At 68.8% G+C, this 57302-nt stretch carries 47 protein-coding genes, 1 tRNA gene, 1 other RNA gene and 5 pseudogenes (2 of these 54 only partly in view); 22 read left to right on the plus strand and 32 right to left on the minus strand.

What is annotated here, in order from left to right:
• From pgi to QE452_RS01410, 3 genes and pseudogenes are all read left to right on the plus strand, one after another.
• Positions 1-436, plus strand: partial view of a glucose-6-phosphate isomerase gene (gene pgi / locus QE452_RS01400; RefSeq protein WP_309658366.1) — the final stretch only. Its footprint begins 1058 nt before the window's first position; the window shows 436 of its 1494 coding nt (coding positions 1059-1494); its start codon lies beyond the left edge, outside the window; it ends in the stop codon at positions 434-436.
• Between the two features lie 114 nt (positions 437-550).
• Entirely contained in the window at positions 551-1900 is a 1350-nt protein-coding gene (gorA, locus tag QE452_RS01405; protein WP_309658367.1) for a glutathione-disulfide reductase, read from the plus strand.
• Positions 1901-1987: 87 nt separating this feature from the next.
• A pseudogene (locus tag QE452_RS01410) lies at positions 1988-2501 on the plus strand (thioredoxin family protein).
• Between the two features lie 49 nt (positions 2502-2550).
• Here the strand turns inward: QE452_RS01410 and QE452_RS01415 are convergent.
• Together QE452_RS01415 and QE452_RS01420 are read right to left on the minus strand one after the other, a co-directional pair.
• Entirely contained in the window at positions 2551-3405 is an 855-nt protein-coding gene (locus tag QE452_RS01415; protein WP_309658369.1) for a manganese catalase family protein, read from the minus strand.
• Between the two features lie 51 nt (positions 3406-3456).
• Positions 3457-3582, minus strand: coding sequence for a hypothetical protein (locus QE452_RS01420; RefSeq protein WP_309658370.1), 126 nt, complete (start codon positions 3580-3582; stop codon positions 3457-3459).
• A gap of 28 nt (positions 3583-3610) precedes the next feature.
• On the opposite strand from QE452_RS01420, the gene QE452_RS01425 reads away from it, so the two are divergent.
• Positions 3611-4078, plus strand: coding sequence for a TM2 domain-containing protein (locus QE452_RS01425; protein ID WP_309729493.1), 468 nt, complete (start codon positions 3611-3613; stop codon positions 4076-4078).
• A gap of 409 nt (positions 4079-4487) precedes the next feature.
• On the opposite strand, the gene purB is transcribed toward QE452_RS01425, so the two are convergent.
• Complete coding sequence (purB, locus tag QE452_RS01430) at positions 4488-5804, minus strand: adenylosuccinate lyase (RefSeq protein ID WP_309658372.1); 1317 nt, start codon at positions 5802-5804, stop codon at positions 4488-4490.
• A gap of 212 nt (positions 5805-6016) precedes the next feature.
• Between purB and QE452_RS01435 the strand changes: the two genes are divergently transcribed.
• Positions 6017-6505 carry an EF-hand domain-containing protein gene (locus QE452_RS01435; protein WP_309729496.1) on the plus strand — a complete coding sequence of 163 codons (489 nt, stop codon included), beginning with the start codon at positions 6017-6019 and terminating at the stop codon, positions 6503-6505.
• A gap of 62 nt (positions 6506-6567) precedes the next feature.
• On the opposite strand, the gene radC is transcribed toward QE452_RS01435, so the two are convergent.
• Complete coding sequence (gene radC / locus QE452_RS01440) at positions 6568-7248, minus strand: DNA repair protein RadC (protein ID WP_125995938.1); 681 nt, start codon at positions 7246-7248, stop codon at positions 6568-6570.
• 111 nt (positions 7249-7359) lie between these two features.
• Here radC and QE452_RS01445 point away from each other — a divergent pair, with 111 nt between their 5' ends.
• The 3 genes from QE452_RS01445 to QE452_RS01455 are packed head-to-tail and all read left to right on the plus strand — an operon-like array spanning position 7360 to position 11125.
• The gene (locus QE452_RS01445) at positions 7360-10542 is read left to right on the plus strand and encodes a YdbH domain-containing protein (protein WP_309658374.1); all 3183 of its coding nucleotides are present in this window, start codon (positions 7360-7362) and stop codon (positions 10540-10542) included.
• Between the two features lie 44 nt (positions 10543-10586).
• Positions 10587-10745, plus strand: a complete 159-nt coding sequence (locus QE452_RS01450) for a YnbE family lipoprotein (protein WP_309658375.1) — start codon at positions 10587-10589, stop codon at positions 10743-10745.
• 8 nt (positions 10746-10753) lie between these two features.
• Complete coding sequence (locus QE452_RS01455) at positions 10754-11125, plus strand: YdbL family protein (RefSeq protein ID WP_309658616.1); 372 nt, start codon at positions 10754-10756, stop codon at positions 11123-11125.
• Between the two features lie 73 nt (positions 11126-11198).
• Here the strand turns inward: QE452_RS01455 and QE452_RS01460 are convergent, their stop codons facing one another.
• The 5 genes from QE452_RS01460 to yajC form a co-directional block, all read right to left on the minus strand.
• Positions 11199-12623 carry a S41 family peptidase gene (locus QE452_RS01460; protein WP_309658617.1) on the minus strand — a complete coding sequence of 475 codons (1425 nt, stop codon included), beginning with the start codon at positions 12621-12623 and terminating at the stop codon, positions 11199-11201.
• Positions 12624-12761: 138 nt separating this feature from the next.
• Positions 12762-13136 carry an Mth938-like domain-containing protein gene (locus QE452_RS01465; protein WP_309658376.1) on the minus strand — a complete coding sequence of 125 codons (375 nt, stop codon included), beginning with the start codon at positions 13134-13136 and terminating at the stop codon, positions 12762-12764.
• A 13-nt stretch (positions 13137-13149) separates the two neighbouring features.
• The gene (secF, locus tag QE452_RS01470; protein ID WP_125995933.1) at positions 13150-14130 is read right to left on the minus strand and encodes a protein translocase subunit SecF; all 981 of its coding nucleotides are present in this window, start codon (positions 14128-14130) and stop codon (positions 13150-13152) included.
• Positions 14131-14143: 13 nt separating this feature from the next.
• Entirely contained in the window at positions 14144-15751 is a 1608-nt protein-coding gene (secD, locus tag QE452_RS01475) for a protein translocase subunit SecD (RefSeq protein WP_125995932.1), read from the minus strand.
• Complete coding sequence (gene yajC, locus QE452_RS01480) at positions 15751-16089, minus strand: preprotein translocase subunit YajC (RefSeq protein ID WP_125995931.1); 339 nt, start codon at positions 16087-16089, stop codon at positions 15751-15753. The genes secD and yajC overlap by 1 nt, the downstream gene beginning before the upstream one ends.
• A gap of 148 nt (positions 16090-16237) precedes the next feature.
• On the opposite strand from yajC, the gene QE452_RS01485 reads away from it, so the two are divergent.
• A tRNA-Pro gene (locus tag QE452_RS01485) sits at positions 16238-16314 on the plus strand.
• Between the two features lie 194 nt (positions 16315-16508).
• Entirely contained in the window at positions 16509-17102 is a 594-nt protein-coding gene (locus QE452_RS01490; protein ID WP_309658377.1) for a hypothetical protein, read from the plus strand.
• Positions 17103-17148: 46 nt separating this feature from the next.
• Here QE452_RS01490 and QE452_RS01495 read toward each other — a convergent pair whose 3' ends face one another.
• Together QE452_RS01495 and QE452_RS01500 are read right to left on the minus strand one after the other, a co-directional pair.
• Complete coding sequence (locus QE452_RS01495; protein WP_309658378.1) at positions 17149-18153, minus strand: alpha/beta hydrolase; 1005 nt, start codon at positions 18151-18153, stop codon at positions 17149-17151.
• A 116-nt stretch (positions 18154-18269) separates the two neighbouring features.
• Positions 18270-18899, minus strand: a complete 630-nt coding sequence (locus QE452_RS01500) for a PEPxxWA-CTERM sorting domain-containing protein (RefSeq protein WP_309658379.1) — start codon at positions 18897-18899, stop codon at positions 18270-18272.
• 330 nt (positions 18900-19229) lie between these two features.
• On the opposite strand from QE452_RS01500, the gene QE452_RS01505 reads away from it, so the two are divergent.
• The 3 genes from QE452_RS01505 to QE452_RS01515 all read left to right on the plus strand — a co-directional run bounded on the left by QE452_RS01505 (position 19230) and on the right by QE452_RS01515 (position 25347).
• Entirely contained in the window at positions 19230-22022 is a 2793-nt protein-coding gene (locus QE452_RS01505) for an endonuclease/exonuclease/phosphatase (RefSeq protein ID WP_309658380.1), read from the plus strand.
• A gap of 239 nt (positions 22023-22261) precedes the next feature.
• Positions 22262-23983, plus strand: coding sequence for a type I secretion system permease/ATPase (locus tag QE452_RS01510; RefSeq protein WP_309658381.1), 1722 nt, complete (start codon positions 22262-22264; stop codon positions 23981-23983).
• Positions 23980-25347, plus strand: coding sequence for an HlyD family type I secretion periplasmic adaptor subunit (locus tag QE452_RS01515; RefSeq protein ID WP_309658382.1), 1368 nt, complete (start codon positions 23980-23982; stop codon positions 25345-25347). Before QE452_RS01510 ends, QE452_RS01515 begins: the two co-directional genes overlap by 4 nt.
• A gap of 253 nt (positions 25348-25600) precedes the next feature.
• Here the strand turns inward: QE452_RS01515 and ssrA are convergent.
• Positions 25601-25967: a transfer-messenger RNA gene (gene ssrA / locus QE452_RS01520) on the minus strand.
• 39 nt (positions 25968-26006) lie between these two features.
• Here ssrA and QE452_RS01525 point away from each other — a divergent pair.
• The 6 genes and pseudogenes from QE452_RS01525 to QE452_RS01550 all read left to right on the plus strand — a co-directional run bounded on the left by QE452_RS01525 (position 26007) and on the right by QE452_RS01550 (position 32242).
• Positions 26007-26438 carry an Rrf2 family transcriptional regulator gene (locus QE452_RS01525; protein ID WP_125995925.1) on the plus strand — a complete coding sequence of 144 codons (432 nt, stop codon included), beginning with the start codon at positions 26007-26009 and terminating at the stop codon, positions 26436-26438.
• A gap of 49 nt (positions 26439-26487) precedes the next feature.
• Complete coding sequence (locus tag QE452_RS01530; RefSeq protein WP_309658383.1) at positions 26488-27075, plus strand: thymidine kinase; 588 nt, start codon at positions 26488-26490, stop codon at positions 27073-27075.
• Positions 27076-27079: 4 nt separating this feature from the next.
• Positions 27080-27975, plus strand: a pseudogene (truB, locus tag QE452_RS01535) (tRNA pseudouridine(55) synthase TruB).
• Positions 27976-27989: 14 nt separating this feature from the next.
• Positions 27990-28259: a 30S ribosomal protein S15 gene (gene rpsO, locus QE452_RS01540; RefSeq protein ID WP_125995922.1), complete on the plus strand. Its 270-nt coding sequence runs from the start codon at positions 27990-27992 to the stop codon at positions 28257-28259.
• A gap of 159 nt (positions 28260-28418) precedes the next feature.
• Positions 28419-30776, plus strand: coding sequence for a polyribonucleotide nucleotidyltransferase (gene pnp / locus QE452_RS01545; protein ID WP_309658385.1), 2358 nt, complete (start codon positions 28419-28421; stop codon positions 30774-30776).
• Between the two features lie 293 nt (positions 30777-31069).
• Positions 31070-32242 (plus strand): GGDEF domain-containing protein, encoded by a 1173-nt coding sequence (locus QE452_RS01550; protein WP_309658386.1) that lies wholly within the window; start codon positions 31070-31072, stop codon positions 32240-32242.
• Positions 32243-32464: 222 nt separating this feature from the next.
• On the opposite strand, the gene QE452_RS01555 is transcribed toward QE452_RS01550, so the two are convergent.
• The 11 genes and pseudogenes from QE452_RS01555 to QE452_RS19010 form a co-directional block, all read right to left on the minus strand.
• A complete protein-coding gene (locus QE452_RS01555) occupies positions 32465-34255 on the minus strand; it encodes a hypothetical protein (protein WP_309658387.1) in 1791 nt (596 codons plus the stop codon).
• On the minus strand, positions 34252-35334 hold the full coding sequence (locus QE452_RS01560) for a chemotaxis response regulator protein-glutamate methylesterase (protein WP_309658388.1): 1083 nt from the start codon (positions 35332-35334) through the stop codon (positions 34252-34254). Before QE452_RS01560 ends, QE452_RS01555 begins: the two co-directional genes overlap by 4 nt.
• A 3-nt stretch (positions 35335-35337) precedes the next feature.
• Entirely contained in the window at positions 35338-36186 is an 849-nt protein-coding gene (locus QE452_RS01565) for a protein-glutamate O-methyltransferase CheR (protein WP_309658389.1), read from the minus strand.
• A gap of 75 nt (positions 36187-36261) precedes the next feature.
• On the minus strand, positions 36262-36750 hold the full coding sequence (locus QE452_RS01570) for a chemotaxis protein CheW (protein ID WP_309658390.1): 489 nt from the start codon (positions 36748-36750) through the stop codon (positions 36262-36264).
• The gene (locus QE452_RS01575; RefSeq protein WP_309658391.1) at positions 36747-38648 is read right to left on the minus strand and encodes a methyl-accepting chemotaxis protein; all 1902 of its coding nucleotides are present in this window, start codon (positions 38646-38648) and stop codon (positions 36747-36749) included. Before QE452_RS01575 ends, QE452_RS01570 begins: the two co-directional genes overlap by 4 nt.
• A 39-nt stretch (positions 38649-38687) precedes the next feature.
• Positions 38688-39182, minus strand: a complete 495-nt coding sequence (locus QE452_RS01580; protein WP_309658392.1) for a chemotaxis protein CheW — start codon at positions 39180-39182, stop codon at positions 38688-38690.
• Positions 39179-40246, minus strand: a pseudogene (locus QE452_RS19000) (methyl-accepting chemotaxis protein); the annotation flags it as partial. The gene QE452_RS01580 and the pseudogene QE452_RS19000, both read right to left, overlap by 4 nt.
• A 111-nt stretch (positions 40247-40357) precedes the next feature.
• Positions 40358-40885: pseudogene (locus QE452_RS19005) on the minus strand (MCP four helix bundle domain-containing protein); the annotation flags it as partial.
• Between the two features lie 45 nt (positions 40886-40930).
• Entirely contained in the window at positions 40931-41065 is a 135-nt protein-coding gene (locus QE452_RS01590; RefSeq protein WP_309729500.1) for a hypothetical protein, read from the minus strand.
• Positions 41066-41287: 222 nt separating this feature from the next.
• Complete coding sequence (locus QE452_RS01595; RefSeq protein WP_309658395.1) at positions 41288-43234, minus strand: HAMP domain-containing methyl-accepting chemotaxis protein; 1947 nt, start codon at positions 43232-43234, stop codon at positions 41288-41290.
• Positions 43235-43271: 37 nt separating this feature from the next.
• Positions 43272-44252, minus strand: coding sequence for a methyl-accepting chemotaxis protein (locus tag QE452_RS19010; RefSeq protein WP_405052715.1), 981 nt, complete (start codon positions 44250-44252; stop codon positions 43272-43274).
• A gap of 43 nt (positions 44253-44295) precedes the next feature.
• Here QE452_RS19010 and QE452_RS19015 point away from each other — a divergent pair, with 43 nt between their 5' ends.
• On the plus strand, positions 44296-44442 hold the full coding sequence (locus QE452_RS19015; RefSeq protein ID WP_405052716.1) for a hypothetical protein: 147 nt from the start codon (positions 44296-44298) through the stop codon (positions 44440-44442).
• On the opposite strand, the pseudogene QE452_RS19020 reads toward QE452_RS19015, so the two are convergent.
• The 6 genes and pseudogenes from QE452_RS19020 to QE452_RS01625 all read right to left on the minus strand — a co-directional run.
• A pseudogene (locus QE452_RS19020) lies at positions 44440-45150 on the minus strand (MCP four helix bundle domain-containing protein); the annotation flags it as partial. The gene QE452_RS19015 and the pseudogene QE452_RS19020 overlap by 3 nt on opposite strands.
• Positions 45151-45182: 32 nt before the next feature.
• Positions 45183-45683: a chemotaxis protein CheW gene (locus tag QE452_RS01605; protein ID WP_309730487.1), complete on the minus strand. Its 501-nt coding sequence runs from the start codon at positions 45681-45683 to the stop codon at positions 45183-45185.
• Positions 45684-45688: 5 nt separating this feature from the next.
• The gene (locus tag QE452_RS01610; protein WP_309658398.1) at positions 45689-47683 is read right to left on the minus strand and encodes a chemotaxis protein CheA; all 1995 of its coding nucleotides are present in this window, start codon (positions 47681-47683) and stop codon (positions 45689-45691) included.
• Positions 47680-48048 (minus strand): response regulator, encoded by a 369-nt coding sequence (locus QE452_RS01615; RefSeq protein WP_125996719.1) that lies wholly within the window; start codon positions 48046-48048, stop codon positions 47680-47682. Before QE452_RS01615 ends, QE452_RS01610 begins: the two co-directional genes overlap by 4 nt.
• Complete coding sequence (locus tag QE452_RS01620) at positions 48045-48353, minus strand: STAS domain-containing protein (protein WP_309658399.1); 309 nt, start codon at positions 48351-48353, stop codon at positions 48045-48047. Before QE452_RS01620 ends, QE452_RS01615 begins: the two co-directional genes overlap by 4 nt.
• A 124-nt stretch (positions 48354-48477) precedes the next feature.
• Positions 48478-50964, minus strand: coding sequence for a sulfite reductase flavoprotein subunit alpha (locus QE452_RS01625; RefSeq protein ID WP_309658400.1), 2487 nt, complete (start codon positions 50962-50964; stop codon positions 48478-48480).
• Between the two features lie 142 nt (positions 50965-51106).
• On the opposite strand from QE452_RS01625, the gene QE452_RS01630 reads away from it, so the two are divergent.
• Positions 51107-53275, plus strand: a complete 2169-nt coding sequence (locus QE452_RS01630; protein ID WP_405052785.1) for a TonB-dependent receptor — start codon at positions 51107-51109, stop codon at positions 53273-53275.
• Between the two features lie 37 nt (positions 53276-53312).
• Here QE452_RS01630 and QE452_RS01635 read toward each other — a convergent pair whose 3' ends face one another.
• The 3 genes from QE452_RS01635 to rarD form a co-directional block, all read right to left on the minus strand.
• Positions 53313-53903: a DUF1826 domain-containing protein gene (locus QE452_RS01635; RefSeq protein ID WP_309658401.1), complete on the minus strand. Its 591-nt coding sequence runs from the start codon at positions 53901-53903 to the stop codon at positions 53313-53315.
• Positions 53900-55135 (minus strand): GTP-binding protein, encoded by a 1236-nt coding sequence (locus QE452_RS01640; protein ID WP_309658402.1) that lies wholly within the window; start codon positions 55133-55135, stop codon positions 53900-53902. The genes QE452_RS01635 and QE452_RS01640 overlap by 4 nt, the downstream gene beginning before the upstream one ends.
• A 172-nt stretch (positions 55136-55307) precedes the next feature.
• Positions 55308-56192 (minus strand): EamA family transporter RarD, encoded by an 885-nt coding sequence (rarD, locus tag QE452_RS01645; protein ID WP_309658403.1) that lies wholly within the window; start codon positions 56190-56192, stop codon positions 55308-55310.
• A 104-nt stretch (positions 56193-56296) separates the two neighbouring features.
• Between rarD and ligA the strand changes: the two genes are divergently transcribed.
• On the plus strand, positions 56297-57302 hold the 5' portion of the coding sequence (gene ligA, locus QE452_RS01650; RefSeq protein ID WP_309729503.1) for an NAD-dependent DNA ligase LigA. Its footprint extends 1139 nt past the window's final position; only the first 1006 of its 2145 coding nucleotides appear in the window; the start codon lies at positions 56297-56299; the stop codon falls past the right edge of the window.

Genomic DNA, 57302 nt, shown 5'->3' on the forward strand with positions numbered 1-57302 from the left:
CGGCACCGATGCGCAGCATGCGGTGTTCCAGCTGCTCCACCAGGGCACGCATCTGGTCCCGGTCGAGTTCCTGGCGGTGATCGAGGCGGGCGATTCGCTCGCTCCCGACCATCATCGCCAGCTCCTGCTCAACGCCTTCGCGCAGGGCGCGGCGCTGATGAAGGGCAAGCAGGTCGACGATCCGGCGCGCAGCTATTCGGGTGACCGGCCGTCCTCGACGCTGCTGCTCGACGATCTGGATGCGCGGACGCTGGGCGCGCTGATCGCCTTTTACGAGCATCGCGTGTTCGTGAACGGCGTGCTGCTCGGCATCAACAGCTTCGACCAGTTCGGCGTCGAGCTGGGCAAGGAAATGGCCAAGGCGGCGGACAAGGGCGGCCAGGACTTCGACCCCTCCACCACCGACCTGATCCGCCGCGCCGGGCTGGAAGGGTAAGACTGGTTCGTTCCTCCCGACTGTTCCCCGGCCTTCGCTGGGGAACAGTCGGGAGGAAAGCCTTGCCCCCGACCCGCCCCCGCGCCATCTCGACGGGCATAAGCGGAGATGACGATGGCGGATTTCGATTACGACCTGTTCGTGCTGGGCGCCGGGTCCGGCGGCACGCGGGCCAGCCGGGTCGCGGCGGCGCATGGCGCGCGCGTCGCGGTGGCGGAGGAATTCCGCGTCGGCGGCACCTGCGTGATCCGCGGCTGCGTGCCCAAGAAGCTGCTCGTCTATGGCGCGCATTTCGCCGAGGATCTGCGCGACGCGGCGCATTTCGGCTGGGACGTGCCGACCCCTTGCGCCTTTTCCTGGACGCGGCTGCGCGACAATGTGCTGCGCGAGGTCGACCGGATCGAGGGCGCCTATACCCAGACGCTGAACAGCAAGGGCGTGACCATCCTGCCGCAGCGCGCGGTGGTGATCGGGCCGAACCGCGTCCGGCTGGCCGATGGCAGCGAGGTGACGGCGGAGCGCATCCTGGTCGCGGTCGGCGCGCATCCGGCGATCCCCGAATGCCCCGGCCACGAACATGGCATCACCTCCAACGAGGTGTTCCACTTGGACGCATTGCCGCGCCGCATCCTGATCGCGGGCGGCGGCTATATCGCCAATGAATTCGCCGGCATCTTCAACCAGTTGGGGTCGCAGGTCATCCTGGCCAACCGGTCGAACGACATCCTGCGCGGCTACGACCAGCAGATCCGCGACCGGTTGCTCCAGATCGCGATGACCAAGGGCATCGATTTCCGGTTCAACGCGGCCTTCCACGGCATCGACAAGGGCGAGGATGGCTGCCTGACCGTGCATCTCGCCAACCACGATCCCGTGGTGGTCGATCAGGTGCTGTTCGCCACCGGCCGCCGCCCCAACACGCACGGACTGGGGCTGGAGAGCGCCGGCGTCGAACTGGACGAACTGGGCGCGGTGAAGGTGGATGAGGACAACCGCTCCACCTGTCCGTCGATCTTCGCGGTCGGCGACGTGACCAACCGCATCCAGTTGACCCCGGTGGCGATCCGCGAGGGCCAGGCCTTTGCCGACACCTTCTACGGCAACCAGCCGACGCGGGTGGATTATGGCTGCGTGCCCTCGGCGGTGTTCAGCCATCCACCGATGGCCGGCGTCGGCCTGACCGAGGCGGAGGCGCGCCAGCAACTGGGGTCGGTGAAGGTCTATTCCTCCGACTTCCGCCCGATGAAGAACGTGCTGGCCGATCGTAACGAGCGCGCGCTCTACAAGATGGTGTGCGACGGCGTCACCGACCGGGTGGTCGGCATCCATATGATCGGCCCCGACGTGCCCGAGATCCTGCAGGCGGCGGCGGTCGCGGTGAAGGCGGGCCTGACCAAGGCGGATTTCGACGCCACGGTCGCGCTGCATCCGTCGATGGCGGAGGAGCTGGTGCTGCTCAAGTAAAGCTGGGGTTGCGGCGGCCGGCGCAGAGCTGGGTTGCGTTTGGCGGGCGGGCGGCCTTCAATAGGCCTCCAGTTTCAGGAGACCGCCATGCGCCGTGCCGCCACCATCCTCGCTTCCCTTGCCGCGCTGGCCTTGCTGCCCGCCGCCGCCCCCGTGCAGGCGCCGCGCGTCGGCATCGCTAGCCTGGAGCGGCTGCCCCAGCCCCTGCCGCTGCCCTATCATGCCGGCAGCGCCAAGGCGGCGGTGGCGCAGGCGCGGGCACGCGCGCTCAGAGGGGCATAAGCGGCTGCTGATCGACCTGGGCGGCAATTGGTGCCTCGACTGCCGGCTGCTCGCGGGCGTGATGGAGCTGCCGCAGATGCGCCCCTTCGTCGCGAAGCATTTCGAGGTGGTGACGGTGGATGTCGGTCGGTTCGACCAGAATCTCGACATTCCGGCGCATTACGGCATCAAGGACCGGCTGAAGGGCGTGCCGGCGGTGCTGATCGTCGATCCGCGCAGCGACAAGCTGCTCAACGCCGGCCGCGAGACGGCGCTGGCGGATGCGCGCAGCCTGACCCCGCAGGCGCTCGCCGACTGGCTGGCGGGCTGGGCGGCCTGAGGGCGAACGTCCATGCTCCGGTGACGGCCGGAGCATGGACGTTCGGGCGTCAGCCGATCTGCTGCGACTGTGCGCCGCTGTCCGGCCGCGCCGGGCCCAGGATCGGCTTCTCGCCCAGGGGCTCGTTGCGGAACACGGTAAATTCGCCGCGGCCGTCGATCGACGGTCCGCTCGTCCAGCGCCCCTCCGGCACCGATCCGTCGACCGAGGTCGCGTAGAAATTATAGTTGTTCTGCTGATCCTCCATCTCCTGCGGGAAGCTGTTGGGGACCGGCAGATTGGCGGATGGCCCGCCCAGTTCCTCCAGCACCGCCAGCCATTGCTCCTGGTGCATCGTGTCGCGCGCGATCATGTAGTGGAGCATCTTTTTCATGCCCTCGTCCTGGGTCGCGTTGAACAGGCGCACCGCCAGCACGCGGCCGGTGCTCTCCGCCGCGACGTTGCAGTACATGTCGGCGGCGATGTTGCCGCTGGCATAGATGTGGCTCATGTTGAACGGCACGCCGTCCGAATCGATCGGCATCGCCGCCAGTCCCGAGGACAGCAGGTTCTTGTGGATCATGCCCTCGACCGCGTGACGGGCGTTGCTGCCGCCCATCACCGCACCGACGATGCCGTCGGCCGCGCCCTGTTCCTGCAATCCGGTCGGCGCCTTGTCGAGGTTGAGGGCGACGGCGGTCGCCAGCATCTCGATATGACCGATCTCCTCGGTGGCGGTGTGCAGCAGCATGTCGCGATATTTCGGGTTGGGCGAGCGATTGCCCCAGGCCTGGAAGAAATACTGCATGCAGACGCGGATCTCGCCCTCCACGCCGCCGATCGCCTGTTGCAGCAGCGTTGCAAAGGCGGGGTCGGGCTTGTCCACGCGGACGGGATACTGAAGTCGACTGTCGTGATAATACATGGTGCGCTCCCGGGGTGGTAGAACCCGGTCAACGCGCGGATGCCGATTGGATCAGACGAAACTGCGCCAACCCTGATGGAGATAAGTGAGGTTTTTCAATTGATTGATCTTGCTCAATCGGCGCATTGCACGGCGGGTGCGCCAGCTCTGCCTTGCATCCTGGAATGGCTTGGTCATGATGCGCGCCGCTTTGGGGAACGGCTTTATGCGTGGACAGATATTGGGGGTGGACCGGCGGACGGGCGAGGGGCTGGTATCGGGCGACGATGGCCGGCGCTATACCTTCCGCCCCGACGACTGGGCGCATCAGGGCGAGCCGTCGGTCGGCGCCTATGTCGACTTCGACGCCGACCAGAACCAGGCGCGCAGCATCTTCCCTGTGCCCGCAGGGCCGCAGGCCGTGGCGCATCCGGCGGGCGGGGCGATGGCGGTGCCGGGCGGGTCGCTGACCGACCGCAACAAATATGTCGCGGCGATCCTGGCGTTCTTCTTCGGGACGCTCGGCATCCACCGCTTCTATCTGGGGCGGACGGGATCGGGGATCGCGATGCTGGTGCTGACCTGCACGATCGTCGGGCTGTTCGTGACGGGGTTGTGGGCGCTGATCGACAGCATCCGCTATCTGGTCATGTCCGATGCGGAGTTCGCGGCGCGCTATCCGCGCACGGTCTGAGGCTGTACGTCACGCGAACGCGCGACGATCTCGCTAGCTTGTCGATGGAAGGGAGGGCGGCCGTGCGGCAGGCATTCCCACGTCCCTGCGGCAACATCTCTTTCGCGGCTTCGCGCCGATGACCATCGGGGAGGCCCTGGCCGCCCCCTCGCGAGAGAGGGCGGGGGCCGATGCGTCAAAGGGTGGAAAGAACCACCCCGACCACCAGCGCCTGTGCCGCGATCGCCAGCATCGAGCTGGTCACGGTTTCGAACATACGCATGGCTGGGTCTCCATGCCGGAGACATATCCGGCAAGGGACATGTGGCGATCATGTCGCCCTGACGCAATTTTGTAACAAGGCATTGCGGTTGCAGCCAATGCAATCCTGGCCGAGCGATGCATGAAACACCGCCCGGCCACTATCGGATCATGCCGCGCCGAACACTCGCGCGAAGATCGTGTCGACATGCTTCAGGTGGTAGTCGAGGTCGAACTTCGCCTCGATCTCGGCCGGCGACAGGGCGGCGGTCACTTCCGGATCCGCCTTGAGCAGTTCGAGCAGCGACAGCTCGCCGTCCGACTCCCACACCTTCATCGCGTTGCGCTGGACGAGGCGATAGGCATCCTCGCGGCTCACACCCGCCTGGGTCAGCGCCAGCAGCACGCGCTGCGAATGGACGAGGCCGCCCATCCGGTCGAGATTCTTCTGCATCCGCACCGGATAGACCAGCAGCTTGTCGACCACGCCGGTCAGCCGGGCGAGCGCGAAGTCGAGCGTGATCGTCGCGTCCGGGCCGATATAGCGCTCGACCGAGGAGTGGCTGATGTCACGCTCATGCCACAGCGCGACATTCTCCAGCGCCGGGGTGACATAGCCGCGCACCATGCGGGCCAGGCCGGTCAGGTTCTCGGTCAGCACCGGGTTGCGCTTGTGCGGCATCGCCGACGAGCCCTTCTGGCCGGGCGAGAAATATTCCTCCGCCTCCAGCACTTCGGTGCGTTGCAGGTGACGCACCTCGGTCGCCAGCCGCTCGATCGAGCTGGCGATGACGCCCAGCGTCGCGAAGAACATGGCGTGGCGGTCGCGCGGAATGACCTGGGTGGAGACGGGCTCGACAGTCAGGCCCATCTTGTCGGCGACATGCGCCTCCACCGCCGGATCGATATTGGCGAAGGTGCCGACCGCGCCGGAGATGGCGCAGGTGGCGACATCGGCGCGCGCCGCGATCAGGCGGGTGCGGTTGCGGTCGAACTCGGCATAGGCCTGGGCCAGCTTGAGGCCGAAGGTGACCGGCTCGGCATGGATGCCGTGGCTTCGACCGATCGTCGGGGTCAGCTTATGCTCATAGGCCCGGCGCTTGAGCACCGCGAGCAGCTGGTCGAGATCGGCGATCAGGATATCGGCGGCGCGGGCGAGCTGCACCGCCAGGCAGGTGTCGAGCACGTCCGAGCTGGTCATGCCCTGGTGCAGGAAGCGTGCTTCCGGCCCGGTCCGCTCGCTGACATGGGTCAGGAAGGCGATGACGTCATGCTTGGTCTCGGCCTCGATCGCGTCGATCCGCGCCACGTCGAACGGGCCGGCGGCGGCATCCGCCTCCCAGATGCGGGCGGCGGCGTCCTTGGGCACCACGCCCAGCTCGGCGAGCGCGTCGGTGGCGTGCGCCTCGATCTCGAACCAGATGCGGAAACGCGCCTCGGGCGTCCACAAGGCGGCCATGGCGGGGCGGGAATAGCGCGGAATCATGGAAATCCTCGTCGTGCAATCGGCACGGCTCGCCGCGCCCGGCACGAGAGAGTCGTGCCTTTCGCGCCGATTAGCAGCCGGGTCCCCCCTCTGTAAATCCGACTGATCGGAACCTATATCCTGGATCACCGGTTGAATGGCCGGCAAACAAGTTTCCGCTGCTTCATGCAGCCCGCGCCAAAATCGCACGGCGCTTTATAATGGAGGACAAGATGCTGAAATATGCGATGCTTGCTTCGGCGATGATCGTTGCTGCCCCGGTTGCCGCGCAGATTGTGCCGCAGACCGGCGTGACCGCACCAATTGCCCAGGCGCAGTCCGCTGTGCCGGGAGTAGCCGGATCGGTTACTGGTAGCGCCGGAGTCGGCGTGCAGGCCGACCCGGCCACCGGCGCCTCGGCCGGCGTGACAGCCGATGCCGGCGCGACCACCACGGCGGCACAGCCGTCGCAGATCGCGCAGGTCGTCGACCAGGAATTCGCCTCCTATGACAAGGATGGTGACGGCGCGCTGAACAAGACCGAGTTCGCCGCCTGGATGGACAAGCTGAAGGCCTCGACGCCGGACGCCAAGCCGATGCCGGCCGCCAAGCAGACCGCCTGGAACAATGCGGCCTTCAAGCAGGCGGATGCGGACAAGTCGGCCAAGGTCGACAAGGCCGAGCTGACCGGCTTCCTGAGCGGTTCCGCCAAGGCGGGCTGATCGCGCCGGACAATCGATGACATGGCGGCCGCCGGGACTATCCCGGCGGCCGCTTTCGTTCGTCAGATCAGCCCCTGCGCCCGGAGCGAGGCATGGCCGTTCGCACCGATGATGAGATGGTCGTGCACCGCGATGTTGAGCGGCTTGCCGGCCTCCACGATCCGGCGCGTGATCTCGATATCGGCGCGGCTGGGCGAGGGATCGCCGCTCGGATGATTATGGACCAGGATGATCGCCGCCGATTGCAGTTCCAGCGCACGGCGGATCACCTCGCGGACATGGACCGGCGCCTGGTCGACCGTGCCATGGTTCATGATCTCGTCGCGGATCAGGATGTTGCGGGTGTTGAGGTGAAGGACGCGGAACAGCTCGACGCCGCGATGCGCCATGTCGGCGCGCAGATAGTCGAGCAGCGCCTGCCAATTGGCCAGCATCGGCCGGTCCGCGACCTGCGCATGGAGCAGCCGCAGCGCCGATCCTTGTGCGATGCGGATCGCGGCGGCGGCACCCTCGCCCATGCCGTCGACGCGCATCATCGCCTCCGGCTCGGCGGTGAGCAGGCCGCCGATGCCGCCGAACTCCGTCAGCAGCGCCTTGGCCAGCGGCTTGGTGTCGCGGCGGGGGATGGCGAGCGCGAGCAGATATTCGACCAGCTCATGATCGAGCAGCCCGGCCGGATCGGCGAGCAGCCGCTGGCGCAGCCGCGCCCGGTGACCGGCGTGATCGGGAAGGGGATCGGCCATGCGCCCGTCCTATCCGCCGTTCCGCCCGGATCAAGGGCCGTATACGCTTGCGCCAGATAAGCGCTTCAACTCCCGCCCTCCGGCCTTTAAGAAGCGCCGCTCGGCAGGAGGATGACGCGCGCGGTGGAGGAGGAGCAGCATATCCAGCCGAATCGCCGCCCCTATAGCCGTCGTCGTCGCGCCGCCCTGGCCGGCACCGCGGTGCTGGCCGTCGCCGGCACCGGCTTGTGGTTCGAGCGCCGGCCGATCCTGCGTCATTTCGTCACCGACACGCTGGTCCGGCGCGGCGTCCCCGCCACCTATGACATCGCCGATCTGGGGCTGGGGCGGCAGCGGCTGACCCATGTCGTGATCGGCGATCCCGCCCGTCCCGACTTGGTCGCCGACTGGATCGAGACGCGCACCGATATCGGCCTGTCCGGCGTATCGGTGCAGCAGGTGCGCGCCGGCCATGTCCGGCTGCGCGCCGAGCTTCGCGATGGCAAGCTGCGGCTGGGGGCGCTCGACCGGCTGATGCCGCCATCGTCGGGCAACCAGCCCTTCGCCTTGCCCCGGCTTTCGGTGGACGTGGCGGACGCGCGCATCCGGCTGACGACGCCCGCCGGTCTGGTCGGCATCAAGCTGCGCGGCAAGGGGCGGCTGGACAACGGCTTTCGCGGCACGCTGGCGGCGGTCGCGCCCGACCTGAGGCTGGCGGGCTGCGCCGTGGCGGACCTGTCGGCGGCGGTCGACGTGCGGATCGATCGCGCCCGTCCGGAATTGGTCGGCCCGGTGCGCGTCGGGCGGCTGGCCTGTGCCGACACCCGCGTCGCTGATCTGCGCGCCGACCTGTCGGTCGATCTCTCCGCCGCGCTCGACCGGTGGCAGGGGGATGCACGGCTGACCAGCGCGGCGGTCGAGGCCAAGGGCGTCACGCTCGCCGCGATGCGCGGTCGGCTGGACTTCACCGGCGATGCCTCGGGCACCGGCGGGCGCGCCGACCTGCATGGCACCGGCCTGCGCGCGGAGCAGGGGCGGGCGGCGGCGGTACGCCTCTACACGCGCTATGCGATCGGCCCGGCCGGCGTCAGCGGCAAGGGGGTGGTCGATGCACAGGACGCGGCGCTCGCCCCGGCCATGCTGACCCGGCTGGACGGCATTCCCGCGCTTGCTGGCACGCCGCTCGCCCCCTTGCGCGACCGTCTGGTGATGGCCAGCCGGGCGGCGGCGGGTGACTTCGACCTGCATCTGCCGTTCGCGGCGGAACTGCGCGGCGAAACGGGGGCGGTGACGCTGGGGGCAGGGCGGATCGATGCGGCGACCGGCGCGCGGCTGGCGCTGACCGAGGGCGCGCTCGGCTATCGATGGCCGGCGGGTGGGCTGCATCTCGACGGGCGGGTGACTAGCAGCGGCGGCGGCCTGCCCGAACTCGCGGTCGTGGCCCGGCGGCGCGCGCGTGACGGGCGGCTGACCGGCACCGCGACATTGCGCTCCGCCTATGAAGCGGGGAATGCCAGCCTGGCCGCCACGCCGCTAACCTTCGCCCTGGGGGGACGCGGCGAGACGCGGCTGGCGATGGACCTCCGCCTGACTGGACCGCTTGGCGACAATGGCCGGATCGAGGATCTGCGCCTGCCGCTCGCGGTCCGTCGGACGCGTGGCGGCTGGCAGGTGGACCCCGGCTGCGTGCCCGTGGGATGGCAGCGGCTCAGCATCTCCAGCCTGACGCTCGACCCCGCGCGCCTGAACCTCTGTCCCACCGGCGGTACGCTGCTCGCCGTGGCGGACGGACGCGTCGCCGGTGACGCACGGCTGGCGGCGACCGCGCTGCGCGGGCGGATCGGGCGGACGCCGCTGGCGATCGATGCGGCCGGGGCGCGGTTCGACGTGGCGACGCAGGGCTTCACGCTGGACGACGTCAAGGCGCGGCTCGGCGAGCCAGACCGACCGACCCGGATCGATGCGACGACGCTGACCGGGCGGATCGCGAACGGCGCGATCGCCGGCACGTTCACCGGTGGCGCGGGCCAGATCGGCGCGGTGCCGCTGCTGCTGTCCGATGCGACGGGCGACTGGCGCTTCCAGGGCGGCGCGCTCGACCTGGACGGGGCGCTGACCGTCACCGATGCGCAGACCGACGCGCCGCGCTTCAAGCCGATGGCGGGGCGCGGTGTCACGCTGCGGCTGGCGGGGAACCGGATCGATGCCGCCGGCACGCTCTACGAGCCGACCACCAACATGGCGGTCGCCAATGTCGCGCTGCATCACCTGTTGGGCAGCGGCACGGGTGCGGCGGACCTGACGGTGCCGGGGCTGGTCTTCACCAAGACCTTCCGGCCCGATCTGCTGACCCCGCTGACCTTCGGCGTGATCGCCGATGTGAAGGGCAAGGTGACCGGGGCGGGCCATATCGCCTGGGGCGACCAGGTGACGAGCACCGGCGCCTTCACCAGCCAGGGGATCGACCTCGCCGCCGCCTTCGGCCCCGCCACCGGCATCGCCGGCACGATCCGCTTCGACGACCTGCTCGCGCTGCACACGCCGCCCGGACAGGTGGTGACGGTGAAGACGGTCAATCCGGGCGTCGCGGTCAATGACGGGGTGATCCGCTTCCAGCTGCTCGGCGGGGTGCGCGTGCAGGTCGAGGATGCGCGCTGGCCCTTTGCCGGTGGCGCGCTGACGCTCGACCCGACGCTGCTCGACTTCGCGGCGGAGCGGGCGCGCCACATGACCTTCCATGTCTCCGGTGCGCGCGCCGACCAGTTCCTCCAGCAGTTCGACTTTCCCAATCTGGACGCCACCGGCATCTTCGACGGGACGCTGCCGATGATCTTCGACGATCGCGGCGGCCGGATCGAGGGCGGGCGGCTGGTGGTGCGCGACGGCGGCGGCACGCTCGCCTATGTCGGGGTGCTGGGGCAGAAGCAGCTCGGCACCTGGGGCAATCTGGCGTTCCAGGCGCTGAAGTCGCTCCGCTATCGCAGCCTGACGATCAACATGGACGGGCCGCTGGGCGGCGACATGGTGACCGCGGTCCGCTTCACCGGCGTGCAGCAGGGGCAGGGGGCGAAGAGCAATTTCATCATCCGCCGGTTGCAGCGGCTGCCCTTCACCTTCAACATCCGCGTCCGTGCGCCGTTTCGCGGCCTGCTCGACTCGGTCTCCACCTTCTACGATCCCAAGCTGCTGGTCGAGCGCAACCTGCCCGCGCTGATCGAGGCGCAGAAGCGCGGGGCCGAAAATACCGGGTCTGCGTCGGCGAAGGCGACGCCGCCCCTTTCCATTCAGACCCCCGTAAGCGAGAATCGGCGATGAAGCGTTCCAGGTTGACGACGATGCGAGCGATCACGATCTGTACGATGGCGATTTTGACCGGGGCGACCGGCGGCTGCATCAATGTGAACGCGCCGACCAAGCCGATCGAGATCAACCTGAACATCAATGTCACGCAGGAAGTGGTGTACCGCCTCGACAATGAGGCCAAGTCGCTGATCCAGCAGAATCCGGGGATTTTCTGATGAAGACCATGGCGAAGATGACGATGGCGGGCCTGGTTGTCCTGGCGAGCCTGTCGACCGCCGCCTGGGCGCAGCGCGATCCGGCCTATGCGGCGGCGCGCGCGGCGGGCGAGGTGGGCGAGCTGCCCGACGGCTATCTGGGCGTGGTCGGCGGCGGCTCGGCGGAACTGCGGGCGCTGGTCAATGCGATCAACATCCAGCGCAAGGCGGCCTATACGCAAAAGGCGCAGGCGACCGGCGCGACGGTGGAGCAACTGGCCTTCACCAGCGGCTGCAACCTGATCGCGCAGACCAAGCCGGGCGAAAAGTATCGCGCGCCCGATGGCGGCTGGAAGACGCGCACCGCCGCCGCGCCGGAACGCGATCCGCGCTGCGTCTAACGGGGGCGGGGCGACGTCGGGTCGGGGATGAAACGCCTCCCCGGCAGGGGGAGGCGTGGTCGGGCCGATCCGATCAGAACAGCCCCGGCACCTCGCGCTGCGCCGCGCTCGGCCGGGCCGCGCGGACCAGTTCGCGGCTCGAGGCGGAGAAGCTGGTCGCATCGCTGCTCCGCGCGGTAATCGAGGTGCAGCTTCGCCCGGCCAGGAAATCGAGCGCCGCCCGGGTGGAGGATTCGGCGGGATCGCCCATCGGCCGGCTCAGATCGTCGCTGGCCTGGCAGGTGGTGCCGAGGGTCGATGCCAGGCCGGTATAATAGCCGCCCTGGCGCGCGCTGTTCTGGGTCGCAAGGGCAACGACGCGCAGCCGGTCGTCGCATTGCGCGCGGTCCAGCGCGATCTGTCCGACCGGCTTGCCATAAGTGTTGGTGCCGACCAGCGCCATGCTGGTGCCCAGATAGGGCGACATGGCATTGATCAGCAATTCGCTGGCCGAGGCGGTGCCGCGCGTGCCGATAAAGGCGATGCGGGTCGGCGCGATCGACTGGGACTGTGGTGCGAAATAGCGGGTCTCGTTGTTCGACGATTTCTCCGGCCGGAAGGTCGTATAATGGAATACGTCCGATGTCTGGCGATTGCCGCCGAGCAGGTCGCCGGCCAGCTCCGCCGTGTTGATCAGGCCGCCGCCATTATAGCGCAGGTCGATGATGACCCTGGTGATGCCCTGCTGGCGGAAGCCGTCGAAGGCGGAGCGGAGCTGCGCATCGGCTGTGTTGATGAAGGTGCGCAGGTTGAGATAGCCGACCTTCTGGTCGCCATCGTTGATGATCTGCACGCCGTAGCGGCTGGAGATCGGGGTCAGCGTATAGACCGCCTTGGCGATGCTGACGTCGCGCGTGCCGCCGTTCGCGGTCTGGAGGCGGAAGACACGGGTGGTGCCGGTCGTGTTCGGACCCAGGGCGTTGCCGATGCCATAGGTCGGGTCGGCGGCGGTGATCGCGGCGATGCTGCGCACGTCGCTGCTGCTGGTGCCGATACCGACGATCTGCGCACCGCGATCGACTCCGGCGGCTAGCGCGGGCGCGCCCTCGAAGCTTTCGGTGACGGTCAGCGCGCTGTTGCCGCTGGCGATGGTGATCCGGAAGCCGAAACCGGCACTCTCGCCCGAATCATAATAGGCATTCTCCTCCTTGATGGAGGCGAGATGGGTGAAATAGCGGTCCTTGGACTGGTCGCGTGCGGTCTTGGTGAGGGCGTCGATATAATCGTCGACGGTCGAATAGCCGGCGGGGCTGAGGCTGGTGGGCAGCGTTTCGGGGAAGAGATACCATTCGCGCAGCTGCGCCGCCGCCCAGTCCTGCCGTTCGCGGAGCGAACAGCCGCTGGCGGTCGGGGCAGGCGTCGCGGCGGTGCCGCCGCCCGCGCTGCCCCCGCTGGAAGTGCTGGCGCTGGACCCGCCATCGCCGCCGCATCCCGCCAGCATCGCTGCCAAGGCGAGCATCGCCCCGAACCGTTCGTGTCTCACGCGCTACTCCACCTGATCGGGGAGGAGGCTATTGCGGCCAAGCGGCCTTGTCACTCGCAATCCACTATCGATCCGGGGCGATCTCGATTGCGGTTATCCGGTGTGTACCGAGGATCAGGCGTCGGTGGGGTAGAGCGCCGCCGCCAGCCGCCGCCCCTCGGCGCGCAGGACGCCCCAGGCGCGGGCGGCGGCGCGGCTGTCCATCGTCTCGACGCCGATGCCACGCGCGTCGAGCGCCTCGACCAGGGCGCGGGGCGGCCGGGCCAGTCGCGCCCCGGTGCCGATCAGGATGAATTCGGGCAGCGGATCGAGCAGCGGCGCGATCGCCTCCACGGTCAGGTCAGCGATGGCGGGCGGAGTCCAGTCCATCGCCGTGTCCGGCGTCAGCAGCAGCGCGGTCGCGACCGTCACATCGTCCAGCCGGTATCCGTTGCCCGAAAAGCCCCGGATTTCCGGCCCGGTGACCGGCTGGCCGCGATCCATGCGCATGATGCCGTTTCCCTCAGCGCTGACGCGGGACGATGCGCTCGGCATCGTCGATCTTGGTCTTGTCGGTCGTGCCCGGCTTCTCGCGGTTCGGCTCGGCGCGGAGGCCCAGCGCGATCAGCAGCGACGAGGACACGTAGATCGACGAATAGGTGCCGACCACGATGCCCAGGATCATCGCCGCGGTGAAGCCGCGCAGCACATGGCCGCCCAGCGCCAGCATCGCGACCAGCGCGAGCAGGATGGTCACCGAGGTCATCACCGTGCGCGGCAGCGTCTCATTGACCGACAGGTTGATGATGTCGCGCATCTCCATCTTGCGATAGCGGCGCATATTTTCGCGGATGCGATCGTCGATGACGATCTTGTCGTTGATCGAATAGCCGATGATGGTCAGCACCGCCGCGACGATGTTCAGGTCGAACTCGAACCGGGTCAGCGCGAAGAAGCCGAGCGTCATCAACAGATCGTGGACGATGGCGACGATGGTCGACACGCCGAACTGCCATTCGAAGCGGAAGATGGCGAACAGGCCGATGCCCAGCACCGCCAGCACGACCGCCAGGATGCCGTGCTGGACCAGCTCGCCCGACACCTTGCCGGATACGGTCGAATAGCGGCTGAAGGTCGCGCCGGGGAATGCCTTGCCCAATGCGGCCTCGACCTGGCGGACGACGCGGTTGGTCGCGCCATCGTCCGCGCCCTGCTGCACCGGCAGGCGGATCGACAGGGCGCGCGGATCGCCGACCTGCTGGATCGCCGCCTCGCCCACACCCAGCCCGTCGATCACCTGCCGCACCCGGTTCTGGTCGGGCGGGGAGGGGAAGCGTTCCTCGATCATCAGGCCGCCGACAAAGTCGACGCCCATGTTGAGGCCGCGCGTGAAGACCAGGCCGACCGCCAGGATCGACAGCGCCAGCGTCAGGCCGAACGCCCATTTGCGCAGGCGGACGAAGTCGATGTTGGTATCGTCGGGGACGAGCTTGAGGAGTTTCATGGTTCTGCTCGCCTCAGATGTTGATCGTCTTGGGCTTGGTGCGGCGAATCCACTGCACCACCAGCATCCGGGTGAAGGTGACGGCGGTGAAGACCGAGGTGACGATGCCGATCAGCAGCACCACCGCGAAGCCCTTCACCGGGCCGGAGCCCAGCACCAGCATGATCAGGCCGGAGATCGCGTGCGTCACGTTCGCCTCGAAGATGGTGCGGCTGGCCTCCTTATAGCCTAGCTCGACCGACTGGACGACGCTGCGCCCGCGTCGCCGTTCCTCGCGGATTCGCTCGTTGATCAGCACGTTGGCGTCGACCGCCGTACCAATCGTCAGCACGAAGCCGGCGATGCCGGGCAGGGTCAGCGTGCCGCCCAGCACCGCCAGCACGCCGACGATGACGAATACGTTGATGACCACCGCCAGGTTCGCGTAGAAACCGAACCGGCCATAGGTCACGAGCATGAAGATCACGACCAGCGCCACCGCGATCGCCGAGGCGAGCAGGCCGGCGCGGATCGAATCAGCGCCCAGGTCGGGGCCAACGGTCGATTCCTCGATCACCTTGAGGTCCACCGGCAGCTTGCCCGAGCGGAGCGCGATGGCGAGCTGATTGGCCGAATCGACGGTGAAATTGCCCTGGATATAGCCGCGCCCGCCCAGGATCGGCGTGTTGATGCTCGGTGCCGAGATCACCTGGTTGTCGAGGATGATCGCGAAGCGCTTGCCGACATTGTCGGTCGTCGTCCTGGCGAAGCGGCGGCCGCCCTGGCCGTCGAAGGTGAAATTGACGATCGGCGCGTTGGTCTGCGGGTCATAGCCCTGAGTCGCGTCGACCAGCTGGTCGCCGGAGATGACGGTCGAGCGCTTCACCGCGATGCGCGCGTTCGGGCCGCCATCGACATAGGTCAGGATCTGCGCGCCCAGCGGCGCCCGATTGGCGGCGAGGTCGGCCGGGGAGACATTCTCCTCGACCATCTTGAATTCCAGCTTGGCGGTCTTGCCGAGCAGGTCCTTCAGCGCCTGCGGATTCTGGAGGCCGGGCACCTGCACCAGGATGCGGTTGCTGCCCTGGCGCACGATGGTCGGCTCACGCGTGCCGAGTTCGTCGATGCGGCGACGCACGACCTCGGTCGCGTCGCCCATCGCGGTGTTGATCGCCTGGTCCAGGCCCGCCTGGGTCGGCTTGAGCACGAATCGGCTGGAATCGACGACCTGGATGTCCCATTCGCGCTGGCCGGTCATGCCGGCCCCGCCGCCCGCCACCGACAGCAGCCGCTCGCGCGCCGCGTCGACCTGCGACGAATCGCGGAGCATGAAGGAGAGCTGGCCGTTACGGGTCGAGATGTCGCCGATCGCGATGCGCGGATTGCCGCGCTTCATCTCGGCCGCGATCTGGTCGCGCATCGTCTCCAGCCGGGTATTGGCCAAATCCTGCGTGTCCGCCTCCAGCAGCAGATAGCTGCCGCCGGCCAGGTCGAGACCCAGGTTGATGCGGGGCTTCGCCGGCAGATGCGCGGCGAGGTTGCTCGGCAGGATGCCCGACAGGACGCTCGGCATGGCCAGCGCGACGAGCGCCGCCAACACCGCATAGATCGACCAGACCTTCCAGCGCGGAAAATCCAGCATCAGTCGTTCGCCGGCTTCGCGAGCGGATTGACCACCTCGGCGATCGTCGCCTTGACGACGCGGACGCGCGTGTTGGCGGCGATCTCCGCCTCGACATACAGGTCCTCGACCTTGGTGACGCGGCCGACGATGCCGCCGGCGGTGACGATCTGGTCACCCTTCTTCACCGCCTGAATCGCCGTCTGCAGCTGCTTCACGCGGCGCTGCTGGGGGCGAATCATCAGGAAATAGAAGACGATGAAGACCAGGAACAGCGGCGCGAGGCTGAGGAAGCTCGCAATGCCGCTCGCGCCGGCGGCGCCGCCCGCGGTCTGGGCGTAAGCAGAGGGAATGAACATCGGACCCGTCATGGCTGGTCGGCGGGGGAACGCCCCCGCGCATGAAGCGTGGCCGCTACCATCCGGCGCGATTTATGGCAATCGTCGCGGAACAGCCTCCAAGCCGCTTGCATCCTGCGCCGACCGCGCGTAGGAGCCGCCCTCCGGTCGGGACGTAGCGCAGCCTGGTAGCGCATCACACTGGGGGTGTGGGGGTCGCAGGTTCGAATCCTGTCGTCCCGACCAATCTTCTTCTCCACATCGCCAGCCAGTCGAACCGCCTCATGGCCTTCGCTCTGTACGATTCCCGCGCGATGTCGGGCCATTTCGGTCCATGTTCTCCGCCCGACTGTCTTCCCGTTGTCAGACGACCGTGCCAGTTTGCCGGCCACGACTCGGATGGGGCCGAGTCGCCTGGGGGTAATCAGATTATGGCGAGGATGACGCGCGTCCTGTTGGGCGCGGCGATGATGATGTCCGTGCAGGGCGCGCAGGCCCAGACGGCGACCGTACCGGTACAGCCGGTCGCGACGGCCACGAGCGCGGCGACGCTGCGCACCGGCACCGAAGTGCCGCTCCGCCTGTCGGAGGAGCTGACCACCAAGGGCAAGAAGCTGCGCGTCGGCCAGCGCTTCCATCTGGAGGTGGCGGAGCCGGTGATGGTGCAGGGCGTGACCGTGATCCCGGCGGGCAGCCCGGCGATCGGCGAGGTCATCGAGGTCACCAACAAGGGCATGTGGGGCAAGTCGGGGCATCTGGGCGCGCGGTTGCTCTACGCCACGGTCAACGGCCGGCAGATCCGCCTGAGCGGCGCGTTCGACGACAAGGGCGTGGCCGGCGGCGTCGGCGCGGTGGCGGCCTCGGCGATCGTCTTCCTGCCGGCCGGCTTCTTCATGACCGGCACCAGCGCGCGCGTGCCGATGGGCACGATCATCAAGGGATTCGTCGACGAGGACGTGCCGCTGGCGATCGCGACCGGCACGCCGCCGCCGCTCGCCATTTCTGCACCCGTGCCGGTCGCGGGCGGGCAGTAAGCCCTGGGCCCGTCCGCTGGTCCGATCCGGCGGACGGGCCTGTCGTTCAGCCCGGCAACAGGCCGAGCTGCGTCGCATAGCCGGCGAACAGCGTCGGCCAGGCGGCGGTCGCGACATTGGCCTTCAGCCGGACGCCGAAGCCATGGCCGCCCTGGTCGAAGGCGTGTAGCGCCGCCGGCCGCTTGCCCGCCAGCATCGCCTGGTAGAGGGCAAGGCTGTTGGCGATGGGCACCAGTCCGTCGTCGCTGGCATGGGTGAGGAAGATCGGCGGCGTCTCCGCCGTGACCAGCCGCTCGACCGAGCCGCGCTGCCGGGCGGCGAGGTCGGCATTCGGGCCGAGCAGATTGTCGCGCGATCCTTCATGGGTGAAGGGTTCGGCCAGCGACACCACCGGATAGATCAGCCCGGCCAGATCGGGCCGCGCCGATAATCGGTCGGCCGCGTCGACCGGCGCATAGGTCCGCTCGGCATGGCGGGTGGCGAGGCTGCCGGCGAGATGCCCGCCCGCCGAGAAGCCCAGGATCATGACGCGCGCCGGATCGATCCGGTCCTGGATGGCGCGCGCGCGAATCAGGCGCAGGCCGCGCTGCGCATCCTGGAGCGGCACGGTGGCGCGGTTCGCCCAGCCCTCGCCGGGCAGGCGGTAGAGGAGGATATAGGCGGTGATGCCGCGCGCGTTGAGCCAGCGGGCCTGTTCCTCGCCCTCATTGTCCCAGGCCAGGAAGCCATAGCCGCCGCCGGGGATCAGCATCACCGCGCTGCCATTGGGGGTGGCCGGGCGGCGGACGACCAGGGCGGGGCGATCCACGCCGGTCACCCAGCGGTCGTCGAAGCCGGGCGACTTGGACCGCTGGTCGATCTTAAGCACCGGCGCGCGCGACGGGTGGCCGGGCGCGGCACCGGGCCAGAGCGGCACGACTTCGCCCGCCTGGGGGCCGGTATCCTTGAGCGCGGTCTGAGCCTGGGCGGCGGTCGCGATCAGCGGGGTGGCGGCAAGGCCCGCGAGCAGGGCGCGGCGGCCGAGCGCCGGCAGCGGGTCGAAATCGGTCATAAGCGCCTCTCCAACAGCGGGATTCGCACCAGCATAGCGCCCGACCCCGAACAGCAAAGGGGCGGCGGTCCCCCCGGATCGTCGCCCCCCGTCACCGTTGGTCCCGATGCGGGCGATCAGCTATAGCGCAGCACCGAGGCGCGGCGGCGATAGCGGGCCGCACCGCCGACCAGCGCGAAGCCGGTGAGCATCAGTGCCCAGCTCGCCGGCTCCGGCACCACGGCCGCCGCCGCGGTGGTGAAGCGGAAATTGGCGTCGCAAGGGTTGGGCGACCGGACGCAGGCCTGGTCGCTGTCGGTGGCGCGGGTCAGCGCACCGTCCGCATAGCCGTCCGTACCATTGCGATAGCCGAGCACGACGTTGCTGGTGTCCGAGGTCAGCACCGCGCGATAAGTCTGGTTGGCGGTCACCGCCACCGACCCGGTGAAGACGGTGACGAAGTCGCCCAGCGACCGGAACACGAGGCCGGTCAGGCTGGTCGTCCGACCCTGCACCAGCACCGTGTTGTTCTGGTCGAGCAGCGAGAAGACCACCGAGCCGGTGGTGGCAGTGCGGCTGGTGCTCCCGAAGGTGAAGGCGAAGCTGGTCAGCAGATTCTCGGTCGGCTTGAAGCTCTGCTCGAACGCGCCGAAGGTGGCGATGCTGGCGCTGGCAGTGCCGCCCTTCACCTCGACCACCGCAGCCTGGGCGTTGGTGGCGGATAGCGTGGCGACGGCGGCGAGCCCGATGGCGGCGAAACGGGTCATTAGGATATCCCCCTTATGGATCGATGCTGGCCCTTTCGTTGCCAGCGCCATGTTGCAGTCCCAAGACGTTACGGCAGGCCCTTTGCGGGTAAACACGTCCGCTGCCATGACATCTGCGTCATTTTGGGACAGGGGCCGCCAGTGCCATCGATTACGGCGCCATGTCACTGGAAAACGGGCGAATCGAAAATCGTCATGTCGGGTGTCATGAGGATTTGCCACGGCTCTGTCACATGGGCAGATTAACGACCTGTTAGGGACGTCGAGCGGCGTCCATCCGCCGTCCGGGGGAGTGCCGGGGCGGACCATGGCGACAGGGGGGTAGTGGGCGTGAGCACGAATTACTGGAATCTGGCCGGCGGCGACCTGTTTCAGGACTGGTCGAACACCAGCCTGATCCGCAGCAACGACGACTGGTCGAACGTGCCGTCGATCATGGGCTTTCTGGGCCGCGACGATTCGACCTCCAGGGCGGGGATCGATCCGCGCACGATCACGCTCGATCCCAGGCCGGAAGCCGACGTCAACGCCAACCAGACCCGGCCCGACACCTTCTCGACCGGTGGCGTCGCCGAATTCGAGATCAGCAATCCGACCGTCGCGATCAAGGGATCGGGCACGGCGGACGCGCCCTATCTGGCGCTCTATCTGGATGCCACCGGCCGGCAGGGCGTGACCGTCTCGTTCAACCTGCGCGACCTAGACAACAGCGCCAACGACTCGGTGCAGCCGATCGCGGTGCAATATCGCCTGAGCGACAGCGGCGCCTGGGCAAACGTGCCGAACGGCTATGTCGCCGATGCCAGCGCGCCGCAAAGCGCGCCGGGCCTGGTGACGCCGGTCACGGTCGTGCTGCCCGACGATGCGAACAACGCCGCGACGCTGCAGGTCCGCATCGTCACCACCAACGCCGCCGGCACCGACGAATGGATCGGCATCGACGACATCCGCGTGACCACCAGCGGCGGCGGCGCGGCCTTGCCCGGCACGCTCAGCATCGCCGACGCCTCGGTGGTCGAGGGCGATGCGGGCACGCACCTGATCGACTTCACCGTCACCCGCGTCGGCGGCGCGAGCGGGGCGGTCGAGGCGGCGTACGCGATCACGCTGCCGGGCGGCGAGGGCGGGGCGGATGCGGGCGACTTCGGCGCGATGGCGCTGACCGGCACCGTGCGCTTCGCCGATGGCCAGACCAGCGCGACCATCTCGCTGCCCGTGCTCGGCGACCGCCTGCCGGAGCCGAACGAGAGCTTCTCCATCACCCTGTCGAACGCGACCGGCGGTGCCACGATCGACCGGGCCAAGGCGACCGGCACGATCCTGAACGACGATATCCTGCCGCTGAAGATCGGCCAGATCCAGGGCGAGGGCCATGCCTCCGCCTATGTCGGGCAGACGGTGGTGACGCGCGGCGTCGTCACGGCGGTCGACGGCAACGGCTTCTATCTGCAGGATCTGGGCGACGGCAATGCGCGCACCTCCGACGCGATCTTCGTCTACACCAACAGCGCGCCGGATTTCCTAGTCGGCGATGCGGTGAGCGTGCAGGGCGCGGTCAGCGAGTATCGCGCCGGCACCGGCGGCCTGACCGTCACCCAGATCAGCGCGCCGACCGTGACGCTGGAGGGCTGGGACCAGGCGCTGCCCGACGCGGTGCTGATCGGCAAGGGCGGGCTGACCCCGCCGACCGGCGTGATCGACGATGACGGGCTGAAGAGCTACGACCCGACCACCGACGGCATCGACTTCTGGGAATCGCTGGAGGGGATGCGCGTCACGATCGACAATCCGCTCGTCGTCTCCAACACCACCAGCGACAGCTACAAGGAGACCGATGTGGTCGCCTCGGGCGGCGAGGGCGCGACCGGCGTCAACGATCGCGGCGGCATCACGATCGCCAAGGACGACTTCAACCCGGAGAAGATCCAGCTCCAGGGCAAGGCCGCCATCTATGACGGGTTCACCCCCAATTATTCGGTCGGCGATCACCTGAGCAGCGTCACCGGCATCGTTAACTATGCCGCCGCCCGTTACGAGGTGATCGTGACCGAGGCGGTGACGGTGACCCGGGACGTGACGCTCCAGAAGGAGGTGACGGCGCTGGCCGGCGACGCCACGCATCTGTCGCTCGCCACCTATAATGTCGAGAATCTCGACGCGTCGGACAACAAGTACGACGTGCTGGCGGCGGACATCGTCTATAACCTGCGCGCGCCCGACATCCTGGCGCTGCAGGAGATCCAGGACGCGAACGGCGCGCAGTCGGGCGGCACGCTGTCGGGCGTGCAGACCGCGCAGGGGCTGATCGACGCGATCGCCAAGATCAATGGCGGACGCTACGGCTATGTCGAGATCGCGCCGACCACCGCCAATTCGACCGGTGGCGAGCCGAACGGCAATATCCGCGGCGGCTATCTCTATAATCTCGACCGCGTCAGCTATGTCGAGGGCAGCGCCGAGCTGATCACCGGCTCCGCCTATAACAACAGCCGCAAGCCGCTGGTCGCGCAGTTCCAGTTCGGGGCCGAGACGATCACCGCGATCAACGTCCACCTGACCTCGCGCGGCGGCAGCGACCCGCTCTGGGGCGCGACCCAGCCGCCCGCCGATGCCGGCGACGCCGCCCGCACCGCGCAGGCGGCGGGTGTGAAGGCGTGGATCCAGGAGCATCTGGCCGACGATCCCAAGCTCAACATCGCGGTGCTGGGCGACTGGAACGGCTTCGCCTGGGAGGATGCGCAGACCCAGCTGACCGACCCGGCCAAGGGCGGGGTGCTCACCGACCTGGCGACCGCGCTGCTCGCGCCCGAGGAGCGCTACAGCTATCTGTTCGACGGCAATGCGCAGGCGCTGGACCATATCCTGGTCACCGGCGGGCTGCTGGCGAAGGCGCAATATGACGCGGTCCACCTGAACTCGCAGTTCAGCGGCGACCGGCCGACCGACCATGATCCGCAACTGGCGCTGTTCGACTTCGATGCCAAGCCGTCCGCCGATGCCGAGGCGGTGGCGCAGGTCGAGACGGTCCAGGCCTTTGACGACGCGACCCACGATCTGGGCTTCGCGCATCATGGCGGCTGGGGCTTCATGCCGACGCTGGCTGACGGGATGCACCTGGCCTGAGTTGACGGCAACGTCGTTCCTCCCCGCTGGGGAGGTCGTCGCGAGACCTGTCGCACCACCCCTGCGGAGGCCGGGGTGGTGCGGTGTTCCCGACAATTGCCGGGCGAATGGCGATCCGACGCGATCGACGATAATAAGGAGTTCCCGCCCGGTCGGTCGCGGACCGGGCGGCGGCGACGTGAAGGGTGGGTATGCGTAGGACCAGCGGGCCCGGGGGGCTCCATCTGCCGCAGGGACCGATGCGCGCCGCGCTGGAGCGGTGCCGCCGCCACCTGCTCGGCGCGGCCGGGTTCAGCGCGCTCGTCAACCTGCTCTACATCGTGCCGACGCTCTACATGCTCCAGGTCTATGACCGGGTGGTGCCGACGCAAGGCGTGCAGACGCTCGGCTTCCTGACCCTGATCCTGTTGTTCGCGCTCGCCTGCCTGGCGCTGCTCGACCGGGTGCGCAGCCGGCTGCTGGTGCGCGCGGGCATCCGGCTGGATGCGGACCTCGCGCCGCTGCTGCTCGACGCGACCATGGCGCGGCCCGAGGCACCGGCCGCGCGGGCGGCGATGCGCGAGTTCGACGCGATGCGCGGCGTGCTGACCGGGCCGGGGATGCTGGCGCTGTTCGATGCGCCCTGGACGCCCATCTATGTGCTCGTCTGCTTCCTGGTCCATCCGTGGATCGGGCTGGTCGCGCTGGTCGGCGGGGCGATCCTGCCGGGCATCGCCTGGCGCAACGAGGTGGCGACGCGCGGGAGCATGGCCCGCGCGCAGGAGGTGGCGACCCGCACCTATGCTGCGCAGGACGCGATGCTGGCGGCGGCGGAGAGCGTGCGGGCCCTGGGAATGCGCCGCGCGCTGGTCGCCCGCCAGGTCCGCCAGCGCGAGACGATGCTGGTCGCGCAGACGGAGGCGGGATTCCGCGCGGGAGGCTATTTCACCGCGACCAAGTTCGTGCGGCTGGCGCTGCAATCGCTGGCGCTGGGGCTCGGCGCGCTGCTGGCGGTGGACAACAAGATTTCGGGCGGCGCGATCTTCGCTTCCTCCTTCCTGATCGCGCGGGCGCTGGCCCCGATCGAGCTGCTGATCGGCAGCTGGAAGGGGATCGCCCAGGCCCATGCCAGCTATCGCGGCCTGGATGCGCTGCTCGCCGGTGCGCCGGTCGCGGCCGACGTCACTCAATTGCCGCCGCCGCGCGGAAGCCTGAGGCTGGAGGGGGTGACCCTGCTCAACGCCGCGCGCGACGCGACGCTGCTCAACGCCGTGTCCTTCGCGGTCGAGCCGGGCGAGGTGGTGGCGATCGTCGGCCCCTCGGGGGCGGGCAAGTCGACGCTGGTGCGCGCGATCGCGGGTGCGCTGCCGATCGACCGGGGGCATGTCCGCATCGATTCGGCCGACCTGAACGACTGGGAGCCTGAGCGGCTGGCCCGGCATATCGGCTATCTGCCGCAGGATTCGGTGCTGTTCGAGGGAACCATCAAGGAGAATATCGCCCGCTTCGACACGGAAGGGGCGGCCGATCGCGCCGCGATCGATGCGCAGGTGGTGGCGGCGGCGGAGATGGTCGGCGCGCAGGAGCTGATCCTGCGGCTGCCGGGCGGCTTCGACCACCGGCTGGGCCTGGGCGGGCGCGGCGTGTCGGCCGGGCAGGCGCAGCGGATCGCGCTGGCGCGGGCGGTCTATGGTGATCCGGCGCTCTACATCCTCGACGAGCCCAATGCGCATCTGGATGCCGAGGGCGATGCGGCGCTCAACGCGGCGATCGGGCGATGGAAGGCGGCGGGCAAGACGATCCTGATCGTCTCGCACAAATTGGGCGTGTTGCCGGTGGTCGACAAGATCCTGGTGCTGCGTGACGGACGGGCGGAGCTGTTCGGCCCGCGGGACGAGGTGCTGGCGAAGATTGCGCCGCCGGGCGTGCGGCGGATGACGCCGCCCGGAACCGGCGTCGTCGCCAAGGGGGGCGCGGCATGAGCGCGCCGCTGGTCTTGGCACCCGAGGAGGAGGGACGCCGGAATCCGGCGATCGCCGCGCTGGGCGATCCGGCGCACGACATCCGGGTCGGGCTGATCGTCGCGGCGCTGTTCTTCGTGCTGTTCCTGGGCTGGGCGGCGTTCGCGCGGCTCGATGCGGCGGCCTATGCGTCGGGCGTGCTCGAAGTGTCGGGCCAGCGCCAGGCGGTGCAGCATCGCGAGGGCGGGGTGGTCGGCGAATTGCTGGTGCGCGAGGGGCAGAGGGTCCGGCGCGGGCAGTTGCTGATCCGCCTGGTCGCCGCCGATGTGCGGGCGCAGGAGCGCGCGCTGGCGGCGCAGGCGATCCGGCTGCTGGCGCAGCGCGCCCGGCTGGAGGCGGAGCAGATGGACGCGGCCCGCCTCACCCCGCCGCGCGAGTTCGCCGCGCTGCCGTCGGAGGACCGGCCGGCGGCGGCGCTGGCGCTGAAGTTGCAGCAGAGCGAACTGGATGCACGACGCGCCACGCTGTCGGCGCAGCGCGGCGCGCTCGGCCAGCGGGTGGCGCAGTCGGCGCAACAGGGGCGCGGCTATGGTACGCAGGTGACCTCCGCCGAGGAGCAGTTGCGGCTGGTCGACCAGCAACTGGCGGCGCTGCGGCCGGTGGCGGAAAAGGGCTTCGTCTCGCAGACGCGGTTGCGCGAGCTGGAGCGGCTGCGCGCCGAATTGATGGGGCAGCGCGGCCAATATGCCGCCAGCGTCGCCCAGACGCGCGAGGCGGCGCGCGAGAGCGAGATCGGCGCGCTGGAGGCGGAACGCAGCTTCCGCGAGCGGACCGCCGCCGATCTGCGCGACGTCGATACGCGGCTGGGCGACCTGCTCCCCAAATTGGCGGCGGCGCGCGACCAGCTTGCCCGCACCGCTATCCGCGCGCCGGCGACGGGGGCGGTGATCGGCCTGACCGTCTTCACGCGCGGCGGTGTGATCGCGCCGGGCCAGACGCTGATGAGCATCGTGCCCGAACGCGTGCCGCTACGCATCCAGGCGCGGATCGGGCTGGACGATGCGGACGACCTGCACACCGGGCAACGCGCGCTGGTCAAGTTCCCCAGCCTGCACGACCGGACCCTGCCCGACCTGACGGGGACGATCACGCGCCTGTCCGCCGATGCGGTGACCGACGAGAAGACGGGCGCGGGCTATTTCACCGCCGAGGTGACGGTGACGCGCGACCAGCTCCGCCGCCTGAACGTCGTGCGGGGCCGCGATTTCGAATTGCGCGCGGGAATGCCGGTCCAGGTGCTGGTCCCCCTGCGCAAGCGCACCGCGCTCGATTACGCGCTGGAGCCACTTATTGGGGCCTTCTGGTCGTCGTTCCGGGAGCATTGAGGGGAAGGGGCAGTCGTTCCCGCACTCTTCGTTCCCCGACGAAGGCCGGGGCCCAGTTGGGGGACATAGGGGACGACGCGTATCGCTCCGTTACCTCGACCTTCCCAACTGGGCCCCGGCCTTCGCCGGGGAACCGTAAGGGAAGAGGAGGCGTCCTCGGCCACCGACACGACGTCTTCGCGTCGCGGGACCCGTATCGCTCGAAAGGGATAAGGTCCGGGAGGTTCTGTTGCCCGGCCCTCCCGGTTGCCGCTGGAATCCCCTTCTGTTGCCCGGTGGGGTCCGACCGCGCTATTTTGGTGTAACGTCAGGCCGTGAGGCCCTCAGTTACGCCGCAATCGCGAGTGCTTCGTTATCGTTGGCACTTGTGTAATGGGCCGTTGCGGTGGTCCCATTCCGAGCGAAAACGGCGCCTTTCAATACACGTCGATCCTAGTTCGGCCCCGTCATTCCGGTCGCCCGACCCATGGCTGAAAGCCATGGTCGACCGGCCCGAATGGTGGAGCCGCCGGGTACCGCCCCCGGGTCCGCTGCATCTATTCTACGCCGCGATTTATCGCCATAGCCGGCCGAAGCCGGCACCGACCGATATAGGGCGTGCGCGGGCACATGCAAACGCCTTTCGCTCGCCACAAATCAGGACCATATCGACCCGCATCATGTTGACCCAGCGTTCCCGTTACGCCCTGCGCTCCCTGCTGTTCCTGGCCACCGCCCCGGTGGGCAGCGCGCCGATCCCGATGACGCGGATCGCGGCGGAAGCGAATGTGCCGCGCAAGTTCCTGGAACTGATCCTGGCCGACCTGCGCGAGGCGGGGCTGGTGCTGAGCCATCGCGGCAAGCATGGCGGCTATCTGCTGGCCCGGCCGGCGCACCTGATCTCGCTGGGCGACATCATCCGCACGATCGAGGGGCCGCTGGCGCTGGTCCCCTGCGTCAGCCGCACCGCCTATCGCCGCTGCACCGACTGCAAGGACGAGGCGGCCTGCGCGATCCGCCAGGCGATGGCCCGGGTGCGCGACGAGACCGCGCGCATCCTGGACGGGACCAGCCTGGCCGACGCCACGGCCGAGCAGCTGGTCGCGGCCTAGGCTTCGAACGGGCCTTTCGCCGGCGGCACAAGCTGGTAACGGGGCGGCGATGGCCAAGCTCTATTTCTATTATGCGTCGATGAACGCGGGCAAGTCGACCAACCTGTTGCAGGCCGACTTCAACTATCGCGAGCGCGGCATGGCGACGATGCTGTTCACCGCCGCGATCGACGACCGGTTCGAGGCGGGCACGATCGCGTCGCGCATCGGCCTGACCGCGCCGGCCACGCCCTTCGGCCCCGGCACCGACCTCTATGCCTGTATCGACGACCGCCATGCCGAGACGCCCTTGTCCTGCGTGCTGGTCGACGAGGCGCAGTTCCTGAGCGGCGGACAGGTCGACCAGCTCGCGCGCGTCTGCGACCGACTGGGCGTGCCGGTGCTGGCCTATGGCCTGCGCACCGATTTCCAGGGCGTGCTGTTCGAGGGATCGGCCCGGCTGCTGGCGCTGGCGGACGAGCTGACCGAGATCAAGTCGGTCTGTGTCTGCGGCCGCAAGGCGACGATGAACCTGCGCGTCGACGCGGAGGGTGCGCCGGTCGTGCAGGGATCGCAGACCGAGATTGGCGGCAACGACCGCTATGTCGCCCTGTGCCGTCGGCATCATGCCGAGGCGCTCCTCCAGGCGGAAGGATAAGGCGATGCACGGCTGGATCATCCTCGACAAGCCGCTGGGCCTGGGCTCGACGCAAGGGGTCGCCGCGGTCAAGCGCGTGCTGCGCCAGGGGCGGGCCATGGCAAGGTGAAGGTCGGCCATGGCGGGACGCTCGACCCGCTGGCGACCGGGGTGCTGCCGATCGCGGTCGGCGAGGCGACCAAGCTGGCCGGGCGGATGCTCGACAGCGACAAGGTCTATGCCTTCACCATCCGTTTTGGCGAGCAGACCGATACGCTGGACGCGGAAGGGCCGGTGATCGCGACCAGCCCGGTGCGGCCGGCGCGCGACGCGCTGGCGGCGGTGCTGCCGCGCTTCACCGGCCCCATCGCGCAGGTGCCGCCGATCTATTCGGCGCTCAAGGTCGATGGCGAGCGCGCCTATGACCTGGCGCGCGCCGGCGAAGCGGTGGAGCTGAAGAGCCGCGACGTGGTGATCCACGCGCTGACGATCGAGGCGGCGGCGGCGGACGGGCCGCTGGATGAGGCGACGTTGGTGGCGCATGTCTCCAAGGGCACCTATATACGCAGCCTGGCGCGCGACATCGCGCTGGCCCTCGACACGGTCGGCCATGTCACCATGCTGCGCCGGACCAAGGCCGGGCCTTTCGACCTGTCGGGCGCGATAACGCTGGACAAATTGAACGAAATGGGGCAGGCGCGCGCCCTTGAACAGATACTCCTGCCGTTGAGGGCGGGGCTGGACGACATCCCGGCTCTTGCTCTCTCTCCCGACCAGGCAGGGGCGCTCCGCCAGGGGCGTGTATTGGTCGGGGTGCATGCCGATGACGGCGCGGCCTTCGCGATGCTCGACTCCGCCCCCGTGGCGCTGGTCGACGTGATCGCGGGCGAGGTCCGTGTCGTTCGCGGCTTCAACCTCTGATTGAAAGGATGACGATGTCGATCACGGCAGAGCGCAAGCAGGCGCTGATCAAGGAACATGCCCGCGAAGAGGGTGACACGGGTTCGCCCGAGGTGCAGGTCGCGATCCTGACCGACCGCATCAAGAACCTGACGGAGCATTTCAAGGGCCACGCCAAGGACAACCATTCCCGCCGCGGCCTGCTGATGCTGGTGAACAAGCGTCGTTCGTTGCTGGACTATCTCCGCAAGAAGGACGGTGACCGGTATCTGGCACTGATCGCGAAGCTCGGCCTTCGCAAGTAATTCGGAAGGGCGCCCTCGCGGCGCCCTTCTCGTATCTGCCCGCCCGCAATTCGGCGCGGTGGGCATGGGGGCGATGAAGCGTCCCACACCGCCGCGGGCCGGTTAGCCCGCATCATAGGCCCCCGTCGCGATCGGCGCGGCGGGAGTGAAGGAAGCGATATGTTCGATACCAAGAAGGTGCAGATCGAGTGGGGCGGCAAGACGCTGACCCTCGAGACGGGCAAGGTTGCCCGTCAGGCCGACGGCGCGGTGATCGCGACGCTCGGCGAGACGGTCGTGCTATGCGCCGTCACCGCTGCCAAGACGGTCAAGGAAGGGCAGGACTTCTTCCCGCTCACCGTCCATTACCAGGAGAAGTTCTCCGCCAGCGGCCGCATCCCCGGCGGCTTCTTTAAGCGCGAGCGTGGCGCGACCGAGCGTGAGACGCTGGTCAGCCGCCTGATCGATCGCCCGATCCGCCCGCTCTTCCCCGAGGGCTTCTACAACGAGATCAACTGCATCGCGCAGGTGCTGTCCTATGACGGCGAGAACGAGCCCGACATCGTCGCGATGATCGCGGCCTCGGCGGCGCTGACCATCTCGGGCGTGCCGTTCATGGGCCCGATCGGCTGCGCGCGCGTCGGCTACAAGAATGGCGAGTATCAGCTCAACCCGACCGATGCCGAGGTGCTGGACGGCGATCTCGACCTGGTCGTCGCGGCGACGCACGACGCGGTGATGATGGTCGAGTCCGAGGCCAAGGAACTGTCGGAAGAGGTGATGCTGGGCGCGGTGGTGTTCGCGCACAAGGCGTCGCGCCAGATCGTCGACGCGATCATCGACCTGGCCGAGCAGGCCGCCAAGGACCCCTGGGAGCTCAAGCAGGGCGACGACCAGAAGGCGGTCAAGGCCGAGCTGAAGAAGCTGATCGGCAAGGACATCACCGCCGCCTACAAGCTGACCGACAAGCAGCAGCGCCAGACCGCGCTGGGCGAGGCGCGCGCCAAGGCGAAGGTGGCGATGGCCGACCGCACGCCGCAGGAGCAGCTCGCCGCCGCCAAGCTGGTCAAGAAGCTGGAGGCGGAGATCGTCCGCACCGCGATCCTGAAGGACGGCCGCCGCATCGACGGCCGCACCACCACGCAGATCCGTCCGATCGAGGCGGAGGTTCACTTCCTGCCGCGCTCGCACGGCTCGGCGCTGTTCACGCGTGGCGAGACCCAGACGATCGCGACCACGACGCTGGGCACCCGCGATGCGGAGCAGATGATCGACGGCCTGAACGGCCTGTCCTACCAGCACTTCATGCTGCACTATAACTTCCCGCCCTATTCGGTCGGTGAAGTGGGCCGCTTCGGTGCGCCGGGTCGTCGCGAAGTCGGCCATGGCAAGCTGGCGTGGCGCGCGCTGCATCCGGTGCTGCCGACCAAGGAGGAGTTCCCCTACACGATCCGCGTCACCAGCGACATCACCGAGTCGAACGGCTCGTCGTCGATGGCGACCGTCTGCGGCGGCTCGCTGGCGCTGATGGATGCGGGCGTGCCGATCAAGCGCCCCGTCTCGGGCATCGCCATGGGCCTGATCCTGGAGGGCAAGGACTTCGCCGTCCTGTCCGACATCCTGGGTGACGAGGATCACCTGGGCGACATGGACTTCAAGGTCGCCGGCACCAGCGAGGGCATCACCAGCCTTCAGATGGACATCAAGATCGCCGGCATCACCGAGGAGATCATGAAGGTCGCGCTGGCCCAGGCGCATGAGGGTCGCGCCCATATCCTGGGCGAGATGGCCAAGGCGCTGGATTCGACCCGCACCGAGCTGTCGGCGCACGCGCCGCGCATCGAGACCTTCACGATCGACAAGTCGAAGATCCGCGAAGTGATCGGCACGGGCGGCAAGGTGATCCGCGAGATCGTCGCCACCACCGGCGCCAAGGTCGATATCGACGACGAGGGCGTCATCAAGGTCTCGTCGTCCGACCAGAGCCAGATCGAGGCGGCGATCAACTGGATCAAGGGCCTGGTCGAAGAGGCCGAGGTCGGCAAGATCTATGACGGCAAGGTCGTCAACCTGGTCGATTTCGGCGCGTTCGTGAACTTCATGGGCGGCAAGGACGGTCTCGTCCACGTCTCGGAGATCAAGAACGAGCGGGTCGAGAAGGTGTCGGACGCGCTGTCCGAGGGCCAGGCCGTCAAGGTCAAGGTGCTGGAGATTGATCCGCGCGGCAAGGTGCGCCTGTCGATGCGCGTCGTCGACCAGGAGACCGGCGCCGAGCTGGAGGACACCCGTCCGGCGCGCGAACCGCGCGGCGACCGGGGTGATCGCGGCGACCGCGGCCCGCGGGCCGGCGGCGGCGATCGTGGTCCGCGTCGCGAGGGTGGCGGCGAAGGCCGTGGCCCGCGTCGCGATCGCGGCGACCGGGGCGGCGAGCGGTCCGGCGAGCGGGGCGAGGGCCGTGGCCCCCGTCGCGAGCGCGAGGGCGGCGAGGACGGTCCGGCGCCGTTCGCTCCGGCCTTCCTGACCGGTGATCGCGACTGATCATCCCCGATCCCGTCACGGAGGCCGGGTGACCGCGCCTCCGGATAGGACAAGACAAAAGCGACCGCGCGGGCCATCCGCACGGTCGCTTTTTGCATGATGGGGCCGATAACGTTCCCACGACGGGTTGCACCATATTGAAGGCAAATTGCGATAAAATCCGAGTTGCAACACCTTGGCGGCTGGATTAGCCCGCTCTCGGCTTAGAATATTCCAAGCGCGTCGTGCTTTCCCTCTATAGTCTTCGTCCGGATCGCCGAACCATGGTGCCGCAAGCCGTTTTGCCATTGCTGATGAACATGTTGACGGCATCGCTGTTCGGCATCAGCTTCGTCGTCATCGCCTGTCTCAATCCCGGCGCGCGGCGGATCGGCTGGATCGCGGCCAGCTATGGTTTCGGCGTGCTGGAGCCGGCCGCCCATCTGATCGTGGCGGCGGGGGGCTCGATGACGCTGTGGGATCGGTTCGGGCCGTGCAGCTTCCTGATCGGCCTGACCCTGATGGCCCCGGCGCTGTCCATCTTCCACCAACGCCGTCCGATGTGGCGCGGCTTCGCACTGATCGTCGGGGCGGGCCTGACCTATTTTGCGCTGCTGCGTCCCCTGGGCGGGGAGGATTTGTTACACAGGCTGATCTTCCAGTCCTTCTTCACCGCCAGCATGATGCTGTGCGCGTTCACCACCTGGCGCGACGCGCCCCGCTCGGCGATGAACCGGGTGCTGGTCGGCGTATTCCTGGTCACCGGCCTGCATTTCCTGGTGAAGCCGTTCCTGGCCGAACCGCTCGGATTCCATGGGGACCAAGCGTATCTGGGGTCCCTCTATGCCGTCATCTCGCAGGCGAGCACGGGCGTGCTGCTGGTCGCGGCCGGCCTGCTGATCCTGATCGCGGTGTTGCAGTCGATCGTGAAGACGCACCACGACCAGGCCCGCGTCGATCCGCTGACCGGCCTGCCCAACCGTCGCGCGCTGGAGGAGGCGTTCGACCGGCGCGTCGATCCCGTCCGGCACCGGCTGGGCCAGGTGGCGATGACGATCGCCATTCTCTATCTCGACCATTTCAAGAGCATCAACGACCGGCTGGGCCATGACGGCGGCGACGCCGTGCTGCGGCGGATCGCGCAATGCCTCGATGCATCGCGGCCGGACCAAGTGGTGCCGGCGCGGCTGGGTGGCGAGGAGTTCGTGCTGTTGATGCCGGATTATAATGCGGAGGCGGCGCGCCGGGTGTGCGAGGATATCCGCCGCATCATCGCCGAGCTGAAACTGCCCGACCTGCCGAGCCTGTCGGTCAGCATCGGGTTGACGGCCCTGAGTGCCGGGGAAACGCTGACCGCCGCGCTCCGTCGCGCCGACCAGGCCCTGTACGAGGCCAAGGCGGCCGGCCGCAACTGCTGCGTCGTGGCCAAGACGCGGGCGCCGACCCCTGAGCGCCCCCGCCTGGCCGTGGTGGGCGCGCGCGGCTAGCGCGGTTGTCCCAGCGGTCGAACCACCGTCATCGCCCTGCGGGCGAGCGCGTCACGGCGGTGATCCCATCCGATCGGAAATCGCGTTTGAGCAGGATGACATCGGGTTGACCCAAGCCGTCATTGCGAGCGCAGCGAAGCAATCCAGGGTCACGCACGCGGCTGTGGATTGCTTCGCTGCGCTCGCAATGACGTTTCTAGGTCAAGGTCATGTCATCGGGTTCTAGAACAGCGCGTCGTCGAACAGGTCGTCATCCGTCTCGTCGCCTGCCGGGGCGGCGGCGGCGGCGGCGATGGGCTGGCCGGTGACGGCGGCGTGGATCTCCCGCTCGCGCGCCATGGTGTAGCTGGCGACCAGCCGGTCGAGCATCGAGGCATGGAGGCGCGCCGCCTCGGGCGGCAGCTCCATATCCTCGCCCTGTTCGGCGATCTGGGTCAGCTCGCCCGCCAGCCGCCAGAGCGGCGCGCGCATCGCGTCGTTGCAGTCGACCCGCTCGATCGTCTCCTCCAGCACGCTGAGCGACTGGGCGGCATCCTCGCCGACCTTGGCCAGTTCGGTGTCGATATGCGCCGCGCCCTCGTCGATCGTGCGGAGCGCGGCCGACAGCGCCTCGCCGGCATCCGATCCCGCCTGCCCGCGCAACTCGCCCAGCCGGGACGCACTGGCGGAGAGCGTGCCGATCAGCGTGTCGATCTGGTCGACCTGCCGGTCCAGCACATTGGCGCAGTCATGGATATGCGCGGTGACGATCGTGAGCGGTCGGCTGTTGACGCCCGCCCGCATGCTGCGGAAGCCGGCGTTGAGCGCCATCAGCTGCACGTCGCGGCGGGCGCGGCGCATCTGGGCCAGCCGGCACACCATGCCGTCCGCCGCCTCGGAGGTCGCCGCCGCGATCCGGTCGACCTGGAGGTCGGCCTCGCGCAGCCGGCCGGTCAGCGTCGCCATCTCGGCGATCCCGTTCTTCAGCCGGTGGAGGAAGGTCTGGCCGCCGCCGTCCGCGCCGCCCTCCGCCGGCCCCGTGGCGGCGACCGTGCGGCTCATGTCCAGCAGCTGCTTCGCCTGGGGCAGGATGCGGCGCAGGCTGCCGACCAGCCGGTCCGTCTCGCCCTGGAACTGGTCGGTCGTGTCGGTGATCTGCGCCGCCAGCAGCATGGCCATGCGCCGCTGCACCAGCAGCGCGTCCTCGCCCGCCGGCAACTCGCTGACCAGGCGCGCGGCGGCGGCGAGATGCTCCAGTCGCTGGCGGGCGATATCGCCGACCTGCAACGCACCGATCGCCTCGGCGACATGACCGCGCACGGTGCGCGCCGCCGTGGCGATCCGGTCCGCCTGCACCGCCAGGTCCTCCTGATAGTCGCGCAACGCCCCCGCCTCGCGGATCAGCCGCTCGGGCACCATCGGCAGCACCTTGACGAATTCGGCAACCAGGTTCTGCTCGGCCTGGCGCGCGGCCGGTAGCGCGGCGTTCATCGCCTTCAACGCCTCGCCGAGCGCGGCGACATGGCTGTCGCTATGCTCGATCTTGTTCGTCATCTGGTTGGCGAAGTCGGTGAAGCCGCCGGTATCCGCGGCCACCACCTGCACGTTCAGGCCATAGACGCGCAGCAGGTCCAGCGTCTTGCGGACATCGTCCAGCACGCCGATCAGGCTGCGGCCGCTGCGGCCGATCCCGTCCAGCTCGGCATTGCGGCTGCGTTGCAGCGCCGGCAACTGGGTCAGCGACCGCGCGACGTCCAGCAGCCGGGCGATGGCGAGCTGGCCGCCCGACCCGTTCATCGCCGAGGTCATCCCCTCCAGCACGGCGATCAGCTGCTCGACCATCTGATATTCGAGGCCGAGCGCGTTGCCGGCGGCGACGAAGCGCATGTCCAGCCCGGCGGCGAGTTCGTCCAGCCGGTCGGCGATCCGAGCCAGGGGCGGCTGGTCCGCCGGTTGCGGCAGGACCATGTCCAGGCCCTGGATGGCGGTCGCCGCGATCGGCTCGCCGGTCGGCTGGGGGAAGGGGGCGGTCATCGCGTGCTGGCCGTCAGCAGGGCGCGAGCGATCTGGTCGAGCGGGACGACCCGTTCGGCGGCGCCGCGCGCGATCGCCTCCTTCGGCATCCCGAACACGATCGAACTCGCCTCGTCCTGCGCCACCGTCCGCGCACCGGCCTCGCGCATTTCCAGCAGGCCGCGCGCGCCGTCATCCCCCATGCCCGTCATGATGATCCCCACTGCATTGGACCCCGCCGACCGGGCGGCGGAGCGGAACAGCACATCGACCGAGGGGCGATGGCGCGACACCAGCGGCCCCTCGCGCACCGACACGCAATAGCGCGCACCCTGGCGCTCCAGCAGCGTGTGGCGCAGACCGCCCGGCGCGATCAGCACATGGCCGCGCATCACCGTGTCGCCGTCCTCCGCCTCCTTCACATCGACCTCGCAGATCGAGTTGAGCCGGCGGGCGAAGGCGCGGGTGAAGCTTTCGGGCATGTGCTGGACGATGACGATGCCCGGCGCATTGGCGGGCAGCGCCTCCAGCACCTCGCGCAGCGCCTCGGTGCCGCCGGTCGATGCGCCGATGCACACGACCATCTCGGTGGTGCGGCTCATCGCGCGGCCGGCGGCGGGCGGCGGCAGCATCGCGTCGGCGGTCAGCTTGGGCGCGGGGCCGCTGGGCACGCGAGGGCTGCGCGGCGAGACGCGGGCATGGGCCGCGCCCTTCACCGTGTCGCAGATCAGCTGGTGCGCTTCGTTCAAATGCTCGGTGACGCCGACGCGCGGCTTCAGAATGATGTCGACCGCGCCGGCCTCCAGCGCCTGGAGCAAGGTGTCCGATCCCTCCTCGACCAGCGAGGAACACATCACCACCGGCACCGGGCATTGCTGCATCAGCTTGCGCAGGAAGGTGATGCCGTCCATCCGCGGCATCTCCACGTCCAGCGTGATGACGTCGGGCACGCATTCCTGGATGTGGCGCGCGGCGGCGAAGGGATCGGAGGCGGCGGCGATCACCTCGATCTGCGGATCGGCGGACAGGATCGCGGTCATCGCCTGGCGCACGCTGGCGCTGTCGTCGATGACCAGCACGCGGATCTTGGGCAGCGGCATGGATCAGGCTTTCTGAAAGACGGTGCCGGCCACGGTCTGGACCGGAAGGTCCATGCCCGCGATCGTTTCCGAATGGCCGAGGAAGAGGTGACCGCCCGGGACCAGGCAGTCGAGCAGGCGGCGGATCACCTTCTCCTGCGTCGGTTGATCGAAATAGATCAGGACGTTGCGGCAGAAGATGATGTGCATGGGATCGCCCACGCCGTAGCGCGGGTCCATGAAGTTGAGCCGGCCGAAGCCGATCGCGGCGCGCAGTTCCGGGACCATGCGGATCTCCGCCCGATCGCCCCGCGCGGCCATCATGTAGCGGCGGCGGAGCAAAGCCGGCACCGGCTCGACCATGCTGGTCGGATAGACGCCGCGCCGCGCCGTCTCTAGCACCTCGGTATCGATGTCGGTGGCGAGGATGCCGTAGCTGCAGGGCTGGGTCATGCAGAACTGGTCGAGCAGCATCGCCAGCGTATAGGGCTCCGCGCCGGTCGAGCAGCCCGCGCTCCACACCCGGAGGCGGCGTTCCCCGGCCGCGACCAGCGCCGGTAGCACGCGCGCGGTCAGATAGTCGAAATGCTTGGGCTCGCGGAAGAAGTCGGTCTTGTTGGTGGTCAGCGCATTGACCAGCAACTCCGCCTCGGTGGCGAGGGTGGCGGGATCGGCGAAGACATGCTCGCAATAATCGGCGACCGAGGCGAAGCCGCTGGCGCGCGCCCGCCGCCGCAGCCGCCCTTCGACGAGCAGGCGCTTGCTGGGCGGCGTCTTGATGCCGCTATGCTGTTCGATGAAGGCGGCGACACGCTTGAAATCGTGCGAGTTCAACTCGCTGCCGGGGGCGGCAATAGGATCATAGGCCGTCATGGAGCGTCTCGATGCTTCTCAAGGGAGAGGGCTGGAAAGGGCATCGCATTCTGCGTGCCCGTGGATCGGGGGCGGTCAGGGCGGCGTCACGTCCGGAAAGGAGAGGCGGGCCAGATCGAGCAGCAGCACGAAGCCGGTGTCGCGCCGCACCACCCCGGCCAGATAATCGACCTGCCAGCGGACGCCGATCTCCGGCGGCCGGTCGATCTCGGCACCGTCGAAGCTGACCACGTCCATCACCCGGTCGACCACCAGTCCCAGCGTCGCCGACCGGCCGTCCGCGTCCCGGACCTCGGTCACCAGGATGCAGCTCGACAGGCTCGGCGGGGCGGCTGCGAAGCCCAGCCGGACATGCAGGTCGATCAGCGGCACCGCCACGCCGCGCACGTCGAGCAGGCCGAGCAGCCAGTCCGGCCCCTCCGGCACGCGCGAGGCGGGGCGATATTCCAGGATCTCGCGAACGGTGGCGACCGGCAGGGCGAAGGTCTCCGACGCCAGCGCGAAGACCACCGCCTGGACGGACCCGCCGGCCGAGGCCGCGACCGGGTGCGCGATCGCGGTCATGCGACGCGTCCGAAGGCGTCGTCGTCGCCGTCCGGTCCGCCCTTGTTGAGGTCGAGCGCGAAGCCATGCGCGCGCGCCTGCTGCTGCGCGACCGATCCGGCGCGAGCGGACCTGGCGACGCTCTTTGGCCTCTTGGCGGCGGGCCGGGCGACCGGGACGGAGCGCTTGTCCTCGCGCACGCGGAAGAAGGCGGTGGTGGCCTGCAACTCCTCGGCCTGTCCGGCGAGCGCCTCGGACGTGGCGTTCATCTGCTCGGCGGCGGAGGCATTCTGCTGCGTCACCTGGTCGAGCTGCTGGATCGCCTCGTTGATCTGGCCCGCACCGATATCCTGTTCGCGGCAGGCGGCGCTGATCTCGGCGACCAGTTCGGCGGTGCGGCGGATGTCGGGCACCAGCCGGGTCAGCATGTCGCCGGCCTTGGTCGCGGCGAGGACCGTTTCGGAGGATACCGCACCGATCTGGGTGGCGGCGACCTGGCTGCGTTCGGCCAGCTTGCGCACCTCGGCGGCGACCACCGCGAAGCCGCGACCATGTTCGCCCGCTCGCGCCGCTTCCACCGCCGCGTTCAGCGCCAGCAGGTCGGTCTGGCGGGCGATCTCCTGGACGATGCCGATCTTCTCGGCGATGGTGCGCATCGCCTGCACCGCCCGGTCGACCGCGACGCCGCTGTCCTGCGCGTCGATCGACGACTGGCGCGCGATCTTCTCGGTCTGGGCGGCATTGTCGGCATTCTGTTTGATATTGGCGGCCATCTGCTCCATCGATGCCGAGGCCTGTTCGGCGGCGGCGGCCTGCTCGGTCGCGCCCTGCGAGACCTGCTCCGACGAAGAGGAGAGCTGCTGGCTGCCCGAGGCGACGTGATCGGCCGCGCCCGCGACATTGACGGCGAAGCTCGACAGATTGTCGATCAGGGTGTTGATCGCATCCTTCATGCGCTGGTGATCGCCCTCGCACGCGATCTCGACGCGTTCGAGCAGCGACCCGGTGCTGACCAGGTCGAGCACGCGGTTGCCCTCGCCGATCGGCAGCAGGATCGCATCCAGCATCCCGTTGATGCCCGTCACCAGCTGCCCGAAATCACCGGGGAAGCGGTTCGCGTCGCCCCGCTCGTTCAACCGGCCGGCGGTGGAGGCCGCGATCAGCCGCTGGATCTCGCCGATGATCGCCTGGAAATTGGCGCGCAGCAGTTCGATCGTCTCGTTGATGAACGCCTTCTTGCCGGGCAGCTGCTCCATCGTCGCGTCGAAATTGCCCGCGCCGAACTGGCGGACGCAGGCCATGGCCTGCTTCTTGGCGGCGATATGGTTGGCGACCATGTCGTTCAGGCCGCGCGCCATCACCGCGAAGTCGCCCCGGAACTGGTCGACGGGCAGGAACACGTCGATGTCGCCGCGATCATGCTCGGACGACATGCGGTTCATCTCGGCGATGAAGTGCTTCAGATTGTGGCGAAGCTGCTCGATCGTGTCGCTGATGAAGGCCTTTTTGCCCGGAAAGGTCTGGAGTGGCGCGTCGAACTCGCCCTGGGCCAGCGACTTGACGCAGGCCATCGCCATCGTCTTCACGCCGATATGGCTGGCGACCAGGACATTGACCAGTCGCGCGGCGGTGGCCAGTTCGCCCTGGAACTCCTCCACCGGCACCACCACCTCGATATCGCCGCGATCATGTTCGGAGGCCATGTGCGCCAGTCGCTTGACCAACAGGCTGGTCGGTGCGCCGGCGGCGTCGAGCAGGTCGTTGACCGCGACCAGCACGTCCCGCGCCTTGCCGGTGGCGGCCGACAGGTCGGCCCGCGCGTCCGTCCGCCCCGTGGTGAAGGCGCGTTGCAGACGCGTGATCTCGGCCGTCGCTGCATCGACATGCGAGGATGTCTTGAGCGACAGGTGGAACGACATGGGACGGATCCTTTACCGGAGCGGAGAGGGCGGCGGGGTTCAGGCGGCGGTGCGCAGGGGCGGCGGCGTCGTGGCCAGATCCTCGCTCGCGAACAGGCGGGCAGGGTCGAGCAGCGCGACGAAGCCATCGTCGCGGCGCACGAAGCCCGTCAGGTAATCGACGCGCCAGCGCACGCCGATCTCCGGCGTCTCGCCGATCTCCGACATGGCGAAGCTGACCACGTCCATCACCCGGTCGACGACCAGGCCCAGCGTGGCGGGGCGATCGTCGTCCTGCACCACCTCGATCACCAGGACGCAGGTCGAGACGGTCGGCTCCACCGCGGCGAAGCCCATGCGGACGTGCAGGTCGATCATCGGCACCGCCACGCCGCGCACGTCGAGCAGGCCGAGCAGCCAGGCCGGCCCCTCCGGCACGCGGGAGGCGGGGCGATGCTCCAGGATCTCGCGGACCATCGTCACCGGGATGGCGAAGGTCTCCGATCCCAGCGCGAAGACGACCGCCTGCACGGCCTCCGTGCCCCGGTCGCTCATGCCGCGCGACCGAAGGCCGCATCCTCGCTGTCGGGGCCACCATTGTTCAGGTCGAGCGCGAAGCCCTGCGCCAGCGATTGCTGGTGCGCGACCGTGCCGATGCGCGGGGCCGGCTTGGCGGCGGCGCGCTTCGCCGGCGGCTTGGCCTTGGCCCTGGCGGCCGGCTGGGCGGCGCGGCGGGCCGGAGTGCGCACGCGTGCGGTGGCATGGCCGTCGCCGATCCGGAAATAGGCGATGCTGGACTGCAGCTCCTCGGCTTGGCCGGCCAGGGTTTCGGACGTGGCGCTGATCTGCTCGGAGGCGGAGGCGTTCTGCTGCGTCACCTGGTCGAGCTGCTGGATCGCCTCGTTGATCTGGCTGGCGCCGACATCCTGTTCGCGGCAGGCGGCGCTGATCTCCGCGACCAGTTCGGCGGTGCGGCGGATGTCGGGGACCAGCTTGGTCAGCATCTCACCCGCCTGGGTGGCGGCTGCGACGGTGTCGGACGAAACAGCGCCGATCTCGGCGGCGGCGACCTGGCTGCGTTCGGCCAGCTTGCGCACTTCGGAGGCGACGACCGCGAAGCCGCGACCATGTTCGCCGGCCCGCGCCGCCTCGACCGCGGCGTTCAGCGCGAGCAGGTCGGTCTGGCGGGCGATCTCCTGGACGATGCCGATCTTCTCGGCGATGGTCCGCATCGCCTGCACCGCCTTGGTGACGGCGACGCCGCTTTCCTCGGCGTCGCGCGCGGACTGGCGGGCGATCTTCTCGGTCTGGGCGGCATTGTCGGCATTCTGTTTGATGTTGGCGGCCATCTCTTCCATCGAGGCGGAGGCCTCTTCGGCGGCAGCGGCCTGTTCGGTCGCGCCCTGCGACACCTGCTCGGAGGAGGAGGAAAGCTGCTGGCTGCCCGACGCGACGCTGGCCCCGGCCTCGGTCACGTCGCCCAGCACGGTGCGCAGCCGGTCGGACATGGCGTTCAGCCCGGCGACCAGGTCGGCGATCTCATCGTTGCTCTTGACCTGCACATCGTTCTGCAGGTCGCCGCCGGCGATCGTGTCGATCGCCTCGCGCGCGACGCGCAGACCCCGCGTGACCACCACCGAAATCCATACCGCGCCGCCGATCGCGAGCAGCAAGGCCCCCGCCGCGATCGCGAGCAGCGACATGCGCGCGGAGCGGAAGGTCGCATCCGCCTCGGCCGTGGCGGCGGCCATCTGGCGCTTGTTCAGGGTGGCGATGCCTTCCGTGATCGTCGCCATATATTGCGCCTTCGTCCGGGCGGCGCCGATCGTGACCGCAATGGCCGCGTCCCGGTCGCCGGCGGCGACGGCGGCGCGAAGCTGGTCGTTCAAGCCCTGATAGAGCTGGAACTCGTCCCGAAGCTTCATCCATTGTGGCCGGCCGGCGTCGCTGGCGCCATCCACGCCCGCCATGATGGCGTCCCGCGCCTCGCCGCGCAGGCGCAGCATCTTGGCATCCAGCTCGGCGGTGAACTTGGGATCGCTGCTCAGCACCAGGTTCTTCTCCAGCCGGACGATCATGCCGATCTTGGAATCGATGCCCTGTGACCGGCTGAGTCGCGCGGCCGGTCCGCTCAACACCTCGTTCATCGAGGTGTTGAGCACGTTCATGCGGCTGACGCCGATCGCGACGATCACCAGCATCATGCTCACGAGCAAGGTGAAGGTAATGCCGAGTTTCATCTTGATAGTAGCGCGCATCACACGGCTCCTTGTTCGAATGTCTGGCGGGGGTGGCTGGTCATGTCAGGCTGCCTTGCCGAAGGCTGCGTCATCGGCGTCGGGGCCGCCGGCGGTCAGGTCGAGCGCATGGCCATGGACGCGGGTCTGTCGGTCGGCGACCCAACCGCGCGGCGCGGCCTTGGCGGGGTGGGCGGGCATGGCGCGGCGCGTGGCGGCGGGAATCCCTTGAGCGCCGTGGGTCTTCGACCATGTCGTTGAGCGGACCATATCCGCCTCCGACGGGATGACGACATGCGCCCCCGGCGCCATCACGATGATGCTGCCCGGGCACAATTTGGACTTCCGAGAGATCGAAAGATGGGTGGAAAAGCGCATCATCGTGATCCTGTTGGAACCATTATAGACGGCGGCCCGCGTCGATCAGGCGACCCGGTCGAAATCGACATCCTCGACGTCGGCCCCGCCATTGTTCAGGTCGAGCGCGAAGCCGCGCAGGCGGGCTTGCTGGGCCGCCAGCGAGCCTTGGGAAGGCAGCGCGGCCGCCGTCTGGGTCACCTTGGCCGGGCTCTGCACGCGACGCGTCGGGGCGGCACGCCTGGAGCGCGCGTCACCATGTTGCGATCGGCCGTCCGTCAGGAAGCGGGTGTCGAGCCGGAAATAGGCGATGCTGGATTGCAGCTCCTCGGCCTGGCCGGACAGCGTTTCGGACGTGGCGCTGATCTGCTCGGAGGCGGTGGCATTCTGCTGCGTCACCTGGTCGAGCTGCTGGATCGCCTCGTTGATCTGCGACGCGCCGACATCCTGTTCGCGACAGGCCGCGCTGATCTCGGCGACCAGCTCGGCGGTGCGGCGGATGTCGGGCACCAGCCGGGTCAGCATCTCGCCCGCCTGGGTCGCCGCGGCGACCGTGTCGCCGGACACCGCACCGATCTCGGCGGCGGCGACCTGGCTGCGTTCCGCCAACTTGCGCACCTCGGAGGCGACGACCGCGAAGCCGCGACCATGTTCGCCGGCCCGCGCCGCCTCGACCGCCGCGTTCAGCGCGAGCAGGTCGGTCTGGCGGGCGATCTCCTGCACGATGCCGATCTTCTCGGCGATGGTCCGCATCGCGGTCACCGCCCTGGCCACCACGACGCCGCTCTCCTCGGCATCGAGCGAGGACTGGCGGGCGATCTTCTCGGTCTGGGCGGCGTTGTCGGCATTCTGTTTGATGTTGGCGGCCATCTCTTCCATCGAGGCGGAGGCTTCCTCGGCGGCGGCGGCCTGTTCGGTCGCGCCCTGCGACACCTGCTCGGAGGAGGAAGAGAGCTGCTGGCTGCCCGACGCGACGCTCCCCGCCGCCTCGGCGGTATCGCCGATCACGGCACGGAGCCGGTCGACCATGACCACCAGCGCCTGGCCCAAGGCGTCCGCATCCGACAGGGGGCGGTGGTCGACGGTCAAGTCGCCCTGGGCAATCGTTTCCGCCAGCCGTGCCGACTGGCGCAGGTTGACGATCATGCGGACCAGGGCCTGACCCAGCTGGTCCTTGGCGGACAGCGGCTGATGGTCGACCGACAGGTCGCCGACCGCTACCCGGTCCGCCAGCGCCGCCGTGGTGCGGAGGGTGCGGGTCATGTGATTGACCGTCTCGACCAGGTCGCGGATCTCGTCATTGGAGGGGGAGGTGATCTCCTGGCTCAGATCGCCTACCGCCACCGCGTCGAGCGCCTGCCGGATGCGATCCAGTCCGCGCGACACGACCAGCGAGACCCAGACGCCGCCGATCGCGGCCACCAGAAAGGCCAGGATCGCCACCGTGAACATCATGGTGCGCGACGAGTCATAGAGCGCATCGGTATCGACATCGGCCTGGCGCATCTGCCGTTGGGCCAGGGCGACGACCTGGTCCCCCAGCAGGCCGATATCGGTCATGATGACCAGCGACCGGCCGATCGACAGCGCGCTCGCCTCGTTGATGCGGTCGGCCAGCGCCAGGGCGCGGACCTGGTCGTTGACCTGGACATACGCCAACCAACGGGACTGGAGTTGCAGCCAGAGCGGCTTGCCGGCGGCGTTGGCCGCTGCAAGCCCGGCCTCCAGCGCGCGCTGCGCATCGTCACGCGCCTTCAGCGTCAGCTCGTCGAACCGGTGCCTTTCGTCCGGTCCGGACGCCATCACCATGTTCTTCTCCATGCGCACCGCCTTGCTGGCCTGGACGACGAATGTCTGGGCCAGGTCCAGCCGTTTTGCCGGACCGGTGATGACCTCGGTCGTGGCGGCGTTGATCGCCCCTATCCGTGTCACCGCGATCGACACGACGATGCCGAGCATCACCAGCAGAGTGACAAAGGTCAGGCCCAGCTTGAGACGAATGGTGGGGCGCACGAAAAATCCTTACGGTTGTTGAGAAGGGCGGAAGGGGTCAGGCCGCCTTGTCGAACTCGACATCCTCGGCGTCCGGACCCCCGGCATTGAGGTCGAGGGCGAAGCCGCGCACGCGGGCCTGTTGCTGGGCCACGCTCGACTTGGCCGGGGCCTTGGCGGGCGACTTGCCGACGACCTTGGCCTTTTTGGGCTTCGTCGCCTTGGCGACGGGCGCAGGGGCGGGCGCGGGCGCGAGCTTGGCCGGGACGCTCGCGCGGCGCGGCGCCTTGGCGGCGGCCCGGGCCGGGCTGCGGATCACCGCCTGGTGGTCGTCGACGCGGAAATAGGCGATGCTGGATTGCAGCTCCTCGGCCTGGCTGGCCAGGGTTTCCGAGGTGGCGCTGATCTGCTCGGAGGCGGAGGCGTTCTGCTGCGTCACCTGATCGAGCTGCTGGATCGCCTCGTTGATCTGCGACGCGCCGACATCCTGTTCGCGGCAGGCGGCGCTGATCTCGGCGACCAGCTCGGCGGTGCGGCGGATGTCGGGGACCAGCTTGGTCAGCATCTCGCCGGCCTGGGTGGCGGCGGCGACGGTGTCGGACGAAACCGCGCCGATCTCGGCGGCCGCGCTCTGGCTGCGTTCCGCCAGCTTGCGCACCTCGGAGGCGACGACCGCGAAGCCCTTGCCATGTTCGCCGGCGCGCGCCGCCTCGACCGCCGCGTTCAGCGCGAGCAGGTCGGTCTGGCGCGCGATCTCCTGCACGATGCCGATCTTCTCGGCGATGGTGCGCATCGCGACGACGGCCTTGGTCACCGCGACGCCGCTTTCCTCGGCATCGCGCGAGGACTGGCGGGCGATCTTCTCGGTCTGCGAGGCATTGTCGGCGTTCTGCTTGATGTTGGCGGCCATCTCTTCCATCGAGGCGGACGCCTCCTCGGCGGCGGCGGCCTGGTTCGGTCGCGCCCTGCGAGACCTGCTCGGAGGAGGAGGAGAGCTGCTGGCTGCCCGCCGCGACGGCATCCGCCGCGTCGGTCGCATCGCCGACGACCGAGCGCAGCCGCTCCACCATCGAGATCAGCGCATGACCCAGCTTGTCACGGTCGGACAGCGGCTGGTGATCGACGGTCAGGTCGCCCTCGGCGATCGTCTCGGCCAGCGTGGCGGAGGCGCGCAGATTCTCGGTCATGCGGTTGACGGTGCCGACCAGATCGCGGATCTCGTCGTTTGAATTGACCGTCACCTCCTGGTCGAGATCGCCGATCGCCACCGCGTCCAGCGCCTCGCTGATCCGGTTCAGGCCGCGCGAGACGACCAGCGATACCCAGACGGCCCCGGCCACGGCAATCAGGATCGCGATGACGGCGATCGTGGTGAGCAGCGTACGGGCTTCGCTGTAGAGCGCATTGGTGTCCGCGTCCGCCTGCTTCATCTTGGCCTGTTGGATGCCGACCAGTTCCTGCACGCGCTTGGCGAGCGTCAAGCTGACGTCGCGGGCTTCCCCCATCGAGATGACGCCGGCATCGTCATTGCGGTTCACGATCGCGAGTTGGCGGACGCGCTCGTTCAGCACCTTGTAACGGGACCAGGTGTCGCGCACCGCGGACCATTGAGCCCGGGTATCGTCGGTCGCCAGCGCCAGTGCGTTCGTCAGCAGCGTTTCGAGCCTGGCGCGCTGTTCGATCATCCGGTCGCTGAATTCCCGGGTCGCGCCATCGTCGTTGGTCAGCGCCATGTTCTTTTCATTGCGCCCGATGCGACCGAGTTCGGCATCGACGGCCTGCGCATATTCAAGCTGCTTGGCCGAGACGTTGATCACTTTCGTGATCGCGCCGTTCAGTTCGCTCAGGCGCGTCACGCCGATGCCGACGGTGGTGATCATCAACAGCAGTACGACCGCGAAGGTCGCGGCTAATTTCATCTTGATGGTAAAACGCATGGAAAATCCCTCCCCCCCAAACCCCAGGGCAATCAGTGGATCGTTGGTTCGCCCCCCCGGGCGATCAGCGTGGTGAACAATGCCGGCAGGTCCGGCAGCACGATCAGGTCGCCGCCCTGGCGGACCAGGCAGCGGATATGGTCGCGGGGCCAGCGCATCCCGATCGCGGGCGGCGCCTCCGCCGCGTCGCGCAGCAGCGTGGCGACTTCGTTGACCCGGTCGGTCTTCAGGCCGATCAGCACCGGCTCGTCGTCCAGCATCAGCTCGATCACGACGATGCGGCTGTCGGTGGTGTCCTCCTGCGGCGTCATGCCGAAGGCGATGCGCAGGTCGGCAAGCGGGATGATCCGGCCGCGAAAGTTGATGACGCTGGCGGCGAGGCGATCGGCGCCCGGCACCTGCGTTTCGGGCATCAGGTCCAGGATCTCGCGCACCAGCACGGCTTCGAGCGCGAAGGTCTCGCCCCCCAGGCCGAAGGTCAGCACCTCCAGCTCGCCATCGTCGGTCCAGGCGGTCATGTTGCGATGAGGCATGGCGATCACGCGGCGCGCAGCCGCTCCTCCCGGGGTTGAGCCAGCGCGACGAGCTGGGCGATGTCGAGGATCAGGGCGACGCTACCGTCCCCCAGGATGGTCGCGCCGGTGAACGAGCCGACATGGCGGTGCAGCGGCGACATGGACTTGATGACGGTCTGGTGGTTGCCGATGATCTGGTCGACGACCAGGCCGACCCGGTCGTTGCCGGTGGCGACCACGACGATCTTCTGATGCGGATCGGCCGGCGTGCCGGTGGCGAACACGTCGCGCAGACGCAGGAAGGGTACCAGCCGGTCGCGCAGCGTGATCAGGCTGCGACCCTGCGAGCGCAGATCCTCCTCGCCCGACAGTTCCAGGCATTCCTCGACCGCCGAGAGGGGAATGACGTAATCGCCCGATCCGACCCGGACCAGCAGCCCGTCGATGATCGCCAGCGTCAGCGGAATGCGCAGCGTGATGGTCGATCCGCCGCCGTCGATGCTGGCGACCTCGATCGTGCCGCGCAGGCTTTCGATGGTGCGCTTCACCACGTCCATGCCGACGCCGCGCCCCGACAGGTTGGTGACCTGCGCCGCCGTCGAGAAACCGGGCGCGAAGATCAGTTGCAGCAATTCCTGGTCGGCGAGCAGCTGGTCCGGCTGGATCAGGCCGTTCGCCTCCGCCTTGGCGCGGACGCGGGCGCGGTCGATGCCGCGGCCGTCGTCGCGGATGGTGATCAGCACCTCGCCGCCGGCCTGATGGGCCGACAGGTGGACGGTGCCGGTCGCCGACTTGCCGGCGGCGACGCGGTCCTCCGCCTTTTCCAGGCCATGGTCGCAGCTGTTGCGGATGATGTGGACCAGCGGATCGAACAGCCGCTCGATCACCGTCTTGTCGACCTCGGTCGACTCGCCGGTGGTGACCAGGTCGATCGCCTTGCCGGTGTCGCGGGCCAGGTCGTGGACCAGGCGGCGGAAGCGGCCGAACAGGCTGGCGACAGGCATCATGCGCAGCACCATCATCGTGTCGCGCAACTCGCCGGCCAGCCGCTCGATCTCCTCGGAGACGGAGCGGAGGGCGAGACCGCCGTCCTGATGCGCGATCTGCGACAGGCGGCTCTGCGCGATCACCAGTTCGCCGACCCGGTCCATCAGCTCGTCCAGCCGCTCGGCGGGGACGCGGACATGTTCGGCGGCCTTGGCGGCGGCGGGCGGGGCCGGCGGCGGCGGGGCGGCGGGGGCGGGGGCGGCGGTGGCAGGCGCTGCGGGCGCTGTGGCCGGAGCCGCAACGGGGGCCGTGGCGGCGGGGTCCGCCGGGGCTTCGGCCGCGTCGACCGCGAGCGGCGTGATCGCCAGCTCCATATCGTCCATCACGAAGATGAACACGTCCTCGACGGCGCTGGCGGGCTCGTCGGTCTCGACCGTCACGTCCCAGCCGATATGGCAATGGGTCGGGGTCAGCTCTTCCAGGGTCGGCAGCCGGTCGGTCAGGGCGACGATGCGGCAGGGGCCGAGATCGCGCAGCTCGTCGAGCAGCATCAGCGGGTTGGTGCCGTTCGCCATGCAATCGGCCGGCAGGCGGAAGACGACGTGCCAGCCCTGGCCGGCGACCTTGGCGGCGGGGGCGGCCAGCGGTGCGCCGGCGGCCTCCGCGATCGCGGCCTCCAGCGCGGCGAGGATCTCGTCCCCCGCCGCCTCGCCGCCGGTGGCGCGGCCGTCGAGCAGCGCGCGCATGTGATCCTGCGCCGACAGGATCACCGCGACCAGTTGCGACGTGGCCGGCACCACCCCTTTCCGCACCTTGTCGAAGGCGCTTTCGCAATGATGGGTGAACTGGGCCAGCGCGTCGAAGCCGAACATCGCGCCCGAGCCCTTCAGCGTGTGGAGCCCCCGGAACACGGCATTGACCAGGTCCATGTCGTCGAGGCGATGACCCATGTCGAGCAGCGCCTGCTCCACCTCGTCGAGCAGCTCTCCGCCTTCGATGCGGAAGGCGGCGATCGGATCGGTCGCGCTCATTTCCCCAGCACCTTCCGCGCGATCTTGATGAGCTGGTCGGGGACGAAGGGCTTGACCAGCCAGCCCGTGGCCCCGGCGGCGCGCGCCTGCGCCTTGATGTCGGCATCGGATTCGGTGGTCAGGAAGATGATCGGCGTGCCGGCATGCCGCGCATCCTTGCGCAGTTCGCGGATCATGGTCAGGCCGTCCATATTGGGCATGTTCAGGTCGGTGACGATCATGTCGTACCGCCCCGCATTGGCCTTGGTCATGCCGTCGACGCCGTCGACCGCCTCCGTCACATCATAGCCCGCGCCGGTCAGCGCCAGACGGATGGCGAGGCGCAGGCTGGTCGAATCATCTACCGTCAGGATGGATGCCGTCATGATTGGCGATCTCCGTGGAACCAGAATTGAAGGTCGTCCGCATTCGCGGCGGCGAGAAAGCCGGCGCGCTCCAGCACGGCGGCGATGGCGGGGTTGGCGGGGGTGCGCAGCTGCACCGCGCCGCCGCGTGCGGCCATGTCGCGCCGCGCCACCTCGATCAGCTGGAGCAGGCTGAGATCGGCCTCGACGACCGCATCGGCATCGATGGTCAGCGTCGTATCGGCGCGCGCCATTCCGTCCGCCAGTTGGGCAGCGAGGATCGCGGCTTCCCTGACGGTGGCTGACTGGTCCAGGGTGATGAGCATGGGAGCCTGTCCGTTGTAATTCCGCTAACCATTATAGATGGCGGCAAACCAGCCCGGACGGCGTGGGGCGATATGTTGCGGCGGGCCCTGGCAACGGGCGGCCCGCCGTTACAGGATCATCGGATCAGTAGATGTCGCGTCGGTAGCGGCCATCGGCCAGCATCGCCTCCAGCGTCGCATCGCCCAGTATGGCGGCGAGCGCGGCATGGACGCCGGGCGCCATGCCGGTCACGCTGCCGCAGACCAGGATGGCCGCGCCCGCCGCCACCGCGTCGCGGATCAGGTCGGCATGGTCCGCCACGGCATCCTGGACATAGCGCGGCCCCTGACCCCATCGCGACCAGGCGGCGATGGTGCGGGTCAGCACCCCGGTGGCGGTGAGCGCGGCGCGGTCCGGGGCATGGAAATCGTCGTGCGCCGGGTGCCGCTCGCCGAAGAAGAGGATGGCCGGGCCGCCGCCGCGCTCGGCACGGGCGCGCAGGTGCGCCATCAGGCCGGCCAGGCCGGTGCCATTGCCGATCAGGATCAGCGGCGTCGCCGGATCGGCGGGCGCGTGGAAGCCGGGATTGCGGCGGATGCGCGCCCGGATCACGCCGCCCAGCGGCGCTCCCGCCGTCAGCCAGCCGGAGCCCAGCCCGGCAAAGCCGTCCGCCGCGCGGCATTGCCGGACGATCAGTTCGACCTGCCCGGAAGCCGGGACGGAAGCGATGGAATATTCCCGGTGCGGCAGTGGCTTGAGCGTGTCGGGGTCGATCGCACCGGTAGCATCCTCCGGAAGGATGCGGGTCATCAGCGCGGCGCGGAGGTCGTCATCGGCGGACCGGCCGGCATGGTCCAGAAAGGCGTCGACCCGCGCCGGATCATGTTGCGGCAGGATCTCGACGATGTCGCCCGCCTGCCAGGCCAGGTCGGCCGGGCCGAGCGGGGCGAGTGCGACATGCCAGGCGCCGTCGCCCTGGCTGCCGGGATTGAGCAGGCGGCGCTCGACCAGTCGCCACTCGGTCGTCGGGGCGGGGGCCCAGTCGGGCTGGTCGGTCCGTGCGCCGAGCCCGGCCAGCTGTTGCTGCCAGTGGCGTTGCGCGTCGGCATCCTCGCCGTCCATCTCGACCGGATCGAACAGCCGCGTCGCGCCGCCCGCGTGCAGCCAGCGGTCGACCCGGTGGCCGAAAGCGCAGAAATCCGCATATTCGCGGTCCCCCAGCGCCAGCACGGCATAGCGGAGATGCGACAGATCGTCCGGGGCCTGTTCCATCCGGCGGGCAAAGGCACGGGCGGCGTCGGGCGGCTCGCCCTCGCCATAGGTGCTGGCGACGACGAACAGGCACTGCGCCCCCGCCAGCGTCGCGGCATCCAGCGCGGCGAGGGGCAGGGCGGCGGCGTCGGGCAGGGCGCGCGCGGTCAGCCGGGCGATCCGTTCCGCCGTGCCGGTCTGGCTGGCATAGGCGACCAGTGTCGTCGTGCCCGCCGCCCGCTCGGTGGCGGGGGCATCGGCCAGGACCTGGGCCAGCGCCGCCTTGCGCCGCCGGCGCGCGAAATAGAGCAGGAAGCCGGTGATGGTGAAGAGCGGCATCGTCAGGCTGGCGAACATGATGCCGACCCGGCCGATGATGCCGAAATAGGCGCCGCGATGGATTTCATAGACGCTGGTGACGATGTCCGCGCCCATCGCCCGGTCGGCATAGCGGGCATCGGACAGGACCGCGCCGGTGCGGCTGTCGATCGACAGTTCGTCGGAGACGCGATCGTGCCGTGCGCCGGGCAGCTTGGCGCGGAACTGCACGGCGGTGCCCCCGCGCGCGCTGGCGGTGACGTCGTCATAGGTACGACCGGCCGTGGCCTGGGCGAAGCCGGTCCAGGCGCGCGTCCAGTCGACCGGTGCTTCCTCGCGATCCGTCTTGCCGCGCTTGTCGTGCGGGGGGCGGGGGCGTTCGGCGCTGAGCAGATGCTGGACGCCGTCGCGATACCAGCCATAGGACCACCACAGGCCGGTGCCGGCGCTGACCAGATAGAAGACCAGCACCCAGCCGCCGATCACCGCATGGAGCGCGCGGTAGAAGTTGCGCCCGGTCATCCGCCAGTCGAGCACCAGCCAGTTGCGCCAGTCGAGGGGCCGGCGCGGCCAGCGCAGATACAGGCCCGACAGCGCGAAATAGATCAGCGAGAGCGACGCGAAACCGGTGATCTGCCGGCCCCAGCCATTGCCATGGCCGGGCAGCGCCAGCCAGCGGTGCAGATTTTCGACCACCTCGAACAGGCCCGAACCGCGCGCCTCGGAGAGCAATCGGCCGGTGGCGGGATCGAGATAGCGGCGCTGGGGTTCCTTCGACCCCTTGGGCACATAGCTGATCGCGGCCGCGCGGCTTGGATCGGACGACAGGATCACCCGGACGATGCGCCCCGCCGGCAATTGCGCGCGGGCGCGGTCGATCAGCACGGGAGCGGGGAGCGGCTGGGTCGGGCCGGGCGTGACGATGACGATGCCGGGATTGATCGCGGCCAGGAGTTCCGGCTCGAAGCTCATCAACCCGCCGGTCACCCCCATGACGGCCAGCACGAGGCCGGCGGTGATGCCGAGGAACCAGTGGATTTGGAAAAGGACCGTCCGCGTCATCGCCCTATCGATATGATCTTGTTATTGATAGTCACTCGCGTTAGCCGGCGCGCCGCATAGGGTCAATGATTACGACAGGGAAACGATCATGGGTTTAGCGCGGGGTATGGGGCTGGTGGCGCTGGTGACGGCGCAACAGGCCATGGCCGAGACGCCGGCCGCCAAGGGGAATGCCGCGATCCCGACGGTGGCGGCGGTCGCCGATGACGATATGCAGGCCGGTGGGGAGACGATCATCGTCACCGCCGCGCGTACGGTGCTGCCGCCCAACGCCCTGCCGCTGACCATCGACATCATCGACAAGCCGGTGCTCGACCAGCAGATCGCGATTTCCGGCAGCATCACCGATGCGGTTGCGACATTGACGCCCAGCTTCTCGCCGACGCGCGGCAAGCTGTCGGGGGCGGGCGAGACGCTGCGCGGCCGCTCGCCGCTCTATGCGATCAACGGCATTCCGCAGACGACGCCCCTGCGCGACGGCAGCCGCGACGGCTTCACCATCGATGGCTTCTTCATCGATCGGGTCGAGCTGATCTATGGCTCCAACGCCTTGCAGGGGGTGGGCGGCACCGGCGGAATCGTCAACCAGGTGACGGTCGGCCCACCGCGCACCGAGGGCGTGTCGGGGCGCGTGCTGGTGCAGGGCAGCGCCGCCGACCGGTTCGAGGACGACTCGCTCGGCGGCAAGGCGGCCGGGCTGGTCCAGTACAAGGCCGGCCTGTTCGACGCGACGGTGGGGGCCTCCTATGAGAAGCGCGGCGCCTTCTACGACGCGCGGGGGCGACGGATCGGCGTCAATCTGACGCAAGGCGAGACGCAGGATTCGCACGCGCTCGACCTGTTCGGCCGGTTCGGACTGGCGGTGCGACCGAGCGGGCGGCTCGACCTGATCGTCAACCGTTTCACCCTGAACGGCGACGGCGATTATGTCGCGCTCGCGGGCAACCGGTTGCGTGGGCTGCCGACCAGTTCGGTGCGGGGCCATCCGGGCGGCAAGTCCGCCGCCAACCGGGCGGAGGCGGTGTCGCTGTCCTATACCGATAGCGACATCGGCGGCGGCAACCTGACCGCGCAGCTCTTCTTCAACCGGACGCATGACACGTTCGGTCGCGAGCTGACGCCGATCGCCACCTTCCAGGACCCCGCCATCGCGCCCATCGGCACGCTGCTCGACCAGTCGGAGAACCGCTCGCGCAAGCTGGGTGCGCGCGCCAGCTATGAACGCGCGGTGCCCGGCTGGGAGGCGCTGGTCGCGACGATCGGGTTCGACAGCCTGTTCGATCGGACCGAGCAGCGGCTGATCGGCACCAACCGCGTCTGGGTGCCGCCCTCGGACTTCCAGAGCCTGGCGCCCTTCGTGCAGGCGAATCTGAAGCTGGCAGACGGGCTGGTGCGGCTGGCGGGCGGCGTCCGCTGGGAGAATGTGAAGGTCCGCATCGACGATTACCACACGCTCGCGTCCACCACCTATGACGGCCGGAACCCGGCCACCTATGGCGGCGTGTCGGTCAAGGGCGGCACGCCCGGCTTCGACCAGCTGCTGAAGAATGGCGGCGTGATCGTCGAGCCGTTGGCCGGCATCCGCGCCTATGCCAGCTATGCGGAAGGGTTCACCATGGCCGATATCGGCCGCATCACCCGTGCGGTCGACACGCCGGGCACCGACCTCGGCAATTTCCGCGCGATCGATCCGGTCATCTCCAACAATCGCGAGATCGGTGTCGAGGTGAAGCGTGGACCGCTGGATGCCAGCGCCACCTATTTCTGGTCGTCGAGCGACAAGGGCCAGTTGCTGATCGCGCTCGGCAACGAGAATTTCCAGGTGCAGCGCCAGCGCGTCGAGATCGAGGGGCTGGAGATCAATCTGGCGGTGCGGATGCCGATCGACGGGCTGCGGCTGTCGACCGGCTATGCGCATATCGCGGGTCGCTACGACAGCGATACCCGCGCACCGGACGGGGTGGTCGATACCGATCTGGACGGGACCAACATCTCACCTGATCGGCTGAACGCCGCCGCCGACTTCGCACGCGGTCCGCTCTCCGCACGGGTGCAGACCCAGGTCTATTTCGGGCGCACCTTCCACGGCAAGGCGAACCCGGACCCGCGCAACAATTTCGGCGGCTATACCGTCACCGACGCGTCGCTTCGCTACCAGACGAAGATCGGCGGTATCTATCTGACCGCGCAGAACATCTTCAATCGCTTCTATATCGATTACAACAGCGACACGCGGCTGCCCACCGACAACCTCAACTATTATGCCGGGCGGGGGCGGTCGTTCACGCTCGGCTGGGACATGCGGTTCTGACGCCGGTGCTCCTGCGGAAGCGGGAGCATCGCTCGCCCTACAGATCGTCGGGCGAGCGGGCGGGGTCGATCACCAGCATCAGGCGACGGCCCCCGGTGGAAAGGATCGGCGGCGAACGGTGGAGGATGGGCGGCGGGTCGAGCAGCCGCCGCCCCTTGAACAGGCCGACCTCACCGGTCGCGAGCGCGTGGATCGTCTCCGGCGCGTCGGCATGGCACCATTGGGTGGCGGGGCCGATATAGGTGCAGAGCAGCCGCAGCGTGACATAGTCGGCATGGAAACGGCGGCAGGCGTCGGTCTCGATCACCTCCAGCTTGACGGTCAGTTGCTGCGCGCTGGTCAGGCGGGACTGGCGATGGACGAGCCGATCGATGTCCGCCGCCAGCATCGCGGCGGCATCGTCGGGATAGCCGGCGTCGGCGAGCGCGGCGTGGATCGGCGTTCCCGCGTCCAGATCGATCACCACGTCGTCGAGCGTGTCCAGGTCGAGCGTGGCGAGGATCGCCTCGAATAGGGGCGCGAGACGGCGCGTCCAGATCGCCAGCGCCGCGTCCGGCGCCTCGATCGCGGTCAATATCGTCTCCTCGCCGCCGGTCGTCACCGGCCGGTCGATGACGGCGATCGTCATTCCGCCGGCTCCAACGCACGCTCGCCCCAGGTGGGAAAGGGATCGCGCAGGCCGCGCCACAGGTCGGGCGTGAAGGCGGCGGCGGGCACCAGGCAGCGGTCCAGCGCCCGGCGGATCCGCGCCTCGTCCATGCCGATGCCGATGAACACCAGTTCCTGCCGCCGGTCGCCCCAGAGCGGGTCCCAGTGTTTCGCGACGAACCGTTCGAACTGCCCGTCCTCGGGCCAGTGATGCTTGGGCACCGCCGCCCACCAGCGGCCCAGCCGCGCGCTCGTCGTCTGGCTGCCCGCCACCGCCAGCTCACCGACCCAGTCGGGTCGCGTTGCCAGCCAGAAATGGCCCTTGGCGCGCACCACATGGTCGAGGCCGCCGGTGGTCAGGAAATCGTGGAAGCGGGCGGGGTCGAAGGGCTGGCGGGCGCGATAGACGAAGCTCTCTATGCCATATTCCTCCGTCTCCGGCTGGTGATGCGCATAGCCGTACAGTTCCTTGGCCCAGAGCGGGTGGCGCGACGCCTTGTCCTCGTCGAACAGGCCGGTGGCGAGCAGCAGGTCGAGATCGACCCGGCCGTGATCGCAGGGCACGATCACCGCATCGGCGTTGAGGCTGGCGACCAGCTTCTTCACGACGCCAAGCTGTTCGGCGGACACCGACGACGCCTTGTTGACGACGACCACATCGGCGAACTCGATCTGCTCGACCAGCAGGCCGACCAGGCTGCGCCGGTCGTCCTCGCCCAGCGTCTCGCCCCGATCGGCCAGGAAATCCTGGCTCGAATAATCGGCCAGCAGGTTCACCGCGTCGACCACCGTCACCATCGTGTCGAGCCGCGCTACATCGCCCAGCGACACGTCGTTCTCGTCGCGGAAGGAGAAGGTGGTGGCGACCGGCAGCGGTTCGGAAATGCCGGTACTCTCAATCACCAGATAGTCGAACCGGCCCGCCTCCGCGAGCGTGCGGACCTCCGCCAGCAGGTCGTCGCGCAGCGTGCAGCAGATGCAGCCATTGGTCATTTCGACCAGCGCCTCCTCTGATCGCGACAGCGCCGCCTCGCCGCCGCGGACCAGATCGGCGTCGATGTTCACCTCCGACATGTCGTTGACGATCACCGCGACGCGCCGCCCTTCGCGATTGGCGAGGATATGGTTGAGCAACGTCGTCTTGCCCGCGCCGAGGAAGCCGGACAGCACCGTGACCGGCAGGCGGTCGTCTTTGGGGGAGGGGAATGCCATCGCCATTGTCCGCTTAGTTACGTTACAACGTAACATAACGAGCGGCTGTAGTTTTTGTCCAGTGGGTTCAGGGGAGGGGGCTTACATGGAGGCGTGTCGGGTTTCCGTTTTCGGGGCGCGGAGATCGGCTTCGCATGAAGCCGATCTCCGCGTGAACCCGTTCAGCCCGACATCACCGGGCGGCCCGCGCCTGTTTCAGGCTGTCAGCGGCGTAGAGGGCGCAACCGGTCCAGATCAGGCCGAAGGTGACGATATGCACCGGCCGGAGCGGCTCGCCGAACAGCAGCACGGCCTGCGCGAACTGAAGCGTCGGCGCGATATATTGGAGCAGGCCGAGCGTCGCATAGCGCATCCGCTTCGCCGCCGCCGCGAACAGCAGCAGCGGCGCGGTGGTGATCGCCCCCGCCGCCACCAGCAGCAGGTTGGTGCGCGTGTCCCCGCCGAACGCCTGGGTCCCGACCATCTGCGCCTGCACCAGCACCGCCATGGCGGGAAGCGCCAGCAACAGCGTCTCGACGGTCAGGCCGCCCAGCGCGTCGATCGCGGCCACCTTGCGGACCAGGCCATAGAGGCCGAAGCTGACCGCGAGCACCAGCGAGATCCACAAGGCGCCGCCGCCCGCCACCGCCATCACCACCACGCCCAGCGCGGCGACGCCGACCGCCAGCCCCTGGCGGCGCGACACCCGCTCGCGCAGCACCACCACGCCGAGCAGCACGTTGAGCAGCGGATTGATGAAATAGCCCAGGCTCGCCTCCAGCACATGCGCGTGCTGGGTCGCCCAGATATAGACCAGCCAGTTGATCGCGATCAGCGTCGCCGAGGCGCAGAGCAGCAGCAGCGTCCGCCCTCGCGCGGCCGCCCGCAGCGCCCCCAGCCGGCGGCGTGCGACCACCACTAGCACGAGCAGCAGCACCGACCACAATACCCGGTGCGCCAGGATCTGGAGCGCCGGCACCCCCTCCAGCAGCTTGAAGTAGAAGGGTAGGAATCCCCACAGGATATAGGCGGTGATGCCGAGCTTCAGCCCGTCTGTCTGCGTGTCCCGATCGGTCATGCGGGGCTGTGTCGCGGATGCGGTGCCGGGCTGCAACCTGCTTTGGGTTGGCCGGGGGCAAGCCATGGCTTGCGGGGGTGGCTTCCGCTTCCTAACCCGGCGGCATGGACCCCTTGCCCGAATCCCTGCCGGCCGATCCGCTGACCGCCGCCGCCGAACTGGCCGAACTGGCGCAGGCGATCGCACGCGCCAACCGCCTCTATCATACCGAGGACGCGCCCGAGATCAGCGACGCCGATTATGACGCGCTGGTCCGGCGCAATGCGGCGCTGGAGACGGCCTTTCCCGACCTGGTCCGCGCCGACTCGCCCAGCCGCCAGGTGGGGGCGGCGCCCGCCGCGCATCTCGCCAAGGTCGCCCATGCCCGGCCGATGACCAGCCTGGACAATGGCTTCGCCGACGAGGACATCGTCGAATTCGTCGCCCGTGTCCGCCGCTTCCTGCGCCTGTCCGATGACGAGCCGGTGGCGCTGACCGCCGAGCCGAAGATCGACGGCCTGTCCTGCTCGCTCCGCTACGAGCAGGGGGTGCTGGTCCAGGCGCTGACGCGCGGCGACGGCGCGATCGGCGAGGATGTGACGGAGAATGTCCGCACCATCGCCGACATTCCGCAGACTCTGCACGGCGAGGCCCCCGCCGTGTTCGAGGTGCGGGGCGAGGTCTATATGTCCAAGGCGGATTTCGCCGCGCTCAACGCCCGGCTGCTCGCCGAGGCGACAGCGGCGGGCAAGGAGGCGCGCCAGTTCGCCAATCCGCGCAACGCCGCCGCCGGATCGCTGCGCCAGAAGGACCCGGCGGTCACCGCCGGCCGGCCGCTCCGGTTCCTGGCGCATGGCTGGGGCGAGGCGAGCGCGATGACCGCGACGACCCAGGCCGAGCTGGTCGGCCAGATCCGCGCCTGGGGCTTTCCCATCGCCGACGCCTTCGCCCGGGTCGAGGATGTGGCGGGCGCGCTGGCCGTCTATCGCGCGATCGAGGCGGAGCGGGCCGACCTGCCGTTCGATATCGACGGGGTGGTCTACAAGCTCGACCGGCTCGACTGGCAGGCGCGGCTGGGGATCGTTGGGCGGACGCCGCGCTGGGCGATCGCGCACAAGTTTCCGGCGGAGC

The sequence above is a fragment of the Sphingomonas sp. SORGH_AS_0438 genome, assembly GCF_031453475.1.
In the GTDB taxonomy this organism is placed as follows: Bacteria; Pseudomonadota; Alphaproteobacteria; order Sphingomonadales; family Sphingomonadaceae; genus Sphingomonas.

Bases quoted from the DNA above. Each gene is read 5' to 3' on its own strand.
- rpsO (WP_125995922.1), top strand. From the start codon at position 27,990: ATGTCGATCACGGCAGAGCGCAAGCAGGCGCTGATCAAGGAACATGCC.
- QE452_RS01575 (WP_309658391.1), bottom strand. From the start codon at position 38,648: ATGTCGTTCCACCTGTCGCTCAAGACATCCTCGCATGTCGATGCAGCG.
- QE452_RS01555 (WP_309658387.1), bottom strand. From the start codon at position 34,255: ATGACCGCCCCCTTCCCCCAGCCGACCGGCGAGCCGATCGCGGCGACC.
- QE452_RS01640 (WP_309658402.1), bottom strand. From the start codon at position 55,135: ATGGCATTCCCCTCCCCCAAAGACGACCGCCTGCCGGTCACGGTGCTG.
- QE452_RS01525 (WP_125995925.1), top strand. From the start codon at position 26,007: ATGTTGACCCAGCGTTCCCGTTACGCCCTGCGCTCCCTGCTGTTCCTG.
- QE452_RS01570 (WP_309658390.1), bottom strand. From the start codon at position 36,750: ATGACCGCGATCGCGCACCCGGTCGCGGCCTCGGCCGGCGGGTCCGTC.
- QE452_RS01615 (WP_125996719.1), bottom strand. From the start codon at position 48,048: ATGACGGCATCCATCCTGACGGTAGATGATTCGACCAGCCTGCGCCTC.
- QE452_RS01425 (WP_309729493.1), top strand. From the start codon at position 3,611: ATGCGTGGACAGATATTGGGGGTGGACCGGCGGACGGGCGAGGGGCTG.
- gorA (WP_309658367.1), top strand. From the start codon at position 551: ATGGCGGATTTCGATTACGACCTGTTCGTGCTGGGCGCCGGGTCCGGC.
- QE452_RS01635 (WP_309658401.1), bottom strand. From the start codon at position 53,903: ATGACGATCGCCGTCATCGACCGGCCGGTGACGACCGGCGGCGAGGAG.
- QE452_RS01455 (WP_309658616.1), top strand. From the start codon at position 10,754: ATGGCGAAGATGACGATGGCGGGCCTGGTTGTCCTGGCGAGCCTGTCG.
- QE452_RS01550 (WP_309658386.1), top strand. From the start codon at position 31,070: ATGAACATGTTGACGGCATCGCTGTTCGGCATCAGCTTCGTCGTCATC.
- QE452_RS01625 (WP_309658400.1), bottom strand. From the start codon at position 50,964: ATGACGCGGACGGTCCTTTTCCAAATCCACTGGTTCCTCGGCATCACC.
- QE452_RS01565 (WP_309658389.1), bottom strand. From the start codon at position 36,186: ATGACGGCCTATGATCCTATTGCCGCCCCCGGCAGCGAGTTGAACTCG.
- QE452_RS01510 (WP_309658381.1), top strand. From the start codon at position 22,262: ATGCGCGCCGCGCTGGAGCGGTGCCGCCGCCACCTGCTCGGCGCGGCC.
- QE452_RS01465 (WP_309658376.1), bottom strand. From the start codon at position 13,136: ATGCGCATGGATCGCGGCCAGCCGGTCACCGGGCCGGAAATCCGGGGC.
- QE452_RS01580 (WP_309658392.1), bottom strand. From the start codon at position 39,182: ATGAGCGACCGGGGCACGGAGGCCGTGCAGGCGGTCGTCTTCGCGCTG.
- QE452_RS01495 (WP_309658378.1), bottom strand. From the start codon at position 18,153: ATGACCGATTTCGACCCGCTGCCGGCGCTCGGCCGCCGCGCCCTGCTC.
- QE452_RS01415 (WP_309658369.1), bottom strand. From the start codon at position 3,405: ATGTATTATCACGACAGTCGACTTCAGTATCCCGTCCGCGTGGACAAG.
- QE452_RS01630 (WP_405052785.1), top strand. From the start codon at position 51,107: ATGGCCGAGACGCCGGCCGCCAAGGGGAATGCCGCGATCCCGACGGTG.
- rarD (WP_309658403.1), bottom strand. From the start codon at position 56,192: ATGACCGATCGGGACACGCAGACAGACGGGCTGAAGCTCGGCATCACC.
- QE452_RS01620 (WP_309658399.1), bottom strand. From the start codon at position 48,353: ATGCTCATCACCCTGGACCAGTCAGCCACCGTCAGGGAAGCCGCGATC.
- yajC (WP_125995931.1), bottom strand. From the start codon at position 16,089: ATGTTCATTCCCTCTGCTTACGCCCAGACCGCGGGCGGCGCCGCCGGC.
- QE452_RS01610 (WP_309658398.1), bottom strand. From the start codon at position 47,683: ATGAGCGCGACCGATCCGATCGCCGCCTTCCGCATCGAAGGCGGAGAG.
- QE452_RS01460 (WP_309658617.1), bottom strand. From the start codon at position 12,623: ATGCTCGCCTTGGCAGCGATGCTGGCGGGATGCGGCGGCGATGGCGGG.
- pnp (WP_309658385.1), top strand. From the start codon at position 28,419: ATGTTCGATACCAAGAAGGTGCAGATCGAGTGGGGCGGCAAGACGCTG.
- QE452_RS19010 (WP_405052715.1), bottom strand. From the start codon at position 44,252: ATGCGACCGACGCGGCGGATGCCGTCGCGGCGGGCAGCCAGCAGCTCT.
- secF (WP_125995933.1), bottom strand. From the start codon at position 14,130: ATGAAACTCCTCAAGCTCGTCCCCGACGATACCAACATCGACTTCGTC.
- QE452_RS01605 (WP_309730487.1), bottom strand. From the start codon at position 45,683: ATGCCTCATCGCAACATGACCGCCTGGACCGACGATGGCGAGCTGGAG.
- radC (WP_125995938.1), bottom strand. From the start codon at position 7,248: ATGGCCGATCCCCTTCCCGATCACGCCGGTCACCGGGCGCGGCTGCGC.
- QE452_RS01590 (WP_309729500.1), bottom strand. From the start codon at position 41,065: ATGCCCGCCCACCCCGCCAAGGCCGCGCCGCGCGGTTGGGTCGCCGAC.
- QE452_RS01435 (WP_309729496.1), top strand. From the start codon at position 6,017: ATGCTGAAATATGCGATGCTTGCTTCGGCGATGATCGTTGCTGCCCCG.
- QE452_RS01445 (WP_309658374.1), top strand. From the start codon at position 7,360: ATGACGCGCGCGGTGGAGGAGGAGCAGCATATCCAGCCGAATCGCCGC.
- purB (WP_309658372.1), bottom strand. From the start codon at position 5,804: ATGATTCCGCGCTATTCCCGCCCCGCCATGGCCGCCTTGTGGACGCCC.
- QE452_RS01560 (WP_309658388.1), bottom strand. From the start codon at position 35,334: ATGCCGCTGCCCAAGATCCGCGTGCTGGTCATCGACGACAGCGCCAGC.
- QE452_RS01515 (WP_309658382.1), top strand. From the start codon at position 23,980: ATGAGCGCGCCGCTGGTCTTGGCACCCGAGGAGGAGGGACGCCGGAAT.
- secD (WP_125995932.1), bottom strand. From the start codon at position 15,751: ATGCTGGATTTTCCGCGCTGGAAGGTCTGGTCGATCTATGCGGTGTTG.
- QE452_RS01490 (WP_309658377.1), top strand. From the start codon at position 16,509: ATGACGCGCGTCCTGTTGGGCGCGGCGATGATGATGTCCGTGCAGGGC.
- QE452_RS19015 (WP_405052716.1), top strand. From the start codon at position 44,296: ATGACCCAGCTTGTCACGGTCGGACAGCGGCTGGTGATCGACGGTCAG.
- QE452_RS01420 (WP_309658370.1), bottom strand. From the start codon at position 3,582: ATGACCAAGCCATTCCAGGATGCAAGGCAGAGCTGGCGCACCCGCCGT.
- QE452_RS01530 (WP_309658383.1), top strand. From the start codon at position 26,488: ATGGCCAAGCTCTATTTCTATTATGCGTCGATGAACGCGGGCAAGTCG.
- QE452_RS01450 (WP_309658375.1), top strand. From the start codon at position 10,587: ATGGCGATTTTGACCGGGGCGACCGGCGGCTGCATCAATGTGAACGCG.
- QE452_RS01500 (WP_309658379.1), bottom strand. From the start codon at position 18,899: ATGACCCGTTTCGCCGCCATCGGGCTCGCCGCCGTCGCCACGCTATCC.